At 73.2% G+C, this 42,597-nt stretch carries 30 protein-coding genes; 15 read left to right on the forward strand and 15 right to left on the reverse strand.

What is annotated here, in order from left to right; genetic code table 11:
- Nucleotides 1–79 precede the first annotated feature (79 nt).
- From ACWGL3_RS10235 to ACWGL3_RS10245, 3 genes are all read right to left on the reverse strand, one after another.
- The gene (locus ACWGL3_RS10235; RefSeq protein WP_452461173.1) at nt 80–5,095 is read right to left on the reverse strand and encodes a DNA repair ATPase; all 5,016 of its coding nucleotides are present in this window, start codon (nt 5,093–5,095) and stop codon (nt 80–82) included.
- An 11-nt stretch (nt 5,096–5,106) separates the two neighbouring features.
- Nucleotides 5,107–7,152: a flotillin family protein gene (locus ACWGL3_RS10240; RefSeq protein WP_267947639.1), complete on the reverse strand. Its 2,046-nt coding sequence runs from the start codon at nt 7,150–7,152 to the stop codon at nt 5,107–5,109.
- A 196-nt stretch (nt 7,153–7,348) separates the two neighbouring features.
- Nucleotides 7,349–8,035 (reverse strand): DUF1449 domain-containing protein, encoded by a 687-nt coding sequence (locus ACWGL3_RS10245; RefSeq protein WP_267947640.1) that lies wholly within the window; start codon nt 8,033–8,035, stop codon nt 7,349–7,351.
- Between the two features lie 397 nt (nt 8,036–8,432).
- Between ACWGL3_RS10245 and ACWGL3_RS10250 the strand changes: the two genes are divergently transcribed.
- The 3 genes from ACWGL3_RS10250 (at nt 8,433) to ACWGL3_RS10260 (ending at nt 11,352) form a co-directional block, all read left to right on the forward strand.
- On the forward strand, nt 8,433–8,858 hold the full coding sequence (locus ACWGL3_RS10250) for a YciI family protein (protein WP_267947641.1): 426 nt from the start codon (nt 8,433–8,435) through the stop codon (nt 8,856–8,858).
- Between the two features lie 55 nt (nt 8,859–8,913).
- Complete coding sequence (locus ACWGL3_RS10255; RefSeq protein ID WP_267947642.1) at nt 8,914–10,176, forward strand: RNA polymerase sigma factor; 1,263 nt, start codon at nt 8,914–8,916, stop codon at nt 10,174–10,176.
- Between the two features lie 189 nt (nt 10,177–10,365).
- Nucleotides 10,366–11,352 carry an NAD-dependent epimerase/dehydratase family protein gene (locus ACWGL3_RS10260; RefSeq protein WP_267947643.1) on the forward strand — a complete coding sequence of 329 codons (987 nt, stop codon included), beginning with the start codon at nt 10,366–10,368 and terminating at the stop codon, nt 11,350–11,352.
- Between the two features lie 70 nt (nt 11,353–11,422).
- On the opposite strand, the gene ACWGL3_RS10265 is transcribed toward ACWGL3_RS10260, so the two are convergent.
- From ACWGL3_RS10265 to dnaK, 7 genes are all read right to left on the reverse strand, one after another.
- Nucleotides 11,423–12,871, reverse strand: a complete 1,449-nt coding sequence (locus ACWGL3_RS10265) for a BTAD domain-containing putative transcriptional regulator (RefSeq protein ID WP_452461174.1) — start codon at nt 12,869–12,871, stop codon at nt 11,423–11,425.
- A 243-nt stretch (nt 12,872–13,114) separates the two neighbouring features.
- The gene (locus ACWGL3_RS10270) at nt 13,115–13,531 is read right to left on the reverse strand and encodes a spore-associated protein A (protein ID WP_267947645.1); all 417 of its coding nucleotides are present in this window, start codon (nt 13,529–13,531) and stop codon (nt 13,115–13,117) included.
- A gap of 447 nt (nt 13,532–13,978) precedes the next feature.
- A complete protein-coding gene (gene clpB / locus ACWGL3_RS10275; protein WP_267947646.1) occupies nt 13,979–16,591 on the reverse strand; it encodes an ATP-dependent chaperone ClpB in 2,613 nt (870 codons plus the stop codon).
- A gap of 84 nt (nt 16,592–16,675) precedes the next feature.
- Nucleotides 16,676–17,284 carry a heat shock protein transcriptional repressor HspR gene (locus ACWGL3_RS10280; RefSeq protein ID WP_276567182.1) on the reverse strand — a complete coding sequence of 203 codons (609 nt, stop codon included), beginning with the start codon at nt 17,282–17,284 and terminating at the stop codon, nt 16,676–16,678.
- A complete protein-coding gene (gene dnaJ / locus ACWGL3_RS10285; RefSeq protein ID WP_267947647.1) occupies nt 17,281–18,447 on the reverse strand; it encodes a molecular chaperone DnaJ in 1,167 nt (388 codons plus the stop codon). The genes ACWGL3_RS10280 and dnaJ overlap by 4 nt, the downstream gene beginning before the upstream one ends.
- A 139-nt stretch (nt 18,448–18,586) precedes the next feature.
- Nucleotides 18,587–19,357 carry a nucleotide exchange factor GrpE gene (gene grpE, locus ACWGL3_RS10290; RefSeq protein ID WP_267947648.1) on the reverse strand — a complete coding sequence of 257 codons (771 nt, stop codon included), beginning with the start codon at nt 19,355–19,357 and terminating at the stop codon, nt 18,587–18,589.
- A gap of 37 nt (nt 19,358–19,394) precedes the next feature.
- Nucleotides 19,395–21,251 carry a molecular chaperone DnaK gene (dnaK, locus tag ACWGL3_RS10295; RefSeq protein ID WP_267947649.1) on the reverse strand — a complete coding sequence of 619 codons (1,857 nt, stop codon included), beginning with the start codon at nt 21,249–21,251 and terminating at the stop codon, nt 19,395–19,397.
- A 680-nt stretch (nt 21,252–21,931) separates the two neighbouring features.
- On the opposite strand from dnaK, the gene ACWGL3_RS10300 reads away from it, so the two are divergent.
- The gene (locus tag ACWGL3_RS10300) at nt 21,932–24,139 is read left to right on the forward strand and encodes a (Fe-S)-binding protein (protein WP_267947650.1); all 2,208 of its coding nucleotides are present in this window, start codon (nt 21,932–21,934) and stop codon (nt 24,137–24,139) included.
- 430 nt (nt 24,140–24,569) lie between these two features.
- On the opposite strand, the gene ACWGL3_RS10305 is transcribed toward ACWGL3_RS10300, so the two are convergent.
- Nucleotides 24,570–25,901 (reverse strand): alpha/beta hydrolase, encoded by a 1,332-nt coding sequence (locus ACWGL3_RS10305; RefSeq protein ID WP_344184125.1) that lies wholly within the window; start codon nt 25,899–25,901, stop codon nt 24,570–24,572.
- A 64-nt stretch (nt 25,902–25,965) separates the two neighbouring features.
- On the opposite strand from ACWGL3_RS10305, the gene ACWGL3_RS10310 reads away from it, so the two are divergent.
- From ACWGL3_RS10310 to ACWGL3_RS10340, 7 genes are all read left to right on the forward strand, one after another.
- Nucleotides 25,966–26,601, forward strand: a complete 636-nt coding sequence (locus tag ACWGL3_RS10310; protein WP_267947652.1) for a TetR/AcrR family transcriptional regulator — start codon at nt 25,966–25,968, stop codon at nt 26,599–26,601.
- Nucleotides 26,602–26,678: 77 nt separating this feature from the next.
- Complete coding sequence (locus ACWGL3_RS10315) at nt 26,679–27,572, forward strand: LysR family transcriptional regulator (protein ID WP_267947653.1); 894 nt, start codon at nt 26,679–26,681, stop codon at nt 27,570–27,572.
- The gene (locus ACWGL3_RS10320) at nt 27,569–28,471 is read left to right on the forward strand and encodes a serine hydrolase (RefSeq protein ID WP_267947654.1); all 903 of its coding nucleotides are present in this window, start codon (nt 27,569–27,571) and stop codon (nt 28,469–28,471) included. The genes ACWGL3_RS10315 and ACWGL3_RS10320 overlap by 4 nt, the downstream gene beginning before the upstream one ends.
- 968 nt (nt 28,472–29,439) lie before the next feature.
- A complete protein-coding gene (locus tag ACWGL3_RS10325; RefSeq protein WP_267947655.1) occupies nt 29,440–30,438 on the forward strand; it encodes an ABC transporter ATP-binding protein in 999 nt (332 codons plus the stop codon).
- Nucleotides 30,439–30,513: 75 nt separating this feature from the next.
- Nucleotides 30,514–31,362 (forward strand): ABC transporter permease, encoded by an 849-nt coding sequence (locus tag ACWGL3_RS10330; protein ID WP_355013207.1) that lies wholly within the window; start codon nt 30,514–30,516, stop codon nt 31,360–31,362.
- Between the two features lie 437 nt (nt 31,363–31,799).
- Nucleotides 31,800–33,071, forward strand: a complete 1,272-nt coding sequence (locus ACWGL3_RS10335) for a sensor histidine kinase (protein ID WP_452461178.1) — start codon at nt 31,800–31,802, stop codon at nt 33,069–33,071.
- Nucleotides 33,068–34,255, forward strand: coding sequence for a sensor histidine kinase (locus tag ACWGL3_RS10340; protein ID WP_452461175.1), 1,188 nt, complete (start codon nt 33,068–33,070; stop codon nt 34,253–34,255). The genes ACWGL3_RS10335 and ACWGL3_RS10340 overlap by 4 nt, the downstream gene beginning before the upstream one ends.
- A gap of 181 nt (nt 34,256–34,436) precedes the next feature.
- Here ACWGL3_RS10340 and ACWGL3_RS10345 read toward each other — a convergent pair whose 3' ends face one another.
- From ACWGL3_RS10345 to ACWGL3_RS10355, 3 genes are all read right to left on the reverse strand, one after another.
- Complete coding sequence (locus ACWGL3_RS10345) at nt 34,437–35,186, reverse strand: hypothetical protein (protein ID WP_267947658.1); 750 nt, start codon at nt 35,184–35,186, stop codon at nt 34,437–34,439.
- A 154-nt stretch (nt 35,187–35,340) separates the two neighbouring features.
- Nucleotides 35,341–35,898 (reverse strand): hypothetical protein, encoded by a 558-nt coding sequence (locus tag ACWGL3_RS10350; protein ID WP_267947659.1) that lies wholly within the window; start codon nt 35,896–35,898, stop codon nt 35,341–35,343.
- Nucleotides 35,899–36,169: 271 nt separating this feature from the next.
- Complete coding sequence (locus ACWGL3_RS10355) at nt 36,170–36,733, reverse strand: gamma carbonic anhydrase family protein (protein WP_267947660.1); 564 nt, start codon at nt 36,731–36,733, stop codon at nt 36,170–36,172.
- Between the two features lie 394 nt (nt 36,734–37,127).
- Here ACWGL3_RS10355 and ACWGL3_RS10360 point away from each other — a divergent pair, with 394 nt between their 5' ends.
- Both ACWGL3_RS10360 and ACWGL3_RS10365 read left to right on the forward strand, forming a co-directional pair.
- The gene (locus ACWGL3_RS10360; protein ID WP_267950216.1) at nt 37,128–38,351 is read left to right on the forward strand and encodes an ATP synthase F0 subunit B; all 1,224 of its coding nucleotides are present in this window, start codon (nt 37,128–37,130) and stop codon (nt 38,349–38,351) included.
- 147 nt (nt 38,352–38,498) lie between these two features.
- Entirely contained in the window at nt 38,499–38,948 is a 450-nt protein-coding gene (locus ACWGL3_RS10365; RefSeq protein ID WP_267947661.1) for a GNAT family N-acetyltransferase, read from the forward strand.
- A 44-nt stretch (nt 38,949–38,992) separates the two neighbouring features.
- Here ACWGL3_RS10365 and ACWGL3_RS10370 read toward each other — a convergent pair whose 3' ends face one another.
- A complete protein-coding gene (locus ACWGL3_RS10370) occupies nt 38,993–40,708 on the reverse strand; it encodes an MDR family MFS transporter (protein ID WP_452461176.1) in 1,716 nt (571 codons plus the stop codon).
- A 257-nt stretch (nt 40,709–40,965) separates the two neighbouring features.
- On the opposite strand from ACWGL3_RS10370, the gene ACWGL3_RS10375 reads away from it, so the two are divergent.
- Nucleotides 40,966–41,565, forward strand: a complete 600-nt coding sequence (locus tag ACWGL3_RS10375; protein ID WP_267947662.1) for a TetR/AcrR family transcriptional regulator — start codon at nt 40,966–40,968, stop codon at nt 41,563–41,565.
- 256 nt (nt 41,566–41,821) lie between these two features.
- Complete coding sequence (locus ACWGL3_RS10380) at nt 41,822–42,526, forward strand: methyltransferase domain-containing protein (RefSeq protein WP_452461177.1); 705 nt, start codon at nt 41,822–41,824, stop codon at nt 42,524–42,526.
- Nucleotides 42,527–42,597: the final 71 nt, after the last annotated feature.

The raw sequence follows: 42,597 nt of genomic DNA on the forward strand, positions 1-42,597 counted from the left end.
GGTGTGACGGCAAGGGCCGCTACGTCCCGCGCGGAGGCGCTTCCGCGCAGAGGGGCCGGTCGCCCGACCGACCGCCGCGCTACCCCTCGCGGCCGCGGTCGATGGCGGCGCCGATCTCGCCGACCCGGTCGGCGAGCAGCCCCATCGCGCCGATCGCCCTGGTCAGCGGATCGTCGTCCGCTCCGCCCAGCGCGCGTCCCCGGCGGTACCCCTCCTTGACCTCGGCCCAGCGGGCCCTCTGCCCGGGGGTCATCACCCCGCGCAGCTCCGCCAGTTTCAGCAGGTTGGCCTCGGCGTCCGACGTGAGCGTCTGCGCCTCGCCCAGGTAGTGGTCGTCGATGACGGCCTCCACCTCGGCGTCGTTCATGACCGGCACGATCTTCTCCGCGAGCCGGTTCATGTTCCGGTACGACCCCTGCAACCGGAACGGCGGCTCGGTGCGCGCGTCCTCGGACTGCGCCGCCGACGCGATGTAGGCCCGGTTGTTGGCCATCACCACCTCCTGCACCCGCAGCAGTTTGCGCAGGACCGACACGATCCGGTCCACCTCGACCGCCGAGTACGGGTGCGCGAGCTGGTCCGTGCCCACCGAGTCGTCGCCCTGCGCCATCCGCACGAACCGGTACACGTCCTCCCGCTCGCGGGTGGACAGCGGCGCCAGGGTGGGGTTGGAGGTGAGCGCGTTCTCGATGTAGCTCAGCGAGAACAGCTCTTCCTTGCCCGACAGCACGTCGCCCAGGTTGTACACGTCGGCGCGGTTGGCCAGCATGTCCGGGATCCGGAACCGCTTGCCCTGCTCGGTGTAGGGGTTGCCGGACATGCAGACCGCGAACCGCTTGCCGCGCAGGTCGTAGGTCCGGGTACGCCCGTTCCACACGCCCTCCATGCGCCTCTGGCCGTCGCACAGCGAGATGAACTTCTGGAGCAGCTCCGGGTTCGTGTGCTGGATGTCGTCCAGGTACAGCATGGTGTTGCCGCCCATCTCCAGGGCGAACGAGATCTTCTCGACCTCCTGCCGCGACGTGGCGTCGGGCGCCTCCGCCGGGTCGAGCGACGTCACCGCGTGCCCCAGGGCGGGCCCGTTCACCTTCACGAACACCAGCCCCAGACGGCTCGCCACGTACTCCATGAGCGTGGTCTTGCCGTACCCGGGGGGCGAGATGAGGAGCAGCAGGCCGCTCTGGTCCGTGCGCTTGTCGTCACCGGCCGCGCCCAGCTGCTTGGCCAGGTTGTCGCCGATGAGCGGCAGGTACGACTCGTCCAGCAGGCGGTTGCGGACGAACCCGCTCATCACCTTCGGCCGGTACTCCTCCAGGCGCAGGCGCTCGCGCTCCGCGGCCACCAGCTCGTTGCGGCGCCGCTGGAAGTCCCGGTACGCGGGCACCTCCTCCAGCCGGAACCGGCGGGTGCGCGGCAGGATCTCGTCCAACCGCACCTCCAGGGACCGCTCGCGCACGCGCGGGTGGGCCCCCAGGATCCCGCCGACCGTCTCGGCCACGGCGGCCGACGACTCGTACCGGTCCGCGCCGGACCCGGTCAGCTCGATCGCCGCCGCCTCGGGGAGGTCGCCCGGGTCCACCCCGTCCAGGGTGCCCGCGAACGCCTCCAGCCACGCCGACACCAGCTGGTGCCGGGCGGCCAGGTCGCCGTCGAGCTTGCGCAGGTCCTCCGCGAACGCCGCCCGCGTGGTCTCCCGGGTGCTGCCCAGGGTCCGGTGGAACCGGTCGAGCAGCCTCCGCGCGCCCGCGCCCGACACGAACCCGCGCTCGGCGGGGGAGTCCGCCGCGAGCTCCTCGAACAGGTACTCGCCCACCAGTTCCAGGTCGGCGTCCTGGTGCAGTCCGCTGTCGGTCAGGAAGGCGTCCACGGCCCCCGCCAGCTCCGTGCGCAGCCCGTCGATCGCCGCCGACCGCCGTGCCCCGAACACCGAGCGGGCGCGGGCCAGCGACGCGGCCCGCACCGCCCACGCCGACCGCCGGTCCTTCCCGGCCCCGAACGCCCAGAACAACTGCGCCGCGGCCCGTGCCGCGCCCGGGTACCGGAGCAGTCCGGCGCCCGCGCGGAGCCGCAGCAGGGCGGACAGCACCTTCGCGGCGTCGTGGTCGTGCACGCCCCGCTCGTAGCCCTCGTCGTACCGGGCCTCGGCGGCCTCGCGCACCAGCCCCGCCAGGCCGGCCCCGTCCGCGTCCAGCTCGGCCTCGCGCAGCCGCTCCAGCGACAGCCCGTCCGCGCCCTCCTCGGCGGCGGCCAGGATCGACGTCGCCAGGAACTCGGCCCGGTACACCTCCGGGCTCTCGGAGACCAGCAGCCGGTCCCACAGGCGCCGGGTCCGCCCGAAGGCCTCGTCGGTGACGGGCTCCCGGAAGTCCGTGCCCGTGATCGCCACCGACATCCCACCGCCGTGCGGGGTGAGCGTCAGGTCGATCGGCTGGGTGTTCACCGCGAAGCGGTGCCTGCCCAGCCGGATCGTCTCCCCGCCCGCGCCGCGCTCGTACAGGTCGGTGCGGTCCCGGAGGGTCCTGCCGGCCTCCTGCCGGGCGGCCGCGATCCGGCCGTCCAGCTCCTCCGCGCGCACGGTGTCCCCGAGCGCGCGCATCTCCTCGGAGGTGCGGCGCAGCCGCGCCACCATCGCGTCCGACGCGAAGTAGGTGTTGACGTCCTCCAGGGTCGCCAGCGTCGCGACCCTGCGGTTCACCCCCTCCAGTACGCGTGCGGCCGACGACGCCAGGCGGTCGGCCCGCCGCGCCCGCTCGTCCACCAGCGACTGCTTGCGGGTGGAGAACGCCTCGTACACGTCCTCGCGCTTGTCCGACAGCTCCCCGAGGAAGTCGTCGAACTCCGCGAACCGCGACTCCAGGTTCTCCAGCTGGAGCATGATGCGCCCCAGTTGCTCGTCGCACCGCTCGGGGGAGTCCGCCGCCGCCAGCGCGCCCGTGACGGCCTGTCCCAGCAGGGCGAACTCGGCCGCGAACTCCGCCCGCCCCTCCAGGGCCAGCAGTTCGGTGCGCCGGGCCTCCAGCGTGGCGCGCGCCCGGTTGATCCCGGCCAGCACCTCGCTCACCCGCTCCAGGATGCGGGTGCGCACCTTGGCGTCGCCGATGTCCAGGGAGCCGACGACCTCGGTGACGACCTGGAGGCCCTCGGTCTGCTCGGCGATGCGCTCGCCGACGGCCGTGGCCGCGCTGACCGCGTCGATGGTCTCGGCGTCCGCGACCAGCCGGTCCACCTCGGAGTGGTACCCGGCGAACGCGTCGTCCTGCTCCAGGAACGCGACCGTCCGGCGGCCGACCGCCGTGATCTCCTCGCCGATCCTGCCGTCCAGGGCGTCGAGGCGGGCGGTGTCCGCGTACCGCGTCTCGCGCAGCGTGGCCGCCTGCCCCTGGGCGCGGCGCAGCCCGGTCAGCAGCGCCACCCACCCCTCGGCCGACCGCGGGGCCTCGCCCCGGGCCGTGCGGACGAGCGCGGCCGCCCGGTCCTCGGCCCCCGCCAGCGCCTCGGCCGCCTGGCGGGTGAGCGCCTGGACGGTCTCGAACTCCTCCAGCACCCGCCGGGCGGTGTCCTGCACCTCCGCCAGCGGCGTCGCCAGGTCGCCCAGCTCCTCCTCGCCCAGCCAGTGGAACCGGTCGAGCGCCCGGCGGCACGCGGCGATGAGCGCCTCGAAGACCTCCGTGGAGGGGCGCATGTCGGTGGTCATCCGCGCCACCGACAGGGCCTCGGACACACCCCTCACCAGCTCGGCGTTGCCGATCCGCTCCAGGGGGCCGGTCCCCGCCGGCTGCGCCGCCGCGTACACGTCGGACACGTACGGGGTCTGCCACACCTGCATCGGATGCACCCGGGTCGGCTCGCCCGAGTCGCTCCTGAACACCGTCATGGTGCCGTCGTCGAACAGCGAGTACCCGTGGCAGACGACGGGGTTGGCGACCTCCTTGCGGATGGTGTTGTACGGCAGCAGGAGGCTGCGGCCGTCCGCGCGGGAGTGGAAGACGTACAGCACGTCCTCGCCGTTGGGCGAGCGCACCACGCGCTCGAACTCCAGGTCGGTGACGTCGGTGTCGAACGTCCGCGCCGCACCGGTGGCGAGGTAGTAGCCGCCGGGGAAGATCAGCCCCTGGTCGTCGGGCAGCCGCTGGCACGCCTGGCCGATGCCGTCGAGGCGCTCCACCTCCTTGGTGCGGGTGTTGAAGACCAGGTGGCGCCACGCGGTCTCGTTGTACGGGAGGACGCGCAGCAGGATCAGCGCGCCCACCCTCGCGTACGACACGGAGGCGTCGGCCAGGCTCTGGAGCGGTTCGTCCACCGGCTCGCTGTAGACGCCCTCGCCGACCTCGGTGTTGTTCTCGACCTTGATGGTGAGGTCGCCGCCCACGGTCTCGACGAACAGCTCGTCGAGGACGGAGATGTGCGGGTGGCGGCCCTGCACGTGGTCCTCGCGTGTGGTCTCCACCCACGTGAAGTCGTGCGACGGCGGGAACACGTGGTCGCGTTCGCCGCGGTCGTCGAGGTAGGCGATCCCACCCGTGGGCTCCACCGACCACCGCAGCACGCGCACGTCCTCGGTGCGCGGACCGGTCTGGAACACGGCCAGCAGCCGGTCCTCGATCCGGCGCAGCTGGAGCAGGCGGGCGTCGCGGTAGTAGCGGTAGAGCTTCGCGAAGTCCTGCCGGAACGCCTCGTCGGGGAGCAGCCCGGGAACGGCGTCCCCGGCGGCGTCGGCGAACGTGAACCCGTCGCCGCCGTGCTCGTACCGGTGCAGCGAGAACACGTCGGAGACGTGCGTCTCCCGCTGCATGCCGATGAAGACGTTGTAGCCGAACAGGATCACGTCGTCGGCGCCCGAGCCGCCCACGCTGACGATGTCCCGGGGCACGCAGTTGTGCTCGGTGCGGATGCGCTCGGTGCCGAGGAGCGTCATCTCGGTGCCGCCGAACACCTCCAGCCGGCGGGCGTTCAGCTCCTCGGTCCGCCGGGCCAGCTCGCCGGACTGCTCGCGCAGCCGGGCGCGGAGCACCTCGTAGGCGCCCGCGTCCAGCGACTGCGCGTCGGCGGCGTCCGGCCCGGCGCCTTCGCTCTCCTGGGTTCCGGTCTCGGCCACGGAGGGCTGCCTCACCGCTCGGCGCCGGCGAGGGCGGCCGCGGGCAGGTGGTCCACCCCGAGGGAGCGGGCGGTGCCGAGCAGGCCGTTGAGCTTGTCGGTCTGCGGACCGCCGGCGCTGATCAGCTTGAGCAGCAGAGCGGACACGGTGAGGTTCTTGACGTCCTCGGTGTCGACCGAGGACAGCACCTTGCGGATCGACCCGCCGAAGTCGCCCTCGCCGTTGAGCCAGCCCGAGCCCAGGGCCTGCACCGTCTCGGAGTTGTTGACGAACCCGTCGACCGACCTGCCCAGGCCGATGGCCCCGACCATGCGGTCGAAGAACGCCCCGTCGCCGCCGACGATGTTGATGTCGGCGTTCTCCAGACCGGTGGCCAGGACGGTGGCCTGTGCCTCGGCGACCTCGCGCTGGACGTTGATCCCCGCCAGGCGCACCTCCTTCTCGGCCTCCAGGCGCAGGCGGTACTCCTCGTGCTCGCGGCTGACCTGGTCCAGGGCCGCCATGGCCTCGGCCTTGTCGGTGAGGCCGGCGGCCTCGGCGCGCAGCTTCTGCTCGACGGCCTCGGCCTCGACACGGGCCTTCTCGCGGGCCACGACGGCCTCGGCGCGGCCGACCTTCTCGATGGCCTCGGCGTCCTGGTGGCGGACCTGCACCTCGGCCAGGCCCGCGGCGGCGGCCTCGGCCTGCGTGCCCTCGGCCAGGCGGATCTTGGCGCGGGTGTCCAGCTCGGCGGCCTGCTGGCGGGCCTCGGCGAGGGTGAGCTCCTCGGCGGCGCGGTGCTTGGAGGCGGCCTCCGCGGCCTCGGCGGCCTTGATGTCCTTGACCAGGTTCTCCTGGGCCTCGGCCTCGGCGTGGATGATGACGGCCTGGCGCTGGCGCTCCGCCTCCTCGACGGCCCGCAGGCGCTTGATGGCCTCCTCCTGCTCGGCCACGGTGCGGTCCACGGCGATCCGCTCGCGGACGACCTCGGCGACCTCGCGGCGCTCGGCCTCGACCTCCTTGTCCTTGGAGATGCGGCTCAGCTCGGTCTCGCGCTCGCGCCCGATGACCTCCAGCATGCGGTCCTTCTCGATGCGCTCGCTCTCGATGGCGATGACGCGCTCGCGGTTCTTCTCGGCGACCGCGATCTCGCGCTGCTGGTTCTGGGTCTGGACGCCCAGCGCCTCGTAGGTGCGGATGTTCGCCGTCTCGGCCTTCAGGCGCTCCTCGGCCTGAACGCGGGCGGTCTCCGCCTCCTCGCGGGCGCGGATGATCTCGATCTCGCGCTTGGCCTTCGCGGCCGCCTCCTCGCGGCGCTTCTCCAGCTCGGCGAGGGTCTCGGCGGTCTCGGTGTTCTGCCGGTCGAGTTCCTTCTTGCGGTCGTTCTCGAACTCGTTGGTGCGCTTGTGCTCCTTGGCGGTGCGCTCCGTGATCTTCGAGATGCCCTGCGCGTCGAGGATGTTGTTGCTGTCGTGCTGGTGCAGCGGCGTCTGCTCCAGCTCGTCGATGGCGACGTCCTCCAGGCTGTAGCCGTTGAGGTCGGTGCCGATCAGGGAGACGATCGCGTGGCGGAACTGCTCGCGGTGGGTGAACAGCTCCTCGAAGTCGAACTGCTTGCCGACGGTCTTGAGGGCCTCGGAGAACTTGGAGTTGAACAGCTCCTGGAGCGTGTCCTGGTCGCTGGCGCGCGCGGTGCCGATCGACTTGGCGACCTTCTTGACGTCCTCGGCGGTCTCGTTGACCCGGACGTAGAAGTACACCTTGATGTCCGCGCGGATGTTGTCCTTGCAGGTGAGACCCTCCCGCCCGCGCCGGTCGAGGGTCAGCGTCTTGAGGGAGATGTCCATGATCTCGGCCTTGTGCAGGACCGGGAGGACGATCGCTCCGGTGAAGGTGACGTGGACGTCCCTCACCTTCGAGATGATCAGGGCCTTGCCCTGCTCGACCTTGCGGAAGAGGCGCGTGACCATCAGCAGCAGGGCGAGGAGGACGACCAGGCCGACGGCCACGGCGACACCGACGGTGAGGAAGGCCGCGTCCGCCGCCTCCTGGCCGTTCGTGGTAGCACTCAGCAACACGTGGGGGACTCTTTCCGCGAGTGGCGTACGGGGGAAGCGAGCGTTTCGGGGGGACGGGACGGCTGCGGGTGGCCGCCCCGGGGAGGGACGCTCGTACACATGGGACGCGGGCCCATCCGAAACGGTTCCGTTCCGACCGGCCCGCCCCGTTCGGGAGGGGCCCGCCCGGGAAAGGCGGAGCCCCGGGGCCGGGGGCTCAGGGCCGGTCGGGGTCCAGCGCGGCGTCGAAGCGCGTGACGAGGAAGACGTCGCCCTCGGGGCTGTGGTCGAAGATCAGGGCCGTGCTGCCCAGCGGCAGGACCTCGCCGCCGGTGGTGCGCACCGGGATGGAGATGGACGCCCCGCCCGCGGTGGTGATCTCGGCCCGGCCGAAGGACTCGTCCGCGTCGCCGATGCGGATCACACAGGTGCGCCCGACCAGTTCGTGCTTGGAATCCTCGGTGCGCCGGGGGAGGAACCGCTGGAGTGACATGACCAGTCCGCTGGTGACCGCCCACGCGGCGACGAGCGCGATCAGCAGGACCACGGCGCCGAGCACCAGCAGGAGGGGGGTGGACGCGGTGTCCAGGAGGTTGGTCATGATGCCTCCGATCATGCTCACGAACCAGGCGACGCAGACGAGCGCGGTGAGCGCGACCGTGACCGGGACGCCCGGCCGTCGTCCGCCGCCCTCGACGGACGCCTTCGGCGCCGTTCCTCCCAGCCCGACCCTGCCCATGAAGGCGCTCAGGCCCACGGCGTCGCCGTCGGCGTCCACGCCGTCGAGGAGGTCCAGGTCGGCGGCGCCGACCGCGACGAACAGCCAGTAGCCCGCGACGACGACCAGTGCGGGGGTGAGCAGCACCGTCGGGAACCCGAGGGCGGTGTCCAAGAACAAGCCCACCCGAACCGCCCCCTCGCTCCGCGACCGCCGCCCGGCGCGACCGTGCCGGAACTCTACCGAACGGCCCGGGTCGGGCTCCGGGGCGGTCACCGGTATGACCGGTTGTGGCCAGGGGGCGGGGGGAGGGCGCCCCCGGCCGCGGGGCGGGCGGCGGCCCGTCCGGAGGCGGACCGTCCCGTGCGCGGCGAGCGGTCGCGGATTCCGCGGTCATCCCCGCCGTTCCGGGTAGTAAGGCATGGTGAGGCGGATCGACGAGACCGGGGCGGCGGCCCGGGCGGGACTCCCCGAAAAAAGTCGGAGAAAAGTTCGGCCGCCGTGTCGATCCCCCGCCGTTCCGTTCGACGTGTAGACGAGAGCGGGGGAGAGAGGCTCCTCCGCCGCACGGGAGGCGAACACCATGCGCTACATGATGTCGATCATGTCCGACCCGCAGGCCGAGGCCGACACGGAGATGACGCCGGAGATGTTCCAGGCGATGGCCGACTACAACGAGGAGCTGGTCAAGGCCGGCGTCCTCCTCGCCGGCGACGGCCTGGCCCCCTCCGAGGAGGCGACCCGGGTCACCTTCTCCGACGGCCGGACGAACGTCACGGACGGCCCCTTCGCGGAGGCCAAGGAGTTCATCGCCGGCTACTGGATCCTCCAGGTGTCCTCGCACGAGGAGGCCGTGGAGTGGGCCAGGCGCTGCCCGCACGGCGACACCGGCGAGATGAGCCTGGTGCTGCGGCGCATCATGGGGACCGACGACTTCGGCGACGAGATGCCCGAGGAGCTCAAGGAGCGCGAGCGCCAGATGCGCGCCCACAACGAGCACGAGGCCTGAGGGGCCGGTTCGTCCGGGCTTGCGGTGGTGTGGCTCATGGTGCTGTCATTGGTCCGTGAGCCACACCGACGCAACCCGCGCGGTCGAGGCGGTCTGGCGCATCGAGTCGGCCCGCCTCGTCGCCGCGCTCACCCGCATGGTCGGCGACGTCGGCCTCGCCGAGGAGTTCGCCCAGGACGCCCTGGTCAGCGCCTTGGAGAAGTGGCCAGACGAGGGGGTTCCCGACAACCCCGGCGCGTGGTTGACCACCGTGGCCAAGCGGCGGATGCTCGACCGCTGGCGGCGGGACGAGCGCTTCCAGAAGCGGATGGCCGACCTGGGCCGCGACATCGCCGGGCACGACGGACAGGCCGAGTTCGACGCCGTCCTGGAGGAGGACTACGGCGACGACCTCCTCAAGTTGATGTTCGTGTGCTGCCACCCCGTGCTGTCCACCGAGGCGAGGGTCGCGCTCACCCTCCGCCTGCTCGGCGGGCTCACCACGGAGGAGGTCGCCCGCGCCTTCCTGGTGCCGGAGTCCACCGTCGCCCAACGCGTCGTGCGCGCCAAGCGCACGCTCGCCGCCAGGCAGGTGCCCTTCGAGGTACCGGTCGGGGCGGACCGCGACGCCCGGCTCGCCTCCGTCCTGGAGGTCGTCTACCTGGTGTTCAACGAGGGCTACGCCGCGACCTCCGGCGGTGACTGGATACGCCCCGAGCTGTGCGACGAGGCCATGCGCCTGGGAAGGGTGCTCACCGCGCTGCTGCCGGGGGAGCGCGAGGTGCACGGCCTGGTCGCGCTGATGGAACTGCACGCCTCGCGGTTCCGGGCCCGTGTCGGGCCGGGCGGCGAGCCCGTCCCGCTCGCCGAGCAGGACCGCACCCGCTGGGACCGCAGGCTCGTCCTGCGGGGGTTCCGGGCGCTGAGGCACGCGCTCTCCGCCGACCCGGCCGAACCGCGCGGCCCCTACGCGCTCCAGGCGGCCATCGCGGCCAAGCACGCCCAGGCCGCGGCAGTGGAGGACACCGACTGGGCCGGGATCGCGGGGCTGTACGCGGAGCTGGCCGCGGTCACCCGGTCCCCGGTCGTCGAACTGAACCGCGCCGTCGCGGTGTCCATGGCGGACGGGCCGGGACCGGCGCTGGACATCGTGGACTCCCTGAGCGAGGCCGGGGTCCTGGACGGCTACCACCTCCTGGCCGCCGTGCGGGGCGACCTGCTGCTGCGCCTCAGGCGCCCGGACGAGGCGCGGGAGGAGTTCGAGCGCGCGGCGGACCTCACCCTCAACGAGCGCGAGCGCGACCACCTCCGCGGTCGCGCCGTCTCCTGCGCGGGCTGACCGCGGCGCCCGGGCCGGGCCCTCCCCGCGGCCGGTGACCCGGGCGGAGCCGGAGCCCCGGACGGAGCCGGGGGCCGGGCCGAACCGTGCGGCGTGCCCCGGGCCACGCCGGCGCATCCGGTCATTTCCGGTTCTGCCGAGAGCAGTCACCTCTGGCGTGCCGGGGCGCGGGACGCCAGACTCCTCCCCATGAGACTTCTCGTACTGGGCGGTACCGAGTTCGTGGGACGAGCCGTCGTGGAGGACGCGCTGGGACGCGGGTGGGACACCACCGTGTTCCACCGGGGGACCCGGCCGGCGCCGGAGGGCGCCACCGTGCTGCACGGCGACCGGCTGGCGGAGGGCGGGCTCGCGGAACTGGGGACGGGGGAGTGGGACGCCGTCGTCGACACCTGGTCGGCGGCGCCGAGCGCCGTGGCCGCCGCGGCGAACCTCCTCGCGGACCGTGCCGGGCACTACGCCTACGTCTCCAGCCGCTCCGTCTACACCTACCCCTCACCGGCGGGCTCCGACGAGGACTGGCCGGTGGTGGAGGGGGCTCCGGACGCGGGCGCCACCGACTACGCGAACGACAAGCGGGGCGGGGAGCTGGCCGCGGAGCGGGCCTTCGGGGACCGGGCCCTGTCCGTGCGGGCCGGACTCGTCCTCGGCCCGCACGAGAACGTCGGCCGCCTGCCCTGGTGGCTGAACCGCGTCGCCCGCGGCGGTCCGGTCCTGGCTCCCGGCCCGCGCGACCTGCCCCTGCAGTACGTGGACGCGCGCGACCTCGCCGCGTGGACCCTCGACGCGGCCGAGAAGGGCCTGGGCGGCCCGTACAACCTGGTGAGCCCGCCGGGGCACACCACCATGGAGGGGCTGCTGACCGCCTGCGCCGCAGCCACGGGCTCCGACGCGGAGTTCCGCTGGACCGACCCGGATGTCGTCGCGGAAGCGGGCATCCGGCCGTGGACGGACCTGCCGGTCTGGCTGCCGCCGGGCGAGATGCACGAGGCGCTGCACGGCGCCGGCGTCGCCAGGGCGGTCGCGGCCGGTCTGCGCTGCCGCCCGGTGGCCGAGACCGTCACCGACACCTGGGAGTGGCTGCTGTCCGTCGGAGGAGAGGCCCCGCAGCGCACGGACCGCCCGAGCCCGGGGCTGGACCCGGAGGTCGAGGCACGCGTGCTCGCCGCCGGGTGACCCGCGCGGCGCGCCCCGCGGGCGAGGCGGCGCTCCTCCGCCGGGAGCGACGGGGCGGCGTGCCCGCCGGTCAGACCGGCCGGGGAGGGCCGACGGCGCCCATGGTGGCGGCGGCCATCCGCAGCGCCAGGGGGAGTCCGCCGCAGTCGCCCGCGATCGCCGGGGCGGCCGAGGGGCCGGAGGCCGGCCCGGCGTCCCCGGCGACGAACCGGAACAGCTCGACGGAGGACTCCTCCGACAGCACGTCGAGCCGGATCCGGACCGCGCCGAACAGCGCCACCAGGTCGGGGAGGTCGCGGCGGCCGGTCACCAGGACCGTGCTGTCCGGGCCGCCCGGGAGGAGCGGGACGACCTGCTCCGCCGACGCGGCGTCGTCCAGCAGGATCAGCAGCCGCCGGTCGGCCGTCATCGAGCGGAACAGCTTGGCGAGCCCCGGGGCGTCGGCCGGCAGGTCGCGCGTGTCGGCGCCGAGGCTGCGCAGCAGCTGGCGCAGGGCGTCGTCGGGTTGCGTCGGAGCCTCGCCGCACGCGGATCCGCGCAGGTCCAGGTACAGCTGTCCGTCGGGGAAGTCCTCCCGCGCGGTGTGGCCCCAGTGCAGGGCCAGCGCGGTCTTGCCGACGCCCGCGACCCCCGTGACGAGGAACAGGGAGGCCCGCCCCTCCCGTCCGGCGTCGAGGACGGCGAGCTCCCGGTCCCGCGCCACGAACCCGCGGACGGCGTGGGGGAGCTCCGCCGGGCGGACCGACGGCCTGCGGCGGGCCGGCCCCTCCTCCCGCTCCGGGCTCAGGAGCCCCAGGTGGAGCCGCTGGAGCTGTGCGCCCGGGGCGATCCCCATCTCCCGGGCGAACAGGTCGCGCAGCGAGGCGTACGCCTCCAGCGCCTCGCCGGTGCGCCCGCACGAGTGCAGGGCGGACATGAGCAGGGCGACCAGGCTCTCCCGGGTGGGGTGCTCGGAGCAGAGGGTGCGCAGTTCGGGCACGGCGGAGGAGCCCCGTCCGCGTTCGACCTCCACCCCGTACAGCTCCTCCAGGGCGTACAGCCGCGACTCCTCCAGGGCGGGGCGCGCCTTCTCCTCCAGCGGCGCGGTGACCCCGCCGAGGGCCGGGCCGGTCCACAGCGCCATCGCCGAGCGCAGGGTCCGGGCGGCCTCGTCGCGGCGCCCCTCGGACCGGTGGACCCGGGCCAGGGCGACGAGCCGCCGGAACTCCTCCGCGTCGGTGGCCCCGGGGGCCGCCAGCAGCTGGTAGCCGTAGCTGTGCCGGACGATCGTCGCGGGGCCCAGGCGCTTGCGCAGTTCGTGGATGTGCACCTGGAGCTGGGGCCGGGCGCTGCGCGGCGGGTCGTCCCCCCAGACGAGGTCGACGAGCCTGTCGTCGGCGACCACCGTGTTCGGCCGCAGGAGCAGGGCCGCGAGGACGGTTCTGCGCTTGGGGCCGCCGAGTGCGACGCGCCGCCCCCCGGAGTGGGCCTCGACCGAGCCGAGCAGCCGGTACCGGATCACTGACAGGTTGGTCTGCACCCCGCGCCCCCTCGCCCCGCGGCGACCCCTGCGCCGCACGGCCGTGGCGGAGCATACGACACGCTGTGCGGCCCAGTCCACAGATCGTCGCGCATACACGCAACAGGTCCGGAATGCGCCAAATGTTGACCTGCGTCATCGGGTTTCGGCCGTAGGACGGCTGTGCTCACCGCCGGAGTGAAACCGGTACGGGAGTGATCCGGCGGAGCCGGGCGGCCCGGCGCCCGGGCCGCCCGAGCGGGGTCAGCCGCAGTTCGTGCCGCGCTTGCCGCCCTCGGTGCCGCTGATGCGGCCCATCCAGTCCACGCACCGCCCGGCCGCGTTCAGGTAGATCGGGCCCGCGTAGCTGGTGAAGTAGTCGCCCTCGTACACGTCCCAGTGGCCGCCCGCCGGGCTGATCGACAGGCCCGCCTCGATGATGACGGCCGCCCCCGCGGCGTTGCGCTTGGTGACCACGCAGTTGCGGCCGTTGGAGTTGTTGTAGGTCAGGAAGACCGTGCCCTTGGTCCCGACGGCGGCCGAGTTGACCACGGAGTAGCCGCTGCCGCACTCGCCCCCGTAGGTGGCCGCCGCGGCGGGCGCGGCCGTGGCGAGCAGGCCGGTCGCCGCGAGGCCCAGGGCGGCGGCGACGGAGGCGGTCTTGCGGAGGAGCTTCCTCATGATTCGTGTCCCATCGTGGGCCCGAGCGGATACGCGGAGTGCCGGACCGCCCCGGTCGGTCCCGTCACCGGGGCGCCCTTCGTGGTGCGGGTGCGGGGAGAGGCTGACAGAGGCCGCTTCGTGTCGGCTTCACCCCTGCTTGCGTCCCGCCCGGAGACCGGGGAGGCGGGCAGCCCGGCTTCGGACCGGCCGAGCCCTCGCTCGAACGGATGTCGTCGGTGCCGTACGACATGGACACCTGCGCCTTCCACGATCACGCATCGTCCGGTGGTTCGCCGCCCGGTGGGCAGAGGGGCTGCGGTGTGTCCCGGCCCGGGGGCGGACGCCCGCCCCTCCCGGGGCGTCCGGCACGCGGAGGGGGCCGCCCCCGGCCGGGGACGGCCCCCCACCGCCTGCGCTCCGTGCCCGTCCCGGCCGGGCCCCGCGGCCCCCGCGCGCGGGGGCCGGTCAGGCCGCGGGAGCGTCGCCCCCGCGCACGGTCACCCGCAGCTTGTCCGAGACGTCGTCCACGTCCACGACCGCCGTGTCGCCCTCGGACAGGGAGCCCGACAGCAGTTCACGCGCCAGGGGGTCGCCGATGGTGGACTGCACCAGGCGGCGCAGCGGACGCGCGCCGTAGTTCGGGTCGTAGCCCGTCAGCGCCAGCCACTCCCGCGCGCCCGGTGTGACGTCCAGGCCGAACCGCCGGTCGGCCAGGCGCCCGGCCAGCTTGTCCACCTGCAGGTCCACGATCCGCGTCAGGTCGGCCGTGGACAGGGCGTCGAACATGATCACGTCGTCCAGCCGGTTCAGGAACTCCGGCTTGAAGGTCGCCCGCACCACGTCCATGACGCGGTCCCGGCGCACCGACTCCTCCAGCGACTGGTCCACCAGGAACGGCGACCCCAGGTTGGAGGTGAGGATGAGGATCGTGTTGCGGAAGTCGACCTGGCGGCCCTGCCCGTCGGTCAGGCGGCCGTCGTCCAGCACCTGGAGCAGGGTGTCGAACACCTCCGGGTGCCCCTTCTCCACCTCGTCCAGCAGCACGACCGTGTACGGGCGGCGGCGCACCGCCTCGGTCAGCTGGCCGCCCTCCTCGTACCCCACGTATCCGGGGGGCGCGCCCACCAGGCGCGACACGGAGTGCTTCTCGGAGTACTCGCTCATGTCGATGCGCACGATCGCGCGCTCGTCGTCGAACAGGAACTCCGCCAGCGCCTTGGCCAGCTCGGTCTTGCCCACGCCCGTCGGCCCGAGGAACAGGAACGAACCCGTCGGCCGGTCCGGGTCGGAGATCCCCGCCCGAGCCCGGCGCACCGCGTCCGACACCGCCGTGACGGCGTCCCGCTGGCCGATGATCCGCGAACCCAGCTCGTCCTCCATGCGCAGCAGCTTGGAGGTCTCGCCCTCCAACAGCCGCCCGACGGGGATGCCGGTCCACGCGGACACCACGTCGGCGACCTCGTCGGCGCCGACCTCGTCCTTGACCATGGTGTCGCCGCCCTGGGGCGCCGCGCTCTCCTCGGCCTTGGACGCCTCCTCGACCTGCTTCTCCAGCTGCGGGATGTCCCCGTACATGAGCCGGGAGGCCTCGCCGAAGTCGCCCTCGCGCTGCGCCAGCTCGGCGCGCGTGCGCAGGTCGTCCAGCTGGCCCTTGAGCTCGCCGAGCCGGTTGAGCCCGGCCTTCTCCTGCTCCCACCGCGCCACGAGGCCGGTGAGCTGCTCCTGGGTGTCGGCGAGGTCGGAGCGGAGCCGCTCCAGCCGCTGCACGCTGGCCGGGTCCGACTCCTTCTCCAGCGCCATCTCCTCCATCTTCAGGCGGTCGACGGTGCGCTTGAGCTCGTCGATCTCCACCGGACTGGAGTCGATCTCCATGCGCAGCCGGGACGCGGCCTCGTCGATGAGGTCGATGGCCTTGTCCGGTAGGAAGCGGGCGGTGATGTAGCGGTCGGACAGGGTCGCGGCGGCCACCAGCGCCGCGTCGGCGATCTGGACCTTGTGGTGGGCCTCGTAGCGGCCCTTGAGCCCGCGCAGGATCGCGATCGTGTCCGCCGCCGACGGCTCGCCCACCATGACCTGCTGGAACCGGCGTTCGAGTGCGGGGTCCTTCTCGATCTTCTCCCTGTACTCGTCCAGGGTGGTCGCGCCGACCATGCGCAGCTCCCCGCGCGCCAGCATGGGCTTGAGCATGTTGCCCGCGTCCATGGCGCCCTCGGCGGCGCCCGCGCCGACCATGGTGTGCAGCTCGTCGATGAAGGTGATGACCCGGCCCTCGGACGCCTTGATCTCGGAGAGCACCGACTTGAGCCGCTCCTCGAACTCGCCCCGGTACTTGGCGCCCGCCACCATCGCGGACAGGTCCAGGCTGACCAGGCGCTTGCCGACCAGCGACTGCGGCACGTCCCCGGCCACGATGCGCTGGGCGAGCCCCTCGACGACGGCGGTCTTGCCGACGCCGGGCTCGCCGATGAGCACGGGGTTGTTCTTGGTGCGGCGGCTGAGCACCTGGACGACCCGGCGGATCTCCCCGTCGCGTCCGATGACCGGGTCGACCTTGCCCTCGCGGGCGCGCTCGGTGAGGTCGACGCCGAACTTCTCCAGCGCCTTGTAGGTGTCCTCGGGGTTCTCGGTGGTGATCTTCCCCGTCCCGCGCACCCGCTCGAACGCCTCCAGGAGCGCGTCGGGGGTCGCCCCCGCCTCGGTGAGCAGCCGTGCGGCCTCACCGCCGTCGGTGGCGAGCCCCACCAGCAGGTGCTCGGTGGAGACGTACTCGTCCTCCATCTGCTGGGCGCGCTGCGCCGCCGTGTTGATGGAGACGATCAGCTGGCGCGACGAACTGGGCGAGCTGACCGTGGACCCCGCGGCCCTGGGCAGGGCGCCGATGGCGGCCTCGACCTTGTCCTTGAGGGTGTCGGGGTTGGCGCCGACCTCCTTGAGCAGAGGACGGGTGATCCCCTCGGGCTGGTCGAGGAGGGCCGCCAGCAGGTGCGCGGGCTCGGTCTGGGGGCTGCCGTCCGTGGTGGCGCGGCGGATGGCCACCGACAGAGCCTCCTGGCTCTTCTGGGTGAGCTTGTAGTTCATGTCCGGTGACTCCTAGAAAAACTAATGTCACTCACAGTGATGATCAGTGGCCGGCCTCGGCCCCGGCGGTGGGGCGGACGTCCCTCAGTCCCGCCCGTTCTCCGTGCGGCCCCTCTCGGTGCCGCCGGTCCCGCGCTGCGGGCCCTCCTGCCCGGGACCGCCCTGCCCGGGGACCCCCGGTCCGGCGGCGCCCCGGCCCGGAGCGCCCGGCTGGCCGGGGGAGCCCGGCCCCGCGTCGCGGGGCTCCTCGTCGCCCCCGGCGGCCCCGAAGGGCTCGGCGGTGTTGAAGATGGTCACACGGGTCCGGCGCACCAGCTCGCCGCGGACCGCGGGCCCCGGCTCGGGGCGGGCGGGCCTGCCGCGCCTGGACACCGCCCGCCGGGCCGCCTCCAGCTCGTTCGCCACATGGAAGATCTGCTCGCGCAGCTGCTCGACCTCGTGCTGCAGTTCGAGGATCCGCTTGATCCCGGCGAGGTTGATGCCCTCCTCCTGGGACAGCCGCTGCACCTCGCGCAGCGTCTGCACGTCGCGCATGGAGTAGCGGCGCCCCCGGCCGGACGCCCGGCCGGGGGAGACGATCCCCAGCCGGTCGTACTGCCTCAGGGTCTGCGGGTGCATCCCCGCGAGTTCGGCGGCCACCGAGATCACGTAGACCGGGGCGTCAGCGCCGAAGGAGTCGTTCACGTCGTTCACGCACCCTTCGCCCGCGCCTCGAGTCCGTCACGCGGGTCGTAGTCGGACGTCGCGGCGCGGAACTTCTCCAGGGCCTCGCGCGCGTCCCCGCTGAGCGTCTTCGGCACCGCCACCTCGATCGTGACGAGCATGTCGCCCGCGGTGCCGTCCTTGCGGGTCGCGCCCTTGCCGCGCACCCGCAGCTTGTGACCGTTCTGCGTGCCCGGCGGGACCTTCACGGTCACCGGGAAGCCGTTGAGCGTCGGGATGCGGACCTCCGCGCCGAGCACCGCCTCGGGGAAGCTCACCGGCACGGTGATCGTCACGTTGTCGCCGCTCCTGCCGAACACCGGGTGCTCCTTCACGTGGACGACGACGTAGAGGTCACCCGCCGGACCGCCGTTCTCACCCGGCGCGCCCTTGCCCTTGATCCTGATCCGCTGGCCCTCGGTCACCCCGCCCGGGATACGGGTCTGGATGGTGCGGGTGCTCTTGCCGCGCCCGCTGCCGTTGCAGGTGGCGCAGGGGTCGTCCACGACCAGGCCGCGGCCCTTGCACTCGCTGCACGGCTCGGACAGCGAGAAGCCGCCCAGATTGGTGTTCTCGTGCCCGGTGCCGGAGCACTTCGGGCACATCCGCGGGGCCGTGCCGAGCTTGGCGCCCGTGCCCTTGCAGGTGGGACACGCCTCCTCGCTGGTCAGCTGGAAGGAGCGCGTGACCCCGTCGGCCGCCTCGCGGAAGGTCAGCGTGGTCTCGGTCTCGACGTCCGCGCCGCGCCGGCTGCGCGTTGCCCCGCCGCCCCGGCCGCGGTTGCCGAACAGGCCGCCGAAGATGTCGCTCAGGCGCTCACCGCCCGCGCCGCCACCGCCCCCGGAGGTGCCCTGGCCGAACAGGTCGCCCATGTCGAACCCGCCCGGCCCGGTGCCGCCGCCCGGGCGGTACGACCCCCCGAACAGCGATCTCGCCTCGTCGTACTCCTTGCGGCGCTTGTCGTCCGACAGGACGTTGTACGCCTCGGAGACCTCCTTGAAGCGGTCCTCCGCCTTGGGGTCGTCGGTGTTCGCGTCGGGGTGGCTCTCCCGGGCCAGCTTGCGGTAGGACTGCTTGATCTCGTCCTTCGAGGCGGTCTTTGAGACTCCGAGGACCTTGTAGTAGTCCTTCTCCAGGTAGTCCTTGGTGCTCATCGACTGGTGCCTTCTCCCCGCTGGTGCCGGTTGCGTCCGATGGTTCCACGTGACCCCGGCCCGTGGCGGGCCGGGGTCCGACTCCGGCCGTGACCGCCGCTCGCGCGGAGGTCACGGCCGGAGGTCACGGGCGTGCCCGCTACTTGCTGTTCTCCTCGCCACCGGACTCGGCCGCGGTGTCGGCCTCGTCCGCTCCGGGGGTCCCGCCGTCCTCGGCGGCGCCGGCCGGGGCCTCGCCGCCGTCGACCGGGTCCCCGACGACCACGCGGGCCGGACGGAGGATCCTCTCACCGATGCGGTACCCGGGCTGGAACACCTCGATCACCGACTGTACGGAGATGTTGGGGACCGGCACCAGGGTGAGCGCCTCGTGGATGTTCGGGTCGAACTCGTCGCCCTGGTCCGCGTAGCGCTCCAGGCCCAGCTTGGTGACGGAGGCCTCCAGGGCCTCGCCCACCGCCTTGAACCCGCCGTTGAGCTCGTCGTGGTCCCGCGCCCGGCCGATGTCGTCCAGGATCGGCAGGAGTTCGCCGAGGACCTGGGCGGTCGCCGTCTCGCGGACCGCGACGCGGTCGCGCTCGACGCGCTTGCGGTAGTTGGAGTACTCCGCCTGCACGCGCTTGATGTCGTTGGTCAGCTCGATGACCCGCTCGTCCGCGTTGATCGCGTCCGTGACCACGGATTCCGGAGTGTCCGGAATCTCGGGGAAGTCCTCCAGCTCGGCCTCGACGACGTCCTCGTCGGAGTCGTCCGGCGCGGCGGCGGGCTCCTCGGGGGCGGTGGCCCCCTTGGGCTCGCGGACCTCACCGGTCTCGGGGTCGATCCGGCGGTTGTCGCGGATCACCGGGCCCTGCTTCTCCTCACCGTCACCGGTGTCGGAGTTGTTCGTGTTGTTGTCCGACGGTGCCATGTCCGGCGTGCCCTCCTTCCTCGACTCGACCTGGGGCTCAGGACTGCTGCTGGTTGCCCTTGCCGTTGTCCTCGTCGACGATCTCGGCGTCCACGACGTCGGTGTCGTCGGCGGAGTCGGAGGCCGAAGCGCCGGCGTCGCCCTCGGCGCCGCCCTGCTGGCCCTGGCTGTAGATCGCGGAACCGATCTTCTGGCTGGCCAGCGCGACCTTCTCGCTCGCGGAGCGGATGGCCTCGACGTCGGTGCCCTCGAGTGCGGTCTTCAGCTCGGCCACCGCGGCCTCGGTCTCGGAGCGCACGTCCGCCGGGATCTTGTCCTCGTTGTCCTTGATGACCTTCTCGGTCTGGTAGACGAGGGACTCGGCGTTGTTGCGGACCTCGGCCTCCTCGCGGCGCTTGCGGTCCTCCTCCGCGTACTGCTCGGCGTCGCGGACCATCTTGTCGATGTCGTCCTTGGACATCGCGGAGCCGCCGGAGATGGTGACGGACTGCTCGCGGCCGGTGCCCAGGTCCTTCGCGGTGACGCTGACGATGCCGTTGGCGTCGATGTCGAAGGCGACCTCGATCTGCGGGACGCCGCGCGGCGCCGGGGGCAGGCCGGTCAGGTCGAAGACGCCCAGCTTCTTGTTGTACTGGGCGATGTCGCGCTCACCCTGGTAGACCTGGATCTGCACGGACGGCTGGTTGTCGTCGGCCGTCGTGAAGATCTCGGAGCGCTTGGTGGGGATGGTGGTGTTGCGCTCGATGAGCTTGGTGAACACCCCGCCCTTGGTCTCGATGCCCAGCGACAGCGGGGTCACGTCCAGGAGCAGGACGTCCTTGACCTCGCCCTTGAGCACGCCGGCCTGGAGCGCGGCGCCGATCGCCACGACCTCGTCCGGGTTGACGCCCTTGTTGGGCTCCTTGCCGCCGGTCATCTCCTTGACCAGGTCGGCGATGGCGGGCATACGGGTCGAGCCGCCCACCAGGACCACGTGGTCGATCTGGTCGACACTGATCCCCGCGTCCTTGATGACCTGCTGGAACGGCGTCTTGGTCCGCTCGACCAGGTCGGAGGTCAGGCGCTGGAACTCGGCGCGGGAGAGCTTCTCGTCCAGGTGCAGCGGGCCCTCGGCCGAGGCCGTGATGTAGGGCAGGTTGATGCCCGACTCGCTGGAGCTGGACAGCTCGATCTTGGCCTTCTCAGCGGCCTCGCGCAGGCGCTGCAGGGCCATCTTGTCCTTGGACAGGTCCACGCCGTTGGAGTTCTTGAAGCGCTCGACCAGCCAGTTGACGATCGCCTGGTCCCAGTCGTCGCCGCCGAGGTGGTTGTCGCCGTTGGTCGCCTTGACCTCCACGACGCCGTCGCCCACCTCCAGCAGGGAGACGTCGAAGGTGCCGCCGCCCAGGTCGTACACCAGGATGGTCGCCTCCTCCTCCTTCTCCAGGTGGTAGGCGAGGGCGGCCGAGGTCGGCTCGTTGATGATGCGCAGGACGTTGAGGCCCGCGATCGTGCCGGCCTCCTTGGTGGCCTGGCGCTGGGAGTCGCTGAAGTAGGCGGGGACGGTGATGACCGCGTCGGTCACGTCCTCGCCGAGGTAGGCCTCGGCGTCGCGCTTGAGCTTCTGGAGCACGAAGGCGCTGATCTGCTGGGGGTTGAAGGTCTTGTCGTCGATCTTCACCGTCCAGTCGGTGCCGATGTGGCGCTTGACCGAGCGGATGGTGCGGTCGACGTTGGTGACCGCCTGGCGCTTGGCGACCTCGCCGACGAGCACCTCGCCGTTCTTGGCGAAGGCGACGACGGACGGGGTGGTACGGGAGCCCTCGGCGTTGGCGATGACCGTCGGCTCGCCGCCCTCCAGGACCGCGACACACGAGTTCGTCGTACCGAGGTCGATTCCGACCGCACGAGCCATGGTTGCTTCCTCCGTCAAAGTTGAGTCGTTCAGGCGTAAGTTTGCTTCGTCGAGCGAGGGCTGTCAAGTCAGTTGAGTCGACCAGACTCAAGTTGGTTCCTACGCCCTGACAACGGCCGGACAAGCCGGGATGTTCCCGACCTGGGCACTCCCCACGAGGAAGATGGGGGAACCCCGGGACAACTCGGGGACATCCTTGACCTGGAAACCAGGGGAGGTCAGGGGCGTCCGGGGGTAATCCCGGCGGCTCCGGGCGGCGGGGACGGGGGCGCGGTTCCCCGCCGGGGGCGGGGCGTCCGGCCCGGCCGTCCACAGCCGCGGGTTCCCGGTTGCCCCCGCCTCCGCTGTGGCCCAACCTGGGATCGGGGGAGAATCCCGGTGGTCCCACCGATGCCCGGGGCGCCCGCCGGTGTCCGCGGTCCGCTACATATAGGGGAGGCGCGGTGTGTCCGGGGTCGTCCCGGACGCACGCCCGTGGTTCTGTTGCGTCGGCGCCCGCGGGCCTCGGTGCGGGCGGGCGCCGCGGCCCCGGTCCGCGCCGGAAGGGGCGCCCGCCGGGTCCGCGCCCGGCGGCGGGGCGATCCGGTGGCGGGCGCGCGATTACCCGCTAGTAACATAAGTTCCGACCGCCGGTGTGTGGCGCACCGGTCGACGAGAAGCAGGATGGGAGGCCACGGACGATGCATCCTCTGTACTTGACGCTGGGCATCATCACCTCGGTCTTCGCCGTGGTCGCGTTCACCATGTTCGCTCTGGCCGTCCGCCAGATCGTGCGAACCGTGGGTGTGGGCCGTGCGGTGGAGCCCGAGCGCAAGGGGCCGTTCGGACAACGGTTCACCATGACGGTCATCGAGATCCTCGGGCACGGGCGCATGCTCAAGCGGCCGTGGATCGGCGTCGCGCACTGGTTCGTGATGGTCTCCTTCCCCCTTCTCGCCTTCACGGTCGTGGAGGCGCAGGGCGAGGTCTTCGACCCCCACTTCACGCTGCCGGTCATCGCCGACTGGACGATCTACGGCCTGGCGATCGAGTTCATCGCCGGGACCAGCCTCGTCGGCATCCTGGGCCTGACCGCCTACCGGTTCGTCAACCGCCCCGCGCGGATCGGCCGCGCGTCCCGCTTCATGAACTCCAAGCAGTGGACCGGCTACTACGTCGAGGCCTACATCATCGGCCTGCTGTTCGCGATCTTCGTGATCCGCGGCTTCAAGGTCGCCTCCGACACCTTCCCGTTCCCGGTCTGGGCGACCCCGATCTCCCACGCCGTGGGCGCGCTCCTGCCCGGCGACCCGGGCATCGCCGACCCGGGCATCGCCCTGGTCGCCGCGTTCAAGCTGATCATCAGCTACGCGTTCTTCGTCGTGCTGGCGCTCAAGCTCACCATGGGCGTGGGCTGGCACCGCTTCATCGCGCCGGTCAACATCTACTTCAAGCGCAACGCCGACGGGAAGCCGACCCTCGGCGCCGCCAAGCAGATGATGGACAGGTCCGGCACCAAGCCCCTCGACTTCGAGGAGGCCGACCCGGACGAGGACCCGTTCGGCGCGGGCAAGATCGAGGACTTCACCTGGAAGGGTCTCCTCGACTTCAGCAGCTGCACCGAGTGCGGCCGCTGCCAGTCGCAGTGCCCCGCCTGGAACACCGGCAAGCCCCTCTCGCCCAAGAAGGTCATCCTCGACCTCCAGCGGCACGCGTACGAGAAGGCCCCGTACCTCCTCCAGGGCATCACCGAGGAGACCCTCGCCGAGAAGCCCGACGAGAGCCACGCGGGCGTGGACGTCCTCGCACTCCTCAACAAGCCGCTGGTCGGCACCGAGGAGGAGGGCGGCGTCATCCACCCCGACGAGCTGTGGGCCTGCACCAACTGCGGCGCCTGCGTCGAGCAGTGCCCGGTCGACATCGAGCACATCGACCACATCCTCGACATGCGCCGCTACCAGGTCATGGTCGAGTCCAACTTCCCGTCCGAGGCCAACACGCTCCTCAAGAACCTGGAGAACAAGGGCAACCCCTGGGGCATGGCCGAGGACCGGCGCATGGACTGGATCGCCGAGCTGGCCTCCCAGGAGAACCCGGTCGAGGTCCAGGTCGTCGAGGACAAGCTGCCCGAGGGCACCGAGTACCTGTTCTGGGTCGGCTGCGCCGGGGCGCTGGAGGACCGGGCGAAGAAGACCACCAAGGCCATCGCCGAACTGCTGGACATCGCGGGCGTCAAGTTCGCCGTCCTGGGCGGCATGGAGGCCTGTACCGGCGACCCCGCCCGCCGCCTGGGCATGGAGTACGTCTTCCAGATGCTCGCGCAGCAGAACGTGGAGACGCTCAACGACGCCGGCGTCACGAAGATCGTGGCCAGCTGCCCCCACTGCTTCAACACCCTCGCCAACGAGTACCCGCAGCTCGGCGGCACCTACGAGGTCGTCCACCACAGCCAGCTGCTGGCCAAACTGGTGGAGGAGGGGCAGCTCACCCCGGTCAACTCCGTGGACGAGAACATCACCTACCACGACCCCTGCTTCCTGGGCCGCCACAACAAGGTGTACACGCCGCCGCGCGACATCATGGCCCAGGTGCCCGGGGTCAAGACCCAGGAGATGCACCGCCACAAGGAGCGGGGCTTCTGCTGCGGCGCGGGCGGCGCCCGCATGTGGATGGAGGAGCGGATCGGCAAGCGCATCAACACCGAGCGGGTGGACGAGGCGCTGACCACCAACCCCGACACCGTCTCCACCGCCTGCCCGTTCTGCCAGGTCATGCTCGGCGACGCGATCAACGAGAAGAAGTCGCAGGGCGAGGCCAAGGAGACGCTGGAGGTCGTGGACGTCTCCCAGCTGCTCCTGCGCTCGGTCCGGGGCGAGGCGCCCAAGGAGGCCGAGGCCGCCGACGCCTGACCGTCGGCACGCGCTCCCGCCGTCGGCGGGGGCGGGGAGGGGCCGGGCCCGGGTCGCGGGGGGTCTCGCGACCGGAGCCCGGCCCCTCCGGCGTTCCCCGACGCCCGCGCAGCCCGCGCGGAGCGGCGCCGGGCAGTGCGGACGCCATGACGGGGTGTGCATGCCGGGTGCGGGTCGCGGCAGGGGCGGGGCCCGTCCGGCGGCGGGGAGGGCGCTCCGTGCCCGGGGTCGGGGTCGCCCGGCGGCGTCGTCCACGGCCTGTGGACAGTGCCCCGCTTCACCCCGACCCGACCCGCTCCGTGCGGCCTCGCCCCGATCCGCGTCGGCCGTGTCCGGCGCAGAGGCGCACGCGGCTCCGCGGTCCGGAGCCCGCGGGGTCCTCGGTCCACCGCCGGCCCGCCGCTCTCCGGGACGGGCCGGGCCCCGGGGGTCACGGGGCGAGGTGCTCGGTGAGGAATCCGTCGAGGGTGTGCCGGGTGAGCTGGCTCGCGAAGCCTCCCCAGTTCAGGTCGAACATGTGCTCCGCCCAGGGGATCTCCAGGTACCGGTGCGCGACCCCGGCCTCGTCCAGCCGGGCGGCCATGCGGCGGTTGTCCTCCGTGCCCAGGAACAGGTCGTGGCCCGACATGACCAGCAGGGTGGGCGGGCTGTCGGCCGACACCTGGTGGAGGGGGGAGATGAGTTCGTACTCCTCGGGGACCTCCTCCGGGGTCCCGCCCATCATCCGGACGGAGCCCTCGTCCAGGTCGTCGCCGACGGGGGAGTGGCGCTGCCGCCACGGCACCTCGGGGGCCCCGTCGGTTCCGTCGGCCACGGAGTACCAGGCCACGACCGCGTCCGGGGCCGTCTCGGGAACGTCGCAGCTCGGCGGGATCTCCTCCGCCGACGTGTACCCGGCGAGGAGCGCGAGCAGGCCCCCCGCGGACTGACCGGTGACGGCGATCCTGTCCGGGTCCGCCCCGTACTCCTCCGCGTGCGCGCGGGCCCAGCCGACGGCGCACTTGACGTCGGAGACGGGCGCGGACCAGTCACCGTCCGGGAAGTACCGGTAGTCGACGTCGAACACCACGCGACCGCCGTCCGCCAGCCACGTGTCCCAGCGGGGAAGGAGGCTCTGCGGCAGGTCGTCGGCGCCTCCGTGGACGTTCACCACGATGGGCAGTGGTGCGTCGTCCTCCCTCCGCTCCGGTTCCCACACGTCGAGGACCAGTTCCTCCGCGGCCTCGGGGGCGCCGCTGCCCGAGGGGTCGGCGATCTCCTCCCCGGACTCGTCGAGCCGCAGGTAGACGCGCGTCTCGGGTTCACGGTCGGCGCTGGTGGACAGGCCCGCGGTGTACTCGGCGAGGCTGAGCCGCGCGCCTTCGGCGCGCGCGGTGGACCAGATCGCGGCGGGGGGCACCAGGGCCGCGGCGAGCACGGCCGCGTTGGCCGCGGCGGCGACCGCCGCGAGTCGCCGCCCCCGACCGGCCGAGGGGCCCGGCGCCGGGGCCCCGTCCCGTTCCCGGGGGCTCCGGCGCCGGCCGCGGAACAGGACGGTGAGGGCGATCAGCAGCCCCGCGGCGGCCGGTACGGCGAACACCAGGCTGAACTCCAGCGCCAGCAGCGCGTACTGCCACGCGTCCCACGACGGCGGCGGCAGCAGCACGAGTGCGGCCGCCGCCGCTCCCGGAAGGGCGGTGATGCACGCGGCGGCGAGGGCGGCCCTGCGTCCGACGGCGGCGGCCGGCCGCCGGCCGGCGCCGCGTTCGTGTGGGTGGTCCATGCGTCCTCCATTCGATACGTTCGTATCGATACGAGTGTATCGAATCGTGGGGGTGTGTCACAATGTGGCCGTGCCCAGGTACGTAGACAGGGAAGAACGCCGCCGGAGGGTGGCCGCGGCGCTCCACCGGATCGCCGCCCGCGAGGGTCTTGAGGGCGTCAGCATCCGGACCGTCGCGGCGGAGGCGGAACTCTCCGCGGGGGCCGTCCAGCGCGACTTCGGCACCAAGGAGGACCTGCTCCGCTTCGCGCTCCGCGAGGCGCTGGCGGCGGTGTCCGCCCGGATCTCCCGTGTGCGCATCGGCCCCGGGAAGCTGACCTTCGCCGAGGGGTTGCGCCAGGTCCTGCTCGACCTGCTGCCCACGGACGGGGACCGCCTGGCCGAGGCCCGCGTCTGGTCCGCGTTCTACGCGCGCGCCTCCGTGGACGCCGACTTCGCCGAGGTCCTCGCCGAGCTCGACGCCCAGGCCCGCACCGCCCTCCGGGCCGCCCTCGGGTACGCCGCGGAGCAGGGGGAGCTCGCGCCGGGCCAGGACGTCGACTCCCTCGTGGAGCTGCTGCTCGTCCTCGTCGACGGAATCTGGCTCAGCGCCGCCCGCCGTCCGCCGGGTACGTCCCTGGATCCCCAGCGGAGGGCGATCGACGCGGCCGTCCGCGCCGTCGCCCCCCGGCCGCCGGGCGGCCCTGCCACCCCCGGCTGACCGCCCGGGCCCGCCGGTCGATGCGCTCCCCGGAGGCAGGGGTCCTTTCCATGTCGAAAGGGCATAGGGTGGCCGGCATGGACCTCGTCGGCGCCTGCAAGGCTTTCGTGAACGTGAGCGACAGGGGCAGCTTCACCCTCGGCGCCGCCGCCGCCCGCATTCCCCAGCCCGTGGCCAGCCGGCGCATCGCGGCCCTGGAGAGCCACCTGGGGGCGCGGCTGTTCGACCGCTCCACACGTCGGGCCGTCCTCACCCGCTTCGGGCGCGACATGCTCCCGTCCGCCCGGCGCCTGGTCCAGCTGGCGGAGGAGATGGAGCACGACGCCGAGCGCGCCGCGCTGCGCCCGCTGCGCCTCGCCGTGCCGGACATCTGCGCCACCCGCGACCTCGCGGCGCTCGGCGCCGAGGCCCGGAGGGAGGGCGTGCACCTGGACTTCCGGCCCGCGCCGCCGGCCGTCCGGACCGAGCTCCTGGGTTCTCGCGAGGTCCGCGCCGCGCTGACGGGCGCCCCGCCGGGCGAGGCGGCCTGGTCGGTGCCCCTCGGACTGGCGAGCGCCGTGGAGCCCCGGGTCGGCTCCTTCCACGTGGAGACCCTGCGCGTGGACCGCGGCAGGTCGGCCACGCGGGGCCGACGCGTCTGGATCCAGCCCGAGGACGACGTCCCCCACGTCCGCGACCCCCTCAACCGCCTGCGGGACGCCGTCGGGCTGAGACCCGCCCAGGTCTCCGTGGCCGCCTCCCTGGCCTCCGCCGCCGCCGAGGTGCTGGGCTCGGACGACCTCCTCCTGTGCTCCCGCCGACAGGCCGTCGACCTGGGACTGCACTGGCGCCCGATCGGCGGGATCAGCCTCGCCCGCGGATACGACGTGGCGGCCGACACCGGTGAGGAGGCCGAGCGGCTGCGTTCGCTCCTCGGCCACGGCATAGCCCGCTGCCTGGGCGCGCCGGACGGGCAGGGGGAGTCCGGGTGAGCGCCACCGCACTGGTCCGGGACCTGCGCCGCGAACTCGACGAGGGCGGGTTGCGGGGATCGTTCCTCGTCCGGGACCTCGACACGGGCGAGGAGCTGGGCATCGAGCCCGAGCTGGAGTTCTCGACCGCCTCACTCGTCAAGGTGCCGCTCGCCATCGCCACGCTCGAACGCATCCGGGTCGGTGAGATCGACGGCGCCGAGCAGGTGCTCGTGCAGCCGGGCCTGAGCGATCTCCCGATGCACACGGGGATGAGCAGGTTCCGCCACCCCGCGAAGGTCAGCGTCGAGGACCTCCTGTACCTCAGCACGTGCCTGAGCGACAACACCGCCGCGGACACCCTCTTCGAGGTCACCCCGCCCGAGAGGGTCGACGCCTGGCTCCGCTCCGCGGGACTGCGCGGCATCACCGTCCGGCACAAGCTCCGCGACCTCAACGAGACCCCCGCGGACCGGCTCGGACCCGACCAGGTGCACCTGGCGCACTCCCTGGCCATCGGGGAGGGCACGGCGGGGCGCGGGCACCGCATCCCGCAGCTCGACGTGACCCGGGCCAACTCCGGCTCGGCCCGGGCGTTCACCGACCTGCTGGAGGCCCTGTGGCGGCCCTCGGTGATCGACCCGGGGATCGCCGCGCGGGTGCGGGAGCTCATGCGCAGCAACGTGCTGCGCCACCGCCTCGCCCCGGACTTCACCTCCGACGCGTCCACCTGGTCGTCCAAGACCGGCACCCTGCTGAACCTGCGCCACGAGTTCGGCGTGGTCGAGCACGCGGACGGCCAGGCGTTCGCGGTGTCGGTGCTCACCGAGTCGCGGGTGCCCGCCGTCCACCAGCCCGGGGCCGAGGCGCTCATGGCCCGTGTGGCCCGCTCCCTGCGCGACCACCTCCGCGCCTGGTGAACCCCGCGCCGCCGTGACCGGCCCTCCGGCCCGTGGCGCGAGAGCTTCCGCGCCACGGGCACGGCGTGCCAGCCCCCGTGCGCGGCCGGCTCCCGGATCGCACCCTTCCGGAGAAAAGGCAGGGGGCTCGGGGCGGCACCGTGAAATTCGGTGCGTTCCGGTGCGGCGCCCTTCGCGGAACGGATCCATTTCGCCGAGGGCCAGCCCTTCGGCGCGGCTCGGAAGAATCGGGGGGCGGGTGGCGCCCGGCCCCGGAGCAGCGTTCGGGACCGCCGTTTCGGGCGGGCCCGCCGAGAAGGCGGACGACAGCGGCGGCGGGCCGGTCGGAAGCCGTCGTCCGGGGCCGCCGGGGCCCGGGGAGCTGCACCGGGACCGCCCCCGGTGCGTGGGCGGTCGGTACTCGCGGTGTCTCCAGGACGGTCGCGCGGACGCTCCGCACCGGACCGGTTTCCCCGGGAGGACGTTTTCCGCGAAACGAACTCACCGGTACGGGGATTCCGCGCATGAAACTTTCTCATGAATGCCGTTCTCCCTACGCGGAAGCCGATCTTCGTGTAGAACTCTTGTCGACACCGCGCGCAGGTGTCGGTCCGTTTCGAGCATGCCGGAACGGACAAAACCGCCCTCGGGTGGACACGGTCGGATACAGGACGGGGACGTGGTCGGGGGCCGCACCCCACCGGTCCGGCCGACCCGCCCGGCGGGGGAGGGGACCGGTCGGTGCACAGGCCGGGAACCCGGGGTCAGCGGACACGCCCGACGCGAGTGATGAGGGGGCCGGGCGCGCTCGCTGACACCGCGGGCCGCCCGCACGCGAGCCGGGGAACCGGACGTGTGCGGGCGGCCGCGTCGTGCCCCGCGGCCTGCCCGGATGACATTTGTCAGTGCGGGGGCCGGGAGGTTCCGCACCGGCAGCCGGTGACAACGGCGTCTGTCCCGGGCGCCCGTCCCCGCGGGAACCTGGTCGCATGACGACGACAGCGAACCCAGCCCAGGCCCACGACACCGCCCCGGACGCCACCGGGCCCGCGGTGGTCGTCCGGGACCTGCGCCAGCGCTACGGGACCTTCGAGGCGGTCCGGGGCGTCTCCTTCGAGATCCACCCCGGAGAGCTCTTCGCCCTGCTGGGCACGAACGGCGCCGGGAAGACCACGACCATCGAGACGCTGGAGGGCTTCCGCAAGCCCAGCTCCGGCACGGTCCGGGTCTTCGGCGCCGACCCCTACGGCCAGCCGGTCGGCGTCCGGGAGCGCACCAACGCGGTCCTGCAGGGCAGCGGCCTGCTGGAGGACCTGACGGTCGGGGAGACCGTCTCCCTCGCCCACGACCTCGCCGCCGCCCCGCGCGACGCCGAGGAGGTCCTGGGCCTGGTGAACCTCCTGGACAAGCGCCGGGTCGCCGTCCGCCAGCTGTCCGGCGGCCAGAAGCGCCGGCTCGACCTCGGACTCGCCCTCGTCACCAGCCCCGAGGTCCTGTACCTGGACGAGCCGACCACCGGCATGGACCCGGAGGCTCGCCAGGAGACCTGGCGCATCATCGGCGACCTGAAGAGGGACGGGGTCGCGATCCTCCTCACCACGCACTACCTGGAGGAGGCGGAACGGCTCGCCGACCGGCTCGCGATCATGCACCGGGGCGAGGTGCGGGTCGAGGGGACCCTGGCCGGGGTCCTCGCCGGGTGGGGCGACCGGGTGAGCTTCCTGCTCCCCGAGGACGTGCGCACGGGGGACCTGCCGAGCCTGCCCGGGGCCGAGGTGGCCGTGGAGACGCGCGACCACTCCCTGTGGGCCACGTACACCGTCCTGGACGGCGACGTCTCCGACCGGGCCCACCACGCCGTCGCGGCGCTCATCGGGTGGGCCGCCGGGAACGGGACCACGCTCAAGAACCTCCAGGTGCGCGGCGCCTCCCTGGAGGACGTGTTCCTCCGGGTCGCGGACGGCGCGGCGGACCTCGTCCGGGACTGAGCACCCCGCGCCGCGTGAGCGGCCGCCGAGCACACCCCCGGCCCCCGGGCCACCCCACGACGTACGGAGCACACCATGACCACACCCACCGCGGCCGCAGCGGCCCCGGGGCGGCCCCGGCCCACCATCGGCCGATTCCGGCAGGCCGCGCGCCTGACCCGGACCGAGTTCACACTGTTCGTGCGGTACAAGACCGCGTGGATGTTCCTGGCCCTGCCCATGTTCCTGCTCGTGGTCTCCCTGGGGATGGAGTCCTACGAGGTCTTCCCCGGGGTGGACAGCACCGCGATGTCGATGGCGGGGATGCTCGGCAGCATCGGCCTGATCGTCGGCCTCGGGCACGCCTCCAACGTGTTCACGGCGCGCCGGGAGGCCCTGGTGCTCAAGCGGCTCCGGGTGAGCGGGGTGCCGCAGGCGGCGATCTTCGGCGCCGTCATCGGCGTGGTGGCCCTCTTCTCGCTGCTGGTCGCCGTGCTGATGACCGCCGTGACCTCCGCGTTCACCGGATCGATGCCGCAGGACCCGGTGATGCTGCTGGTGGCGGTACTGCTGAGCACCGTGCCGATGACCCTGCTCGGCCTGCTGGTCACCCCGATGGTGCGCAACGCCGAGGCCGCCCAGATGGCGGCGATGGTGCCCATGATGATCCTGCTGTTCCTGGGAGGGCTGTTCATCCCGCTGGGCATGCTGCCGGACCCCCTGCGGGAAGCGATGATGCTGCTGCCGGTCGCGCCGGTCACCCTGATGGCCCAGGCCGCCTTCACCGGCTACGACGTGTTCGGCGGGTTGGAGGCGGCGACGCAGCCCGGCTACCTCGGGCTGTGGGCCGCCGCGCTCCCCTCGATCTGCGTCGTGCTCGCGTGGACCGCGGTCCTGGCGCTGCTGGTGCGCAGGTTCTTCAAGTGGGACCCCCGCCAGCCGTGACCGGGGCGGGATCCGGGGAGCGGGGGCGGCCCTGGTTCTTCCTGGGGCCCCCCCGCCCGCGGGGGGGGGGGGGGGTGGGGGGGGGGGGGGGGGGGGGGGGACGGACGGCCGCCCCCGCTCCCCGCTCGGGCGGGCACAGCAGTTCGGACGGCGGTGCGGCCGTAGGCGCCCAGGGGCCCAAGCGGGCGAGCGCGGCGGTCCATGGAGCGGACCCCGCCCATGAGCAGGACCCCCGCGCCCCCGCGCGGACGGGCACGGCGGCGGGCGGGCCGTCCGGCGACCCCCTCTCCCCGACCGGCGGTGGGTTCCCGTCACGGAGCTCCTCCCACCACCCTGGCAGGATGGTGGGGGCCGCACCAGTGCGTTCCGGAGCCTGTGGACGACGGGGCCGGCGCAGGCCGGGACGCCGGGTCGGACACGCGGAGGGGACCGTGGGCATGGTGGAAGGGGACGTCGGCCTGGACGGCGTGAGCGCGAGGAACACGAGGCGGCTGAGGATCGCCCGGGCGATCACCGTCTGGTCGACGTACCCGCTGGCACTGGCCCAGGCCTTCTGGGCCGTGATCGACGCCGGCTACCTGTCGGACGTCGGCCTCCCCCCGTGGATCGCCGCCGTGGCGGCTGTCCCGGCGCTGGGCTCGGGCGTCCTGCTCGTCCTCCTCATCCGGGGACGCGTCGACGGCACGGGCGCCGCCGACCGCCGCCTGGTCGTCTGGTCGCTCGTCCTGAGCTGCGCCTCCTTCGCCCTGGTCCAGAGCCTCTTCAACTCCGCCCTGGTCCTGGCGACCTGGTGGGGGGTGGTCGCGAACGCCGTGCCGTCCAGGACGAGCCGGAACCTGGGCCTGGCGCTCGCGGCCCTGAGCTGGCTCAAGGCGCTCACCCTGCCCCTGGTCCTGGGCATCCCGCCCCTCGCCTTCACCTTCACCTGGATGTTCGGCGTCGGCTTCGCGCTGCTGTTCCGGTTCCTGTTCGCCTCGACCTTCTGGCTGTGGGACATCACCAACGACGCGATCCGCGGGCAGGCGGCGCGCGCCCGGCTGGCCGTCGGCGAGGAGCGGCTCCGGTTCGCCCGCGACATGCACGACCTGCTCGGCCACAGCCTGTCCGCCCTGGCGGTCAAGGCCGAACTGGCCGGCAGGCTCGCCGAACGCTCCCCGGACCGGGCCAGGACGGAGATGTCCGAGGTGCAGGACCTGGCCCGCGCGGCACTGCAGCAGGTGCGCGGGGCGGTGAGCGGCTACCGCGAGGTGGACCTGGCCGGTGAGGTCGCCTCCGTGGGCGGTGTCCTCGAGGCGAACGGGACCAGGGTGGCCGTCAGCGGCCTGGACGGCCCCGACCTGCCCTCGCGGACCGAGGCCCTGGCCGCGTGGGTGGTGCGGGAGGGCGGCACCAACGTGCTCCGGCACAGCGACGCCTCCCGGTGCGCGATCTCGTTCTCCCGGCTGCCGGGGCGGCCCGACCGGCCGACGGCGCTGGTGGTGGAGGTGTTCAACGACAGGGCGCGCGACGGCGGCGAACCCGGGTCCTCCTCGGGCAACGGCCTGGCGGGCCTGTCCGAACGCGTCTCCCTGGGCGGCGGGTCCCTCTCGGCCGCGCGCACGAGGGACGGCGGCTTCCTGCTCCGGGCGGTCCTCCCCCTGGAGGCCGGGGCCGGGACGGGGCCCGTCGGAGCGGGGGCCTCCTCCGAGCACGGGGAGGGCCGTCGATGAACCACGGGGTCGATCCCGCCGGGAGCCGGCGGACCGAGCGCAAGCTCCGCGTGGCCCGGCGCATCATCCTCGGCTCGATGCTGTTCATCCTCCTCATCCTGGTCGGCATGCCCTTGACGGAGCTCAGGCTCGGCACCGACAAGGTCGCGCTGTGGAGGACCGTCCTGGCGGAGGCTGTCGCCGTCCCCCTCGGCGTGGCCCTGATGGCCATGTTCCGGGACCGGATGGACGGGCGGCGCGACCCGCGGCCCTGGCTCTACTGGGGCTCGATCGCGATGGCGGCGGTCGCCGCCGCGGCCCTCCAGGTCCCCGTCAGCAGCATGTTCTTCCTCGGCGCGTGGTGGGCCGTCGGGGTCTTCGTGGCCTCCCGGAGGCGTGGAGCGGCCGTCAGCGCGCTCCTTCTCGCGCTCCCCTGGGCGCTGATCCCGTTCAGCCCCTTGGATATCCAGTTCATCCCCTTTCTCCTGGCCTGGGTCTTCTCGATCGGGTGGGCGCTCCTGCTCTCCGCGGGCTCGCTCGCGTCCCTCTGGCTGTGGGACGTCACCAACGACGCCGTGAAGGGCCAGAGGGCCAGGGCGCAGCTGGCGGTGACCGAGGAGCGGCTCCGGTTCGCCCGGGACATGCACGACCTGCTCGGCCACAGCCTGTCGGCCCTGGCGGTCAAGGCGGAGCTGGCGAGCAGGCTGGTCGACCGCGCGCCCGCACGGGCCGCCGCCGAGATGGAGGAGGTGCACGAACTCGCCCGCAAGGCGCTGCAGCAGGTCCGCACCGCTGTCAGCGGGTACCGGGAGGTGGACCTCGCGGAGGAGGTGGCGTCGGTCGGCGCGGTCCTGGCGGCCAACGGCACCGCCGTGTCCGTCACCGGCCTGGAGGGCCTGTCCCTGCCGCCGGACCGGGAGTCCCTGGCCGCGTGGGTGGTGCGGGAGGGGGTCACCAACGTGCTCCGGCACAGCGACGCCACCGCGTGCGAGATCGCCTTCACCCGGGCGAAGGACACCGCCATGGGCCGGGCCCTGGTGGTGGAGGTGTCCAACGACGGGGCGCGCGACGGCGGCGAACGCGGGACCTCCTCGGGCAGCGGGCTGGCGGGCCTGTCCGAACGCGTCTCCCTGGGCGGCGGCTCCCTGTCGGCCGTGCGCACGAAGGGCGGCGGTTTCCTGCTCCGGGCCGTCCTGCCCCTGTGAGGGGCCCGCCGGTCCGCCCGCCCCGGCGGGCGCCGCCGCCGTGTCCGGCGGAGCCGCTCGTCCGGCGCCCGTGGACCCCGCGCGGGCCGGCCCTCTTCCCGCGCGGTGGGGACGGGTGGGCGCCGGGCGCATCGTGGAGGTGGGCGAGGGGCCCTCTCCCCGCAAGGAGGGCGCGGGCCCGTCAGAGGACTCCCACCGAGGCGAACGCCTCGTCGATCGCCGCGGTCGCCTCCTCCCCTCCGTCCGTGTTGATGCCGAGCATGAACGCGCCGTTCCGGTCACCCGTCTCCACCAGCAGGAACCGGCCGTAGGACGCCTCGTCCCCGCCGCCGTCCACGGCCACCCCGAACGCGGGGGAGCCGCCCACGTCGGTCGCGCCGGAGGGCTCGACCTCGAGCGAGGCGACGTCGGTCACCAGGCCGCCCAGCGATTCCACCGCGAGGCGCACCCCGGCCACGGCCATCGGCTCCGCCGCGTGGAGCTGCTCGCTGCCGGTGACGATGATCGCGTCCGGGTCCTCCGCCGAGCCGTACACGGCGTACGAGTAGTACTCCGGGGGGACCTCGTCGTCGCCGAGCCGCTGCCAGCCCTCCCCCGGGAGCTGGTAGGTCAGTCCCGAGCGCGGGTCCTCGACCGTGCCCTCGGGGGAGGCGTCCCCGCCTGCCTGGTCCCCGCCCGCCTCGTCGCCCCCCGTCTCGTCGGCGGCGCGTCCGTCCTCCTCCGACGCGGAGCCGCCGCCCGAGAAGGGGCCGCCGTCGGACAGGAACCAGCCGAGTCCGGCCGCGGTCGCCAGCAGGAAGACGAAGGTCACGGTGAGCGCGATGGCGAGCGTCACCTTGCGCGCGGGCTCCTCCTCCCCTCCTGGCCTGCGCCGGGAACGCGACTCCACACCGCCCTGGGGCTCCTGGCGGTCCGGTTCGTCTGGGTACATCTGCGGCTCCTGGAAGGGTGTGCGCCTCGGGGGGACGGAAGGGGGTCCCGAGAGGCCAATACCCCGTGCGGGCCGCGGTGGAGCGGAAGGACGTGGCCGGATCAGGCCGATTTCGGGTGAACAGGAGCGGACAGGGGAAAACCGCTTGGCCGGTTCAGTACGTCCAGGGGGGCAGGGGCAGCCGCGGCAGTGCCCGCATCGTGAAGGGCGCCGAGCGCGGGAGCGGGGACGGCTTGGGGGCGGGCCGCTGGCGGGGGAGGAACCGCGGGCCGGAGAGCGGCGCCTCGGGCGGCCGGCCCTGCTCGGGGACCCGGCCCCGGGGCGAGGGCCTCGCCGACCTGGACGGGGCGCCGCCCTTGCGCTGCGCCGGAGCGGTGCCCTGCACGTCCCGCGCGCCCCCGGCGCCCTGGGCCGCGCATCCGCCCTCGCGGAGGGGGTCCTCCCCCGGGGCCCCGCCCGTGTCCGGCCGTGTGCGCGGCGCCGGGCCGGTCGGGGCGGACGCGGGGCCGGCCGTTCCGGCGGCGTCCTGCGGCCCGTCCCCGGAGGACCCGGGGGAGAGGCCCAGCACGCGGTCGATCTCGGCGGGGCTGAGCGGGTGGTCCGCGCACGCCACGGCGATGAGGACCTCCGAGTACAGGTCGATCTCGTCGAGCGCCACGCGGTCGTGGAGGGAGGAGCGGACCATCGGTCGCGGGTGTGTGTCGTGTTCCACGCGCGCCCACCTCCCGGGTGTCGCGAGCGTGTGCCGGTGGCCCCCGGACCGGGCCTTCGTGGTTGCGGGCGCGACGAACCCGGCCCCACGGGCGTGAGGATTTCAGGCTACGCGGGGGCGTATCGGTCGCGCATGACTCGTGAGGACCAGTGCGGGGGTCACCCGGGTTAGCCAGAAGTCCCGAATACCCCATCGCTCCAGTGGTCCGGAGGTGGGGGAGGGGCGGACGCGACGGTTGCGGCGCCGCGTCCGCCCGGGGCCGGTCCGGTGCTCAGGCCCAGAGCACCTCCTGGTGCTGGACGGCGAGTGCGGCGTAGTGGGAGGGGGTGTGCGCGAGGACGAGCCGGTCCTCGTCGTTCAGTTCGCGGACCACCTTGCCGGGGACGCCGGCCCAGAGGGTGCCGGGCGGGACCACCTTGCCGGGAGGGACGAGGGCGCCCGCGGCGACCAGTGCGCCCCGCCCCACGCGGGCGCCGCCGAGCACGATCGCGCCGATGCCGATCAGCGCCCCCTCCTCCACGACGGCCCCGTGCACCATGGCCTTGTGGCCGAGGCTCACGTCGTCGTGCAGGATCGCCGGCTGGCCCGGGTCGGAGTGCATGCCGCACTGGTCCTGGATGTTGACCCTGTCCCCGACCACGATGTCCTCGCCGTCGGCGCGCAGCACCGATCCGTACCAGACGCTGCTCTCCGCGCCCAGGCGCACGCGGCCGACCACGGTGGCGCCGGGGGCGATCCACGCGGTCGGGTGGATCTCGGGCCTCCCGAAGGCCGCGCCGCCGATCCGGGGGCCGAGGGCCCCGTCCTCCGTCTGGCCGTCCGTCGCACTACCCATGTCGTGGCCCTCCATACGTCCTCCGGCTGTGCTTCTCGTCCCCGCGCACGGTGAGGTCGACGGGAAGTTGACCGCTCTGCCCCCGTACGGGGATGATCGCGCATACCTTAGTAAGAACGTGACCGGGGTCCGCGCGGCGATCCACCCCTCGGGACTCCTGACGCCGCGGAGCCGCGCGTGCCCGCCTTGGTCGTCCGGACGGTGTCCGCGGCGTCATACTCTGCTCGCGGCCGGTGCCCCTCATGCGGCCGTACCAGGGCAAAAGGGACAAAATCGAGTGGATGTCGTTTCCAGGACTCGACGGGTGTTCCTAGGACAATGGGGTACGGGGCAACTCTCACGTTGTACGACGTGCAGTCAAACGGTGTAAGGACATGAAGGGCACATGAGCGATATGTTGCCGGGCGGCGGACTGCAACAGGACCGATTCCCGACGGTGCGCAAGGGCGGCTACGACAAGGCGCACGTCGACGACTACTACGTACGCATGGACAACCAGTTCAAGAGCATCCGCGAGCGCTTGCAGCGGATGGACGACGAGCTGGAGCAGTACAAGCGCGATCTCGCCATCGCCCGCGAGAAGGCCCAGGTCAAGCCTGAGCACGAGCAGATCAGCGCGCGCATGGCCGAGATCCTCCGGATCGCCGAGGAAGAGGCCAAGGAGCGTCGCTCCAAGGTCGAGTCCGAGGTCAAGGAGATCGAGAAGTCGGCCCAGGAGGAGATCGCCAAGCACCGCAAGGACGCCGAGGAGCACGCCGAGCGCATCGTGTCCTCCGCGCGTGCCGAGGCGCACGAGATGGTCTCCGGCGCCAAGCAGGAGGCCGACCAGCTCCGAGAGCAGGCCAAGCAGGAGGGCGACCGCCGCCTGGGCGAGGCCGAGGCGCGGGCGAAGAAGATCCACGACACGGCGGACCGTCGGCTCGCGACGCTCACCGCCACGCACGCCGAGGCGCTGCGCCGCCTCAAGGACATGCACTCGACCCTGGCCGACCTGGTCGAGGCCGAGGACAAGGCGGGCGCGCTGGAGACCGGCCTGTCGCGGGAGGACGCCTCCGGCCCGGCCGCCGAGCAGAAGCCCGCCGCGGCGAGGCCCGCGGCCAAGCCCGCTCCCAAGCCGGCGGGACCCGGTGCGGAGGGCTCGCAGCCGGTCCGGTCCGAGGCGGCCCAGGCCGCCCGGGCGGTCACGCCCGAGACGGGGCCCGGCCCCCGGCCCGCGCCGGAGCAGAAGGACGAGGCCACCACCAAGCTGCCTCCGCTCCAGCAGGAGACCGACCAGGCCACGGTGCGCATCAAGCCGGTGATCAGGCCGGACCAGGCCGACCAGGCCGGGCCGAAGACGGCCGGCGGTCCCCAGGAGGAGGAGGGGGCCAGGGGCGGCGGTGACGCCGGTTCGGCCCCCCGCCCGCCCCAGGGCGCCCGGTTCACCGGCCCCGCGCCGGACGGGCCCCAGGGCCGGCCGCAGGCGCAGCAGGCCCAGCCGGGGCAGCAGGCCAAGGCTCCGGCCGGTGACGCGGCGGGCGGAGACCCCGGCATCACCGGTGTCTACCGGCGTCCGGAGTCGGGTCAGAACCAGCCGCCCTCGGGCGACGAGGGAGTCAGGGTCATCCGGAAGCCGTAGGCCCCGACACCTCTCCGCGACCGGTGCGCCGGCCCCGGGGAGCAGGGGTTCCAGGGGCGGGGACACAGTCCCCGCCCTTCGGTGTTTTGTCCTGGTTGTAGGGGGACGTCCGCCTTTCGCGGGCTGTCGGCTACGATTCCGGAAGCCATGATTATCCGCGCGGCCATCCGGTCCGACCTCGGTGCGATCCTGCGTCTTCTGCGTGAACTCGGCGACACCACCGACACCCAGAGCGCGAACGTCCGCATGTCCTCAGCGGCGGTGAGGGCGTGGACCAGGATGGAGACCGACCCCGACCGCACGGTCCTGGTCGCGGAGCAGCGGGGCCAGATCATCGGCACCCTCGACCTGCTGGTCGTCGCCAACCTCACGCACGACGCCCAGCCCTGGGCCGTCGTGGACAACCTGGTGGTGGACCCGCTGACCCGGGGGCGCGGCATCGGCCGCGCACTGATGGAGGACGCGCTCGACCGCGCCACGCAGGCAGGCTGCTACAAGGTCGAACTGCTGTCGCACGAGAGCAGGCACGGCGCGCACCGGTTCTACGCGGCCCTCGGGTTCGACAACTCCGCCGAGGGGTTCCGCCGCTACCTCTGAGGCGGCCCGGGGCCCGGCCCCCGGGCAGGTCCGGGGGCCGGACGTCACGTCCGTGCCCGACGCGCCTTCCGCGCCGGCTTCGGCGCCTTCGCCCGGCCGCCGCGCAGCGGCACGCCCCTCATGAACGCCACGGCCACCAGCCCCAGGACCGCGATCGGCACACCGGCCGTGAACACGCCCTGCATCGCGTGGTCGAAGGCGGTGACGACCACGTCCCGCACCGGTTCGGGGAGCGCGTGCACGAGTTCGGGCGACCCCTGGGCCGCCTCGGCGGCGTCGGCCAGGCCGACCGAGAGCTCCGACGCGCCCGACTCCACCCCGGCCTCGGCGTCCGCCGCGCCCTGGGCCCGCGCGGCCGCCGCGGCCTCCGCCAGCTCGGTGTCGAGCCGCCCCACCATCACCGCGCCGAACGCGGCGACGCCGGTGGCGCCGCCCAGGTTGCGGAAGAACACCACCGAGGCGGTGCCCGACGCCATGTCCGCGACGGGCAGGGAGCTCTGCGTGGCCAGGAGGAGGAGCTGCATGTTCAGGCCGAAGCCGAGTCCGACCAGGGCCTGGCCGACGACGACCGTGGTCAGCCCCGGGTCGAGGTGGGCCTGGCTCAGGGCGAGGAACCCGATCACGCACAGCAGCATGCCGACGACCGGGTAGGCCTTCCACCGGCCGCTCCCGCTCACCGCGTAGCCGGAGCCGATCGAGGTGAACAGGAACGACGCCACCAGCGGCAGCGTCATCAGGCCGGACACGGTGGGCGACATCCCGTGCACCATCTGGAGGTACTGCGGCATGTAGATGATGAGTCCGAACATCATCATGCCGACGCACACCGAGCCGAGCGAGGCGAGCACGAAGGTCCGGTCGCGGAACAGGCGCGCGGGGATGATCGGCTCCCCGGCACGGCGCTCCACCAGCACGGCCCCCGCGGTGAGCAGGACGGCGGCGGCGCCCAGGGCGTACGACAGCGGCGAGTTCCACGCGATCTGGGTGCCGCCGAGGCTGAGCAGGACGATCACGGTGCTCGCGGCGCTGAAGATCAGGCCGGCGCCGGCCCAGTCCACGGGTGCGTCGCGCCGGGGCACGAACGGCATGGTGAAGAGGAACTGGATGACGACGAACGCGACCACCGCGAGCGGCACGGTGATGAGGAAGCACCAGCGCCAACCGAGCGGGCTGTCCACCAGGAACCCGCCGACCAGGGGGCCGAGGACCGTGGACACACCGAAGACCATGCCGATGAGGCCGCTGTAGCGCCCGCGTTCGCGGGGCGAGACGACGTCGCCGAGGATGATGTTGGGCAGCGTGGCCAGGCCGCCGACGCCCAGCCCCTGGAGGGCGCGGGCGGCGATCAGCCAGTTGATGTCCTGGGCCAGGCCCGCCGCGACCGAGGCGACGATGAAGATGCCCAGCGCCACCTGGAAGAGGAGCTTGCGGCCCCAGAGGTCGGAGAGCTTGCCCCACACGGGGGTGGAGGCGGTCATGGTCAGCAGCGCGGCGGTGGCCACCCAGGCCAGCCGGTCCTGCCCGCCCAGCTCTCCCATGATCGTCGGCAGGGCGGTGCCGACGATCGAGTTGGTGAGCATCGAGGTGAGCATGGCCAGGACGAGGCCGACCATGATGCGGTGCACGACGCGCTTCGGGGGGAGCGCGGGGTCGTCGTCGGCGGGGGGTTCCGGCGCGACCGCGGGGCTCGGGGCCGTGCGGACGGCGGAGGCGTCGGGGGTTCCAGTGGTGGGATGGTCGGAGGAATCAGGGCCCGTCATGGCGGTCGGCGCCTTCTTCGAGGGGGCGCTCCCGGTTTCTCCTTCTCGACGCAACGACTCTTCCACAGGCCCCCCGATCACGGACGCACGAAAGCCCCGCGGCTCACTGCCGGGGGCGACGTCCTCCCTCTGGTATAGGTAAACGGTGTTGACCTGTCAAATCGGTATCTCTGCTCCCGTTTCGGTATGCGCGGGTCCTTCCGAGGTGCCAACCTGGAAACCTGAAAGCCAGATCGCGGCCGCCGAGGGGTGTGCAGATGGACCGTCCGGACGAAACCGGAAGCGGTGCCGGGCCGACGCGCGGCCGGGAGGCGACGCGGGCGCGCATTCTCGCCAGTGCCCGGGAACTGTTCACCGATGAGGGATACGGTTCCGTCTCCTCGCGGATGATCGCCTCCCACGCCGGCGTCAACGTCGCCCTGATCAACCGCTACTTCGGGGCCAAGCGCGGGCTCCTGACCGAGATCCTGCGCGAGGACGGCGTCTTCCCCGGCCTCATCGAGGGGGACCACGGAACCCTCACCCGTCGCCTGGCCGAGCACGCGGTGAGCCGCCTCCACGGCGAGGGCACCGCGCTCCAGCGCGCCCTCGACGACTCGGCGGGCGACCCCGACCTCCAGGCGGTCTACCAGGGGCGGATCACCACGGCGATGATCGACCCGCTCTCCGCCTACCTGGGCGGGGAGGGGGAGCGGTCGCACGCCTCACTGGTGGCGGCGGTCATGCTGGGGCTGAGCCGGGTGCGGTTGGTGGAGGGCGCGACCGCGCTGCGGGCGCTCGACCGCGAACGGCTCACGGCGCGGATCCAGGCCCTGCTGGACCTGTGCCTGGAGGACTTCGGCGACCCCGGGGCGTAGGGCCGGATTGTCGCCGGGCAGGCGTCGGGGCCCACCCCGGCCGTCCGTCCCCGGGCCCTCCCCTGTGGCCGAAAGCACGTCCGCGGATCCGGTTCCCGTGCCCGGAAGCGCCCGCCCTTCTCCGCGCCGTTCCCGTTTTCCCGGGAACGGCGTTTTTCGGGACCGTGCCTTTTCCGCGTGGACGCCGACACGCGCTTTGCCGTTCCGGCAAAGGATTTCGGATTCGGCGTCCCGCACGTGAAGAGTGGGGGCGGAGGTGGTCGACATGAACCACGAACACACGGGGCACGGGCACGGGCACGGGCACGGGCACGGTACCGGAACGGGGGCGCCCAGTGTGCCGGTGACGGCGCAGGACTGGGACGAGCGGTACGCCGCGGCCCCCGCGCTCTGGAGCGGCAACCCCAACCGCCACCTGGTGGCGGAGGCGGAGGGGCTGGCGGCCGGAAGGGCGCTGGACGTCGGCAGCGGCGAGGGCGCGGACGCCGCCTGGCTGGCCGGACGCGGGTGGGAGGTGACCGCGGTCGACATCTCGGAGGTGGCGCTGGAGCGGGCCGCCGCCCACGCGGCGGAGCACGGTCCGGACGTCGCCGGGAGGATCACCTGGCGCCAGGCCGACATCACCGCGTGGACACCGCCCGCCGACGCGTTCGACCTGGTGTCGGCGCAGTACACGCACCTGCCCCCGGAGGCGCGCTCCCGTCTCGTCGAGGGTCTGGCCGCGTCCGTCGTGCCGGGGGGAGAGCTCCTGATCGTCGCGCACCACCCGCGCGACCTGGAGGACGGTGTCCCGCGCCCGCCCATCGAGGAGATGTTCTACACCGGCGACGAGCTGGCCGCGGCCCTGCCGGAGAGCGGGTGGACCGTGCTGGTCGACGAGGCCCGCCGCGGGGAGCAGACCCTCGAAGGCGTGACCTACACGACCCACGACCTGGTGTTCCGGGCCCGCCGGGAGCCCTGACAGGCTCCGGGGCCGCACCGCGGCGCGGCCCCGCGGGCGGCGGCCGGCCGTGCGCTTCGACACGGTCGGCC

This window comes from Nocardiopsis sp. NPDC055824, from assembly GCF_053616335.1.

Bases quoted from the DNA above. Each gene is read 5' to 3' on its own strand.
- grpE (WP_267947648.1), bottom strand. From the start codon at position 19,357: ATGGCACCGTCGGACAACAACACGAACAACTCCGACACCGGTGACGGT.
- ACWGL3_RS10270 (WP_267947645.1), bottom strand. From the start codon at position 13,531: ATGAGGAAGCTCCTCCGCAAGACCGCCTCCGTCGCCGCCGCCCTGGGC.
- ACWGL3_RS10375 (WP_267947662.1), top strand. From the start codon at position 40,966: ATGGACCGTCCGGACGAAACCGGAAGCGGTGCCGGGCCGACGCGCGGC.
- dnaK (WP_267947649.1), bottom strand. From the start codon at position 21,251: ATGGCTCGTGCGGTCGGAATCGACCTCGGTACGACGAACTCGTGTGTC.
- ACWGL3_RS10325 (WP_267947655.1), top strand. From the start codon at position 29,440: ATGACGACGACAGCGAACCCAGCCCAGGCCCACGACACCGCCCCGGAC.
- ACWGL3_RS10355 (WP_267947660.1), bottom strand. From the start codon at position 36,733: ATGGGTAGTGCGACGGACGGCCAGACGGAGGACGGGGCCCTCGGCCCC.
- clpB (WP_267947646.1), bottom strand. From the start codon at position 16,591: ATGAACTACAAGCTCACCCAGAAGAGCCAGGAGGCTCTGTCGGTGGCC.
- ACWGL3_RS10330 (WP_355013207.1), top strand. From the start codon at position 30,514: ATGACCACACCCACCGCGGCCGCAGCGGCCCCGGGGCGGCCCCGGCCC.
- ACWGL3_RS10315 (WP_267947653.1), top strand. From the start codon at position 26,679: ATGGACCTCGTCGGCGCCTGCAAGGCTTTCGTGAACGTGAGCGACAGG.
- ACWGL3_RS10370 (WP_452461176.1), bottom strand. From the start codon at position 40,708: ATGACGGGCCCTGATTCCTCCGACCATCCCACCACTGGAACCCCCGAC.
- ACWGL3_RS10335 (WP_452461178.1), top strand. From the start codon at position 31,800: ATGGTGGAAGGGGACGTCGGCCTGGACGGCGTGAGCGCGAGGAACACG.
- ACWGL3_RS10250 (WP_267947641.1), top strand. From the start codon at position 8,433: ATGCGCTACATGATGTCGATCATGTCCGACCCGCAGGCCGAGGCCGAC.
- ACWGL3_RS10300 (WP_267947650.1), top strand. From the start codon at position 21,932: ATGCATCCTCTGTACTTGACGCTGGGCATCATCACCTCGGTCTTCGCC.
- dnaJ (WP_267947647.1), bottom strand. From the start codon at position 18,447: ATGAGCACCAAGGACTACCTGGAGAAGGACTACTACAAGGTCCTCGGA.
- ACWGL3_RS10360 (WP_267950216.1), top strand. From the start codon at position 37,128: ATGTTGCCGGGCGGCGGACTGCAACAGGACCGATTCCCGACGGTGCGC.
- ACWGL3_RS10260 (WP_267947643.1), top strand. From the start codon at position 10,366: ATGAGACTTCTCGTACTGGGCGGTACCGAGTTCGTGGGACGAGCCGTC.
- ACWGL3_RS10345 (WP_267947658.1), bottom strand. From the start codon at position 35,186: ATGTACCCAGACGAACCGGACCGCCAGGAGCCCCAGGGCGGTGTGGAG.
- ACWGL3_RS10305 (WP_344184125.1), bottom strand. From the start codon at position 25,901: ATGGACCACCCACACGAACGCGGCGCCGGCCGGCGGCCGGCCGCCGCC.
- ACWGL3_RS10365 (WP_267947661.1), top strand. From the start codon at position 38,499: ATGATTATCCGCGCGGCCATCCGGTCCGACCTCGGTGCGATCCTGCGT.
- ACWGL3_RS10340 (WP_452461175.1), top strand. From the start codon at position 33,068: ATGAACCACGGGGTCGATCCCGCCGGGAGCCGGCGGACCGAGCGCAAG.